Source organism: Qipengyuania qiaonensis, assembly GCF_019711515.1.
GTDB classification, from domain to species: domain Bacteria; phylum Pseudomonadota; class Alphaproteobacteria; order Sphingomonadales; family Sphingomonadaceae; genus Qipengyuania; species Qipengyuania qiaonensis.
Genome location: NZ_JAIGNO010000005.1, coordinates 165307 through 215237, shown reverse-complemented (window position 1 = coordinate 215237; position 49931 = coordinate 165307). Strand labels below are relative to the sequence as shown.

Below are 49931 nucleotides of genomic sequence, written 5' to 3'. Positions count from 1 at the left end.
GCCATCACGCCCAAGCACGGGCATCAAAACGGCCCAAGGCTCTACTCGTAAATGGTAGAAACTTCGGGCTCAGACCATTCGCAATGCGGCCAAGGCGATGTACCGATATAGTAAAGTGGAGCTTGCGAGCCGCGTATTGTCTACCGTTACCGACGCCCCTGATCCGGACGTGTATCATGTGACAATGCAGGATCTTGCGAGAATACGTCCAAGGACACCGCCCGCCGCCTCTCCCGACGACCGATTGCTGGTTTATCAGCCGCGCCAGACCTAATGTCCGTCGCCAGTCCTATCGCTGGAATGCAACGCAGCGCCTCGAAGCCGGTCTGACTTATGGCGCCATCTGATTTAGGCGCAACGTAAGCAGCCGCTTCGCCCTCGGTCTTGGCATCCACTTCGACATGAACCACCAGACGAAGGGCAAGCTGCATTTCTGCGGTTAGGAGGATTTAGGCCACATCCTCGTGCCATCGTCACTACGACGAAGCCCAAATCTCTTGTAACTCAGTCGTGCGCCCCGACGTCGAACAGCTCGAAAATCAGCAAATCTCGGGTCATCCAACAACCTCAGAGATTACACGCAACCAATTCCCTCCGATGATCTTTATGATGTCATCATCTTTGTAGCCACGCTTTATCAGTCCTGCAGTCGCGTATCTCCACTTATTGGCATCATTCATGCCTTCAGTGCCAAACGGGTATCGAAAGCGATAGCTCGATTTGAAGTAAGGCTCACCATAGGCCTTGAGAAACTCCTCTTCCAGCTTCGGATCCGTCGGCCAGCCTCGAATCAGCGTATCTGTGCCGAAGCCCACATGATCGACGCCGACCAACTTGACCAAATAATCGACGTGATCGAGCCAATGTTCAATCGTCACCGGAAAATTACGTTTCACCATGGTGTTGACAGTTGTGAGCCCCATCACGCCCCCCTTCTTGGCCAGCGCGCGGATGATGTCGTCCGACTTGTTGCGGGGATGTTCATTCAAAGCCGCACAGTTTGCATGCGAAATAATAGGAATGCGCTTTGAAGCAACAATAGTATCCATTGTTGTTTGGGAGCCCGAATGAGATGAATCAACGAGTATGCCGACTTCATTCATGCGGTGGACCGCAGCGATGCCGAAGTCACTGAGGCCAGCATTGGTACGTTCAGTTGCTCCGTCCCCCAACAGATTGCGCTCATTGTACGTAACTTGCATGGCGCGAATACCGAGGCTGTGGAACAGGTCAATATTGTCCAGCTCACCCTCGATCGGGCTGTTCTGAAAATTAAGCATGACGGCTGTCTTGCCCTCTTGCTTGGCGCGACGGATATCAGCGGCAGACCGCGCTGGTGCAAGCGCGGTACTGTTCTGCTCAATGAAATTGTTCCAATCGATGCAATCCTTGACCCCGTTGTCAAAGGTGAAGGCATTCATCATGTAGCTGCCATTCGGTTCTTCCGGTCGCCGTACTCCGAGTGTCGTACTCAGCGTCGTCAGACCAGCCTGCTGGATCTGTTCAAGACCGCTGCTGTCACGAACTTCATCGGCGAGCATGTCGATCACCAGCGATTCATTGTAGATCGCCTCCGCATCCTTGAGCAGCACTGGTGCATCGGCTGCCTTGCCCAGACCAGGCAAGGCCCAAGCCAACAGAGCCATCCCGCTACCAGCTTTGATAATGTCGCGCCTGTCCAGCATACAATTTTCCTTCCGTTAAGACCGTCTTTCTGTTCTTTTCCGAACCTCACATCGCCTCGCGATCATCTTTCCTGCTTTCGATGAAACCATCGTACCAGCACGATGAATGGCTGTTCTCGCTGTCCAGCACCTGCCGCACCACCGGTCGGAGCGGATCGCTTGGCATCGCCACTGCGTCATTGGTCGACGGCCTTGCCATTCAATTGCGCGCGACGAATAACCCATGTGGGACGGGCGGAGACAAGTGCGGCAGTCGCATTCGTTCGACGTGTTGCGTCGGTCCCTCCTAGGTTTTCGATTTATTCGGGCGGCTCGGCGATGAAAGCATGAAGGTCTCTGGTTTCTTGTTTGGTCAGCACGTCGGAGAATGAGGCCATGCCCGAGTAGGCGTATGCGCCTTCGAGCACGATGGCATCGAAGGCATCGTGCGTTTCGGGCGTCATCTTCCAGAGGTTCGGGTACCCTCCGGTTGTCCCTGGTCCGCCGTGACAGCGGGCGCAATTTGTGGTGTAGAGCCCGGCTCCGCGAGCGACTTGAGCAGGCGTACCGCGGAATTTTGTAGGCGCTGGCACCAGCGGTTTCGATTGGCGCAATGGTGGGAGGGTCGGTTCAGTACCGCCTAGCTTAAATGCAAGTATGCGCGGAGTGTTTTCCCGCTCGGCAGCTGCCCAGCCCGACTTGAAAAAACCGTTCAGGGCGCCGCCAAAGCCGGCGGCCACAGCTATGTATTGCTCGCCATCGATTTCGTAGGACATCGGGGCTGCCATGATACCGGTTCCGATATTGATCCGGCGAAGAACTTCACCGTTTTTTGCGTTGTAGATCGTGAGGACCCCGTCGGCACTGCCCTGCGCTACCAGGCCATTGCTTGTCGCCATGACCCCGCCGCTCCAGAACGGCATTGGCCCGGAACTCCATGCTTCCTTCTGCTTAACGGGATCCCAGGCACGAAGCACCTGCTCGAATTTGGGCTTGGGCTGCCCATTCACAAGTGGCGCGAGCGCCTTGTCGTCCGGTGCGAGGCCGACCAGGCTGGTTCGGGAGCCTTGAGAAACGGTATGCGGCTGATAGGGCGAAGCCGCGGTCTCAAACGTCATCGGCGTTTCAAGCACCGGAATATAGACCAGCCCTGCTGCCTCGCTGTAGGCCATCGGTTGCCAGTTGTGCCCGCCCGCTTCAGACGGCCAGACGAGCTTGGTTTCCTTTGAGAAGTTGCCTTGCTCGCTCAGTACCGGGCGACCAGTTTCAATGTCGACACGATCCGCCCAGGTGACCGTCGTGTACTTTTCGGCAGACAGCAGCTCTCCGGTCACGCGGTCCAGGACGTAGAAAAACCCGTTCTTAGGTGCCTGCATGATGACCTTGCGTGGTTCGCCACCGATTTCCATGTCGGCAAGGATCATGTTCTGTGTCGCCGTGTAATCCCAGCTGTCACGTGGGGTTGTCTGATAGTGCCACTTCTTGCGCCCGCTGCGCGCGTCGATCGCGACGATCGACGAGAGATAGAGGTTGTCACCCCCGGCAGGGCTCCGCAGCCATGCGGGATGCGGACTTCCGTTGCCGGTACCGACGTAAACGATGTCCGTTTCGGGATCATAGACAATGGAATCCCAGGCGGTTCCACCGCCGCCGAATTCCCATGCCGAGTTCGGGTCCCACGTCTTTCGGGCCTCGGTTACTTCGGGGTGCTCGTCCGGACCGGCTGCCGGATCGCCCGGGACGAGGTAGAAACGCCAGGCCAGCTCGCCCGTCTCGCGGTCGATTGCCGTCACATAGCCGCGCACGCCCAATTCCGCGCCGCCATTGCCGATTATGACATTGTCTCCAGCGACGCTCGGAGCGCCGGTGATCGTATAGCTGCGTGTCCGGTCAATGAACGTGTCGGTCTTCCATTTTGGCTTGCCGGTCTTGGCGTCCAAAGCGACGAGATATCCATCGAGCGTCCCGACATACACTGCCCCGTCTTGCACCTTTACACCGCGGTTGACGGCATCGCAGCACGCACGACGCGCATATGCGCCGTCGACCTCGGGGTCATATTGCCACAGCTGTTCACCGGTGCGTGCGTCGATGGCATATACCACGCTCCACGGACCTGATACGTACATCACCCCGTCTACTACGACTGGCGTAGCCTCAACGCCTCGATTGGTTTGGCCTCTGACGACGAAATCCGCAAACTCCCATGCGACGCCAAGGTCCTGGACATTGCCTGCATCCACTTGCGAGACGCGGTAGAAATAGGCGGTCTGATCCTGCCAGAGCGCGCTGTCTCCCTCCGGCTCCTGGCTGCAGCCTGCCAGCAAGAGGACAGTGCTGCAGAGCGCTGCGGCGAAGCTAAAACTAACATGTTTCGCCAGAGGCATTGATTCTCTCCATCTTAGAAGAATGCAGGATCGCACTCCAACCAGGGAGGCCCGTTGCGTTAGAAGCTCTGTACAAGTTCCAACCCGATGGTTCGGGGCCGAATTGTAAAAGTCTGGTCAGAACCACTGAAAATGGCGAGATCGAGCTGCGGACGTGCATTGAATATGTTCCGGGCGAACAACCGAAGGAGCGTATCATCCTTACCGATCGACGCCGCCAGGTTTACCACATCATAGCTCTGCCGGAATTCTGACGGGTTGGGGACGCCCGCATCGACCCCATCCGAGAAAACAACATTCAGATCCGGAACGATGCCGAACGGCGCGCGCCCTTGATACTGATATTCGCCGCGAAGGTTCACGTTCCAACCATTTCCGAATGTCGTTGAATAACCAGCGTAGGCGCTCGCCATCCAAGTGGGCACATTGGGCAGCGGATCGCCCGCTTCGACGATTCCTTCCAAAGATTCGAGAACCTCGCTTTTTGTGTAAGCGGCATTCCCGCCTATCTCGAGGCCATCGATAGGCTCAACGCGCGCTTCGAATTCGAAGCCCTTGACTTCCGCACTTCCCAGATTGGCGGTGAAGCCGAACCCGCATGGCAAACCGACAAGCTGCTGCGTATCCTTCCATTTCGTCAGGAACGCCGCGGCATTCACCGTCAGCCTGCCATCCGCAAACAGGTTCTTCGTTCCAACTTCATACGTCCATACACTATCGGACTGAAATGAATCCGGGATCTGCGTCAGACCGATCGCAGCCAGATCGTCGCCGCAGGCGTCGGGACTTACCACATAACGGTTCGGTCCCCCGGGACGGTACCCCCGTGCCGCTGACGCGAACAGAAGATTATCTCCTGTAACTTCGTAAGACAGCCCAAACTTTGGATTGATGCCGTCTTCCTCGCTGGTACGTCCGTCAACGACCGTGATGGGGCCGGCAATAAGGCCATCATATACAGCATCAAGTCGCTGGCGGTCCTTGAACAGCCGTACCCCGGCAGTGAGCTCCAAACGATCAAACAGGCGATAACTTGCCTCGCCGAACAGTGCATACTGCTTCAAACTAGCCTTAGTATCACCAAGATAAAGTCGATCTGACGGAACGCCGAAGATGGCGCCCGATCCGGGCTGATCGACAGCCTGAAATAATTCATCGACTTGGTCCTGATAATACGCCCCGACAACCCATCTGAAAGGCGCACTGGGACTGTTGTCCGACGCGAGCCGCAACTCCTGACTGAACGTGGAGGTATCGGTCTCTGAAACGTTTATACCAGTTAGAGGGTAGAGGAATTGAAAAATATTTGCCAGTATAAAACTGTAGTCTCTTTTGTAGTCGAATCCTCTATCAAACTGCGACGTCAATGAAGTAAGCGTGACTCCGCCAAGATCTTTCTCGATATTGAGGCTAAATACCGAAGTTTGCTCGACATTAGGTTGGGGAATTCTGAATGACGATTCAAAATCAGGCCTTCCTAGGAAATAAAGACTGCTGTCCTGCAATTTTGATTCTTGGTAGAACACTTGAGGGCGGATGGACCAGTCCGCAGATGGTTGCCATTCGATCGAGCCCCGCAAGGCGTATGTATCGCTGTAATTGATGTTTTCCTCGCGCCGCGTGCTGAGCGCGTCCAACCGAAGCGGCGTGTACTCCGGGAACGGCGTGCTGGACCGGGTTGAAATCTGTACATCGCCAGGCACGGCATCGATGTAGCCACCGTCCCTGCGGTAGAAGAAGCCACCGCGAAATGCGAGAGACCCTTCGATGATCGGTGCATTGACGACGACTTCGCCGTTGTAGTCGGGCGACCCTTCTGAAACAACGGCAGCGCCGACCGCCGCGTCGACACTGAACCGGTTCATGTCCGGCGTGTTGCTGGCGTACTTGATCGCCCCGCCCATCGCACTTCCGCCGTATAGCGTACCCTGCGGTCCTTTCAGCACTTCCAGCCGCTGCATGTCGAAGAACACCGGATCGAAGCCGCCGCTGAATGTCGTGCTGATCGTGACCAGTGAGATATCATCCAGAAAAATGGCGACCGTCGGAGCGGAGACGTTAGTGCTAAGGCCGCGAATGCTGTAACGGGCTAGGCCGCGCTCAGCGCGCGACAACGCAAGCCCTGGAACATTGCGGACCACATCCTGTATCTCGTTAGCGCCTTGTGAACGCAGCTCTTCTCCCGTGATCGCAGTTACCGAGATCGGAACACTCTGTATCGATTCATTCGATTTGCGCGCAGTGACAATGATCACGTTGGTTTCTTTGCTCTGAACATCGTCACTTCGTTCAGAAGCCTCCTGAGCAAACGCTCCGGATGCGAATCCCGGCGTCACAAAGGCCGTGGTACCTATCAGCAGCGCAACACGCCAACTACGCCCGCTTCTTGCCACTCGACGGCTGGTAAATCGGCGCTCGGGAGCCCCTGAGCTCGAAGCCTGACCTCGACGACGGAGTCGATCTTTCTGTCCCTTCATTTCGCCTCACTCCCCTCTCAGGTGCGTACATGACAATAGATTTGCGCTTCGGCTAATGGCTCTTTGGCCGCCGCCTCTTCGTTATCCCGTAGAAAGGCTGATGCTGCCTCGACTATGCTAGGCCGGTCAACGAAGTTAAACTGGGCAGGAGGGATAGATTTTCTGATCCTAGCGGATGGACCGGGGATCCCAAGGTCGCTGCGCGCAGCTCAGCGCCCACCCGGCTTTGCCGGGCGGGAAAGTCTTGAAGAGCGCCTTGGACTTCTTCGGATCGAGATGAAGTCGACTATTGGATAGCGGCCGATGCAGACGCCGCTTGGGACGTGGCAATGAGCCGATCGACGCGGTGCTCAAGCAGGTCAAAGGGCATCTGGCCCTGATCCAGGATTAGGTCATGGAAGCGACGGAGGTCGAACTCGTCGCCCATCTCTCGCTCTGCCTTCTGGCGCAACCGCTCAAGTTTGAGCAAGCCGATCATGTACCCGGTGGCCTGACCCGGCATAACGACATAGCGCCGCACTTCCGATCGAATCTGATCTATGGACAGTGCTGTATTGCCAGCCATGTATTCGACTGCCTCCTCTTCAGTCCAGCCCTTGTCGTGCAATCCGGTATCGACAACCAGTCGCGCGGCGCGCCAGATTTCTGCAGTCAGGCGGCCAAAGTCGGAATAGGGGTCGCGATAGCCGCCCATTTCCTTCGCCAGCTTCTCCGCGTAGAGGCCCCAGCCTTCCTGATAGGCATTGATATAGAGATACTTGCGGAATTTCGGGACGGTATCGAGCTCCCGGGCAATCGCAAAGTTGAGGTGATGGCCGGGTAGCGCCTCATGATAGACCGTGGCTTCCAGAAACGGCTTCGGATTGGACCGCATATTGATCAGATGCAGGTAGAACGCACCGGGCCGTGTGCCATCGCTGGTTGAAAATGAGTAATGCGCCGCGCCGCCGGGAATCTCTCGATATGGCTCCACTCGCTTCACGATGATGTCAGCTTTCGGAAGTTTGTTAAAATAAAGGGGAAGTCGGGATTTCATCTCGTCGACATAGTTCGCTGCGGAGTCCAAGAACGCCTGTCTTCCAGCTTCCGTACTCGGCTCGTAGAACCTGTCATCTTCTCTAATGAACTTGAAGAATTCGCCTAACGAGCCGTCGAAGCCAGTCCGGTCCTTTACGAGTTCCATTTCTTCGCGGATCCTCGCAACCTCGCGTAGGCCGATCATATGGATCTCGTCAGCCGTCAGGCTCGTGGTCGTCGAGTTTGCAAGCGCGGCTCGATAAAAGTCTTTGCCGCCCGGAGCCCCCCCGACGCCAGTGGCGACGATGTCCGCCTTGGGGAGCTCGGACTCGAACCATGCAGCCAGCTGTTCGAAGGCTGGCTGCCACTCGCTCAATAGCGCCTCCCGGGCCTCAGCCCGAAAGCTATTCGCTCTAACCTGGTCGATCTTGCCGGCTTCCTGCAAACTGTCTATCTTGTGGACGGCGTCTGCCCAAATGGGACTATCCCCTTCCCCTCCAAAAGGTGCGCCAGTAGCCAGCGTCCGCACCTGCGGAATCATCATTTCATAGGCGAAGCGCGGAGGCCGAACACCGTTGGCAGCATGGCGTTTCGCAATTTGCAGCAATTGCAATTCCGCACGCGCCACCCCACCAATTCGAGCAATGTAGGCGTCCATGTCAGCTGGCTCGTCGACTCTATGGATTTGCATGAGAAACTGCGGAATGGCGGTCTGCGGCCCCGACATCTGATTGAAAACATACGCATTGCGACGCACCTCCCACAGCATTGCGGCTTCGCGGTACTGGAAGATCCACAGGTCCCAGGACAGTTGGCCATTCTCGCCAAGCTTGCTGCGGTCGAACCTTGCGTGCAGTTCGTCGATCGAGCGACGTTGCCATTCGAGCGTTCGACGCGCCGCCTCTTCGGACATGTCGTCGATCTCGTCATACCGATCTTTCCCCCCCGCATACGCTATCGCCATAGGACTGCGATCAAGCAGTTCTTCGTACTGGCCGTCTAGCCAGGCGTGGAGGCGACTTTCTTCGCTGTCTGCGGCCTTAGGCGCATCGAGTGGGTTGTCTCCTGATTGAGCGAGGGCTGGTGCCGCAACAACGCTTGGGAGCAACAAGACTGACAGGATCAGCAATCGACGAAGTGAGCTGGTCATGGGATCTTTCCATCTGAGTATTGGAGTTTCTTGAAAGCCCGCTACGGCGGGCATGGGCACGGAGCCTACGGGAAAGCATTTTTTCCAAGCGGTCTGCGCTGATCGAAGCCGACAATTGAAGAAATCGTATACGATTCTTCCCTTTCCTGCAATATGGCGCCGGGTCGGCTACAGGGGGTATCAGGCTTCCACAATTTCGCGGGCAATGCCCGCATGCGGAGCTGTAGCGTCGAAGCCTCGCTGCGGATTGCCCGAGGCTCGCTCCCAAGCCCAGGGTCCTTCGCAGGTGCTTTCGGCCATGTTCATGGAAGCGGGGCAACAGCATCATCCGCGCGCCACTCGCGCCTCCGGACGACGCGTTCCGAGCATTTCTGTTCGGAACGTCCTGCCGGAACCGTTCGAGATCGACAGCTCCAAAAGTGAGGCGATTCCTTCCTTGCAGCTGGCCTGGTTCGAATAGCCCGGCATTAGGACGATGTTCAGGCGCCCAGAGCGTCGGCAGACGGCTCGAAATCAAGGCCCAGCGCCCTCGCGACGGGTTCGCTGGTAAGGCGACCGCGATGAGTCGACAGACCTGCCAGAAGACCCCTGTTCTCCCTGATCGCCCTCAAACCGCCGTCGGCCAGTGCGAGACCGTAGGGAAGCGTCGCATTGTTAAGCGCGTGGCTGGATGTTCTTGGCACGCTACCGGGCATATTGGCGACACAGTAATGAATGATACCGTCGACCTCGTAAGTCGGTGCGGCATGGCTCGTCGCGCGCGAGGTTTCAAAGCAGCCGCCCTGGTCGATCGCGACATCTACGACCACGCTTCTTGGCTTCATGCTGCCCAGCATATCTTTGGTGACCAGCCTTGGTGCGCTTGCCCCAGGGGTGAGAACACTGCCGATCACGACATCGGCGTGTCTCAATTCGGCTTCGATTGCGTCGACCGTTGAGAAGAGGGTGCGGGCGCGGCCGCAGAACAATTCATCCAGCTGACGCAAGCGCGGCAAGGAGCGATCGAGGATCGATACATCGGCGCCCAAGCCAACTGCCATCCGCGCTGCGTGGGTTCCCACGACCCCGCCGCCAAGCACCAAAACGCGCGCAGGTGCGACGCCCGGCACACCGCCCAGAAGTAGTCCGCTGCCACCGTTGAAGTGGCGACTTGCGAGGGCGGCGGCCTCGATGGACAGGCGGCCGGCGACTTCACTCATCGGAGCCAATAACGGCAGTCCGACACCTTCGGTTACCGTTTCATATGCGATCGAGGTCACGCCACTTTCCAGCAGGCCCCTCGTTTGCTCGGGATCAGGGGCTAGATGCAGATAGGTGAACAGAATTTGCCCTTCTCGTAGTTTTACCCACTCTTCGGGCTGCGGTTCCTTGACCTTCACGATCATGTCGGCCTGAGCGAAAACCTCGAACGCACTTCCGACGATGGTCGCTCCGGCGTCCGCATAAACGGTGTCATCGGCTCCCATCCCCGTGCCTGCCTTGGTTTCGACCAGCACCGAATGGCCGCGTTCGACATATTCGCGAACGGCTGCTGGAGTAAGGCCCACGCGCGCCTCCTGCTTCTTGATCTCTTTGGGAACGCCGACGATCATGATGCAAACTCCTGTGATTAGATTGCTCACTCATAAGCCGTTCTTGCCGGAATTTCTGATCAACCTTGCGGCCCAGAACTTGATCTCGTAGACATTCTGAAACTGAAATCGGACTTTGGATTTTGAAATGATGCTGGACAGATTTGACACTGCGATCGTTGCTCGGCTTCTGGAAGGTGGCACCGCAACCAATGCGGAATTGGGCGAAGCTGCGCGTCTTTCGGGACCGGCCGCGGGACGACGCCAGCGCCTTCTCGAAAGCGATGGCTACATCAAGGGATACAGTCCCAAGCTAAACTTTGAAAAACTTGGCTTCGGCACCCTGGTCATGGTGTTGATTCAGGTTAAGAGCAAAGCAACTGATACTTTCGAGGCCTTTGAAAACGCAGTTCGTTCGAGCCCCTCGCTTCTGTCTTGCCATCTCTTGTCAGGCTCGGAAGACTATTTGCTGTCCTTGCGAGCCAAAGACCTCAAGGATTTCGAGCGGATACACCGGGAAGAGCTATCGAAACTGCCCGGCGTAAGCGGCATGCAATCTCTTTTTGCGTTGCGCGAAGTGCTCTCGCGCGACGCATCGCCTTCTATGCTGTCGGGATCATGATGAGATCGCTCCGATAATGCTGTACTGCGTTGGCAAGGCCTGACCGCGGCCGAGGCGGCCTATCCTGGCCCGATCCCGACGTCGCAATCTTCACCCCGTGGCCTCCTTGCTCAGGCCCAGCCTGGCTCCATCCTACGGACGATCATCGCGCCCGCAGTGATCGGGACGTCGGTATCTGCAATTACGGTCGCCCGGTTCACCGCGCCCCTATCGCGATAACGCGGCCGGAGAACCCGCAGCTGGGTTGCAAATTTCCTGTCAGCTCACAGTTTCATTGAGGCCTTGCAGCTCTCTTCTCATGACATGGGCTACATTTCGCGGTCGGCGCTCAGTTTCGCAAATCCGACGCTTTGGCGGGGCGATCTCGTGATCAGACACCGCCAAAGCCCTTGATTTTCTATGGCGTCAATCCGTGTCCGTAACTGCCACGACATTGTCGGTCGTGTTGCGGTCGATATAGCGAATAAAGGGATCAATGCCTGCATAGACCGGCTTGCGCTCGCTGACGATCCGCACCTTCTGCTCGCCAGAACGGATCGGCGTGCGCTGGATAGACAAGACATCTTCCTGATCGAAGCCGGCATCGCTCGGCTGCGCCATGTACACGCCGACGTCAACCGGCTGGTCAAAGCTCGCATTCGTTTCATTGCCCTTGGCATCTGCATATATCTTGGATGCTTCTATCGTCATCACCGTCTCAAAGTTGCCGTCCGGAAGGCGCCTCACGGTCGCGTCCCTCGTCTTTAGGTCATACAGGGTGATGCGATAGAATTGATCGAGCACCAGCAGCCGTTCCTGCGGATTACGGGCGAGCGACAGGAAGCCATCGACCAGATCGCTCGACCGTGCATAAGGCGCGGGCTTGAAGCGATAGCGATCGAGCAGCTGACGCAGCATGGCGTTCACACGATCCTCGCCCAGGCGTTCCTGGAGCAGATACATCACGATGGAGCCCTTCTGATAGTGGATGTATCCACGGTTGCGCGTCCGGGCGAGCGGCTTTTCCCCGTCCGACTCCATCCGGCGCCCCTGAAGATACTGGTCGAGCTCATATTTCAGGAACTGGCGCACCTGCGCCTCGCCGAAGCGCTTCTTCATCACCATCAGCGCCGAATATTGCGCCAGGCTTTCGGTCAGTACCTCTGCGCCCTCCATGTCGGCGGGCATGACCTGGTGGAACCAATATTGGTGGGCCAGTTCGTGCGCCGTGACATAGGACAGAAAGTCGAGCCGCTTGGGATCGCTCAGATCCATGATAAAGCCGACGGTTTCCGAATAGCCGATCGTTCCCGGTGCGGAATTGGCGCCGCCGCCATAGCCTGGCCGCTCGATGATCCGGGCATAGGGATATTGATACGGCCCGAAACTCGCGCGGAAATAATCGAGCGAGTCGTCCATTGCCCGCAGCATCCGGTCGATATTCTTGGAATGCTCCGGATGGTAATAGACCTGCAGCTCGACGCCATCGGAATCCATCGTCTTCACATTGTAGCGTGCCGACTGGATGGTCACGAAGGCGATCGACGGAATCGGCGCCACAAAGCGGGCGGTGCGGCGGCCATTTGCAACGGTATCGGAAACCCGTTCACCGGTCGCGATCAGCGTCTGGTCCGCATCGGTTGTCACCGTGATATCCGAATTGATCCGGTCGAAGCCGACATAGTTCTTCGCCTGCGCCGACGCATCTTCCAGCTTTGGCATTTCCGGAGCCGGTGCAAGGCCAAACTTCTCGCGCTCCTTCTTGTTCGAGAGCAGGTTGGTGCGATCCATCCCGAGCAAAGGCATGATCTGAAAGTTGGTCACATAAGCGCCGTTCGTGGCCGGCTGCACATCGATCTCGTACAGTTGCGGATCGGGCGGCAGCGCCGCAAAGCCGCGCCGCTCGACACCGGTAACAAAGGACACCGTCCCGCTCGCGCCCGGCTGCAACGGCTGGTTGAAGCGGAAGATTCGATGATGGTTCTGTCCGTCCGCCTCGATGAGCGCCGCACCGGAGACCGTTACGTCACGCAACGGCAGACCGATGCCTGGCGCCATACGGAAATGCAGGGTTTCGATCGGCGCGCCTGTCTCATTCACAAAACGATAGGTTCCGTTGACCTGCATCTCGTTGCGCGAAGGAAACAGGTCGACCTTCAGCTTGACATCCCTCAGCTTAGGCTGCGGCAGATCGATATACTTCCCGTATCTCTTCTCATAGGCGGCGAGTTGGCGATTAAACCTGTCCTCATTAGGATAGGCGTTCAGCACGGCGGTATTGTAATAGATGAACCCGCCAAGCCCCACGGTGAGCAACAGCGCGCCCGCCAGAGCGACCAACGGCGCGCCACGTAGCCGCGACGGCAGGGTCCGCCATTGCCCTTTCAATGTCACCGCCGTTCCGCGCCGCCACATCAGATGGCCGATCACCGCCAGAACCAGCGCAAATGCCAGCCAATAGATGCGCAGCCACCAGCCGGCCTCGCTGCCGTAATTCGCGCCGTTCATATCCGAAAGCGGCATCCGCACGTCGGCGTAGTTGAACAACGGATGGTTGAGACCGAGACTGGAGAAAACGACGGTCGTGACCAGATAGAGCACCATGATGCCCCAGCCCACGAACTTGTTCGGGCTGATCGCCTGAACCACGACCGACAGGATCGAAAGCTGAATCACATAGAATGCGCTGGGCACGACGAACCATGCCAGCCAGTTGCCAAGCTCGATATCGGTGACCCCGCGCATGAACTGGAACAGGATCGATTCCAACATCACCACGAAAACGCTGAGCACCAGCAGCACGCCGACGACGCCGGCAAGCTTGGACACCAGGAAGACCCAGTTGGGTGGCGGGGTGGCGTCGATGATCTCGCCGAAGCGGCGCTCGCGCTCGCGCCATACGACTTCGCCCGAGAAATAGATCGCGATCAGCAGAGTGATTGTCGCGGACGTCGCAGTCACCACATCGACGATCGCGAAGGTGCGCGGCCAGATCGGAATCCCGTAGAACAGCTTGGCGAGATTGAGCGTCAGGATGAGGTTGATCGAGCCCACGATCGCCAGCACCCAGAAAGCCGGGCTCTTGAAGATCAGCTTCATTTCGAGCCGGGTGCGGGTCCACAACTGATGCCACACACCGCGTCCGGGCACACTGTCCGGCAGGCGATCGACCAGCATGGGCTGCACAGCGGCAAGCCGCTTTTCACGCGCTGCCTGACGCTTCGCACTGCGCGCGGTCGCGCCGCGTGCGGCGAAACGGAAACGCCAGACCACCAGCAGTACGATCGCCGTCGAAATACCGATCCACAGCAAGCGGTTGCCCAGCAGTAATTGAGTCAGCTCGACCGCCTGCGTGTTGGACTGGATGGGCGTCAGATATCTTGTGGTGATACCGTACGCGACGCTTCCGAACGGCTCGAGATAGGCCGCGAAGGTAAGGTCCGGCAGCTTTTGCAGCATCGAGGTGACCGCGAAATACAAAAACATGAACACGATCACCATCAGATAGCTGTAGGTGACCGAACGGGTCCAACTGGCGATGGCGAAGAAGATCGCCGACGTCATCAGGATATTCGGCAGCGCCAGGACGAAATAGCCGAACGCATAATCCTGCAGCCGGTTGGGGCCGAGATTCTCGATGTCGACCCACGGCATGAATGTGCCGATCCACAGCGCCAGCGGCACTGCCAGGAACGCGATCGCCGCGCCCAGGAACGCGCCGGTAAAGCGGCCGAACATGTACGGCATCTTGCCGACCTTGGTCGACCGGATGATCTGCCCGAACCCGGTCTCGTCGTCGCGCACCACCACATTCCCGACGAACGCCGTGGTCACGAACATGAAGAACAGCGACATCATCAGCTGCACCTGCGCGACCGCGGTCGGCGCGTTGGTGTGAATGCTGCCGCCGCTGCCCAGACGGATCGCGGGCGCCGTCGTCAATGCGAACGTCAGCAGGAAGAACATGATGGCCGCGACCCAGAAGACAGGATTGCGGAGCTGATAGCGCAGCTCGAAGCGCGCGATGGTGGCGAACATCGGCGCGTTCCTTATGCGGCTTTGGCGGCGGCAGGGCGGCGCGTATGCGCTAGCGTCGACATATAAACGTCTTCCAGCCCCCCCTCCACCAGCGCGAAGCCGTTGCCGGGGTCCAGTTCGGAAAGGACGTGCACAATCGTGCGTCCGGCCAGCAGTCGGGTAGAGATCACTTCATGATTGCTGCGCACGTCGTCCAGCTGATCACGCTCGATCGTCTTGGCCCAGATCGTCCCGCGGCTGCGCTGGATCAGTTCGCTCGGAGCGCCTTCCAGCTCGATGCGCCCGGCCGCCAGCACCGCCATGCGCGGGCACAGATCAGCGACGTCCTCAACAATATGGGTCGACAGGATGATGACAACATTCTCACCAATCTCGACCAGCAGGTTGTAGAAGCGGTTTCGCTCTTCCGGGTCGAGGCCGGCAGTCGGCTCGTCCACAATGATAAGTTCGGGATTGCCGATCAGCGCTTGGGCGATGCCGAAGCGCTGGCGCATGCCACCCGAAAAACCGGCCACCGCCTTGTTGCGGACATTCCACAAATTGACCTGGTTGAGCAGCGTCTCGACCGTCGCCTTGCGCTCGCCCGAAGCAGTGATGCCCTTCAACGACACCATATGGTCAAGAAGGTCATAGGCTGACACGCGCGGATAGACCCCGAAGTCCTGCGGTAGATACCCGAGAGTCGAGCGCAACCGGGTCGGCTCAGCCAGCACGTCGATATCGCCGAAGTGTATCGTGCCGGCCGTTGGCGTCTGCAGTGTCGCAATTGTTCGCATCAGCGAAGACTTGCCCGCGCCATTGGGACCAAGCAGCCCAAACATGCCCTTGCCAATCGACATAGTCACGCCGTCAAGCGCGCGGGTGCCGTTGGGATACACATGCTCGACACCATTCAATTGCAACACGGGCTGCCTCCGCTTCGAATTTCAGTGCTCCGAGGCGTGAACCGCTAAAAATCGTACACCAAAGAAGGCCATCATCAGCCCTCTCGTGGCGACAACCAGCTACAGGCCTCATTCTAAATTGGTCGGTTACCGACCAATTTGGTCGGTATCAAGTGTTTTCTGTTCTGTCAGAATGGGGATGATGGGCTATAGGAAGGATCGGGCGCGAAGGGCATGCAATGGCTAGACAGAGCAGATCGGAGATCGACGAGGAAATCATTGATTGTGCGGCTGGCCTGTTCGCCCATCAGGGCTTCGGGCGCACTTCCCTTCAACAGATTGCCGATGCACTGGGTTATTCCAAGGCGGGCCTGCTTCACTATTACCCGAGTAAAAAGGCGCTCTACGAGGCCGTCGTCGACACGCATGTATCCCGCACACGGCAGCGAACCGCCATGCTGCTTGATTTCCCGCTGGGCATAGAACGCGATCGCGCGATGATCGGAGCGGTTCTGGAGGAAGCACTCCGGTTCCCCGGCATGGCGGAATTCGGCCATTACATGGCGCGCGAGCCAGCGGACGACCGGATCGGGGCATCGGGCATAGAACTGATCCAGGCGCTCGGCGTCAATGTGGCCGCGCCAGATATGGATCGAATGGCGCGAGCGTTCACCGCTATGGCTGGCGCGAACTTCGCGATCAGGATCGCCGGACGAGTTGGGCTCGACGAAGCGTGGCGGGATGAAATCTTCGCAGCAGCAATGCGCGCCCTTGGCTATACCAGTTTCAGCGATTGAGCATTTTCGCCCGCATAAGCACGATTGTACTCGACGCCAACAGACACGCGGCGTGATTGTGCAACCGCGTCGGGTCGGAGAAACCAGCGCGACCTTCAATGGTATCCTGCCCAAGCGCAGACCCGCTGCATCCCGGACACTCAGATTCAGGAACCCGACCGGAATCGCAGCCTAGTCGCCCACGTACACGGTCTTCATCTGAGTATAGAATTCAACGGCGGCATATCCTTGCTCGCGCAAGCCGTAACTGGAGCTACGGGTGCCGCCGAAAGGTACATGATAATCCACACCAGCAGTTGGTAGATTCACCATTACCATGCCGGCACGGACGTTGCGACGAAAGTCCCGCGCATGCGCGAGGCTCTTGGTGACGATGCCGGCAGACAAACCGAATTCACCCGAGTTTGCGACTGCAAGCGCCTCGTCATAGTCTTTCACGCGGACTGTCGAGACGATCGGCCCAAAGACCTCCTCCAGATTTATGCGCATATCCGGGGTCGTCTCTGCGATTATGGCAGGACTGATAAAGTAACCCGGCGTGTCGAGGCTTAGGCGATCACCGCCAGTTGCAAGCCTGCCGCCTTGCGCCGTGGCGACATCAATATATTGCAGATTCTGTTCCAGCTGCCGTTCACTTGATGCTGGCCCGATCTGCGTCCCGGAATCCAGAGCGTTGCCAACCTTCAGTGCAGCAGCACGTTCGACAAGAGCTTCGACGAACCGGTCGTGGACTGCATCCTCTACGATAACCCGGCTCGAAGCGGTGCAGCGCTGCCCGGTCTGAAAGAAGCCGCCATCCAGGGCGACCGCCACGGCACGCTCGAGATCGGCATCGGCAAGAACCACAAGCGGGTTTTTGCCACCCATTTCGAGTTGGACCCGGGCGCCGCGCGCCATCGCAGCCGTCCCGACCTTTTCGCCCACGCCCCGTGAGCCGGTGAACGAGATTGCGTCGACCTGTGGATGATCCACTAGTGCGGCACCGGCATCGCCATGGCCGAACACAAGATTGAAGACGCCCGCCGGTGCGCCGCATTTCTCAATGATGACTGCCAGCGCATGCGCTACTGCCGGAGTGCTTTCAGCGGGCTTCAAAACCACGGTATTGCCGAACGCAAGCGCGGGGGCGACCTTCCACGCGGGGATCGCGATCGGAAAATTCCAGGGCGTAATCAGCCCTACGACTCCGAGGGCCTCCCGCCAGACCTCGACATCCAGATGCGGCCGCGTCGACTCGAGCGTACGGCCATGGCGTCGCAGAGCCTCGCCGGCAAAATACTTGAATATACGTGCGGCCCGCATAACCTCGCCGGTGGCCTCGGCCCTGGTCTTGCCTTCCTCGCGCGCCAGCAGCTCGCCGAGCTGCTGCGCGTCGGCCATTATCCTCGTACCTATGCGATCAAGGAGGTCCGAACGCGCCTCGGGCGATCCGGACGACCAATCGCCAAAGGCACGGCGCGCAGCTGTCACTGCCGCATCGATCTCCTCTGAACCGCTATCGGGATAGGTGGCGACGATTTCGTCCGTGTTCGACGGATTGATGCTGGCGAAGCGCGCATCCGCTTCAATCCATTTGCCATCGATCAAGTGGGATAGCTTCATTCGAAATGATCCTCGCTGGCGGGTTTGCAATGGCGGTGGCTTGAGCACCGGGATGAAAAGACAGAATCAGTTGGCAAGCGCAATCATATACCGTATACGATTTTTGACAAAGGAGAATGCCTGGTGACTGACCGGAAAAAGCTGTGGCGCGGCGTATACCCCGCTGCGACGACCCAGTTTCGCGCTGACGGAGCAATCGATATCGACGCGACCCAGCGTGTGCTCAGCGCACTGGTAGAAGACGGCGTTGACGGTCTGATCCTGCTTGGCACATGCGGGGAAAACAATTCCCTTGATGCAGCTGAAAAGCTGACTGTGCTCCGCGCCGGGGTTGAAGCGGTCGGCGGGCGCGTGCCGCTGGTCGCCGGCGTTTCCGAGTTCACCACCCGTAACGCTGTCGCATATGTGCGTGACGCTGAAGCGATTGGGCTGGACGCGCTGATGGTGCTGCCCGCGATGGTGTATGTACCAACGACTGCCGAACTCGCCGCCCATTTTCGCGCCGTGGCGGAAGCGACCGCCCTCCCGGTCATGCTTTACAACAATCCGCCAGCCTACCGCGTCAATGTCGATTTTGAGACGCTCGAAGCCCTGCTTCCGGTCAAGAACGTGGTCGCTATCAAGGAAAGCGCGCCGGACACCCGTCGCTTCACGGACCTCTTCAATCGCTTCGAAGATCGTTTCTCGGTGATGGCCGGCCTCGATGATGTCGCACTGGAAGGCTTGATGCTCGGGGCCTCGGGCTGGGTGTCGGGCCTGACAAGCGCCTTCCCGCAGGAATCGGTAGCCTTGATTGCGGCCTACGATCGCGGCGATTTGGAGGAAGCAAGGCGAATCTATCGCTGGTTCATGCCTCTTCTCCATCTGGATGCAGAACATGATCTGGTGCAGTCTATCAAGCTAGCCGAGGAGATCATGGGCCGTGGTTCGGAACGGGTGCGCTTGCCGCGTCTCCCACTGACCGGACAACGCCGGTCCGATGTCGTAGCGATGGTCGAGGAGGCTGCACGTACCCGCCCATGCGCCAAGGCGTTGATCGCCAGCTAGGTTTACCTTCAATGCGTCACAGCTTTTCCTGCATCGATGGCCACACCGCAGGCAACCCTGTACGATTGGTGTTGAGCGGCGCACCATTGCTCAACGGCGCGTCCATGGCCGAACGGCGCCTTGATTTTCTCGAACGGTTCGACTGGATCCGGACGGGTCTGTGTCTCGAGCCGCGGGGCCATGACATGATGTCGGGAGGGTTCCTCTATCCGCCGTCTGGCGATGCAGACGCTGCAATTCTGTTCATCGAAACCAGTGGTTGCCTGCCGATGTGCGGGCACGGCACGATCGGTATCGTCACCTTCGCTCTGGAGGCCGGCCTGATTCAGCCGCGCGTGCCAGGCGAACTCACGATCGAGGTGCCGGCAGGTACAATCCGGATCACCTATGATTTACGCGACGGGCGTGTGCACTCGGTGCGGATACGCAACGTGGCGTCCTATGTTGCGTCCCGCGGGATCGAAATTGATGTTCCGGGTTTCTCGCCGCTGACAATCGATGTCGCCTATGGCGGCAACTATTACGCGATCATAGAGCCGCAAGGCGCCTACACCGGCCTGGACGACCTCGGAACAGCGAGGATCGTCGAACTCAGCCGTGCAATACGAACCAAGGTGCAAGAGGTCTATGAGCCTGTTCACCCCGATGACCCGAACATCCGCGGGGTGACCCACGTATTGTGGGCTGATAAGCCAAGTAGCGAAGGCGCGGATGCGCGCAACGCCGTCTTCTATGGAGAACGCGCGATCGATCGTAGCCCTTGCGGCACCGGCACATCCGCCCGAATGGCACATCTCGTCGCCAGCGGGCGGCTGAGTGTCGGCCAGCGCTTTGTGCACGAAAGCTATATCGGAAGCCGCTTCATCGGTGGTGTCGAAGCAAGAACCAAGGTCGGCGATATTGCCGGCATCGTTCCGACGATCGAGGGCTCAGCCATCGCAACCGGGCTTAACACGATCTGGATCGACCGGAAGGATCCCTTCTGGGCCGGTTTCACGGTCGTGTGAATTCTTGCTGATGGCGGCACCCCGCAGCCACAACGACGCCATCATAATCGGCGATGGTGTGATCGGTCTCGCTTGCGCCATTGCGCTGCAGCGCAGCGGAATCCAGACACTGATTGTGGCGCCCGATGAACCGTGGCGCGGTGCCTCCTGGGGCAATGCCGGACATATTGCGATCGAACAGGTCGAACCGCTCGCCGCGCCTGCAACGTTTCGAAGCTTTCCGCGTCGGCTGTTCATGTTTGGCGGTCCGCTCGCATTGCCGCCGCGCGCCATCGCCGCCTGGTTGCCATTCGCAGCCAGGCTTGCCCGTTTCAGCACACCGGCCAGATTTACGCGCGGCAAGGCGGCGCTGGGCGCTCTTCTGTCAGAAGCGCTGCCAGCATGGCAGCGTCTGCTCGCCGATTCGGATGCTTCGGCCCTGCTGCGCGAAACCGGACATTTTGTGGTGTGGGAGACCGACGGCACCGCTGCAGCGGGTATCGCGCGCTGGCAGGCGAGCGAAATTGGCAAAACCTCATTCAGGTCCGTATCGCAAGACGAGCTTGACGAGCTTCGGACCCTGATCCGTGTACCAATCGCGGGAGCAATCCGCTTCCATGGCAGCGCCCAGATCACCGACAATCGCAGATTGGGCGAAGTGCTCCATGCTCGCTTTTGCGCGCTTGGAGGGCGAGTGCACCGCGCACGCGCCGTCCACATTGCCGGCGTCTCACAGGCAAAGGTGACGCTGGACGATGACACCGTGCTGACATGTGACGTCGTTCTGGTAGCGGCTGGTGCAGCATCGGCGCCGCTCCTCGAAGAGCTGGGTGAAAAAGTCCCGTTGATCGCCGAGCGCGGCTATCACGTCGAGAGCGCCTCCACCGACTGGCCCTTCGGAACGCCGCCTGTCGTATTTGAAGACCGCTCGTTAATCGTCACTCGGTTCGCCGAAGCAGTTCGCGCGGCGAGCTTTGCCGAGTTCGCGCCTTTGTCGTTGCCACCGGATCCCCGCAAATGGGCACGCTTGCGTGCGCATGTCAGTGCGCTGGGCTGCAGTTTCGGAGAACCGGCAAGCGAATGGGTCGGCGCCCGCCCCACCTTACCCGATTATCTGCCGGCCATCGGGCGGCTCGCAAGACAACCCGCTATTGCCTACGCCTTCGGTCATCAGCATCTGGGACTGACCCTGGCAGCGGTCACGGGCGAGGCGATCGCAGCCATGGTCGGGGGTGAAGCGCCGACGGTTGATCTTTCGCCTTTCGATCTCGCGCGTTTCGCCTGACGAGCATTCACTTTTCTTGCCGGCTTCTTTCAAGGCGAGTGCAAGCCCATCGCGAGCCTCGAGCTTCAGCTGTCAAAATCCAGAACCAAGATCGACGAAGCGATGATCGAAGGTTTCGCCAAGCGCATCTCGCATGCCTTGACCAACGGCGATCCAAAATTCCGGTCCGCCTACCTTCGCCTGTTCGTCGGCAAGGTCGAGATCACCAACGATGACATCCGCATTTTCGGAACGACAGAAGCGCTAGAGAAGGCGCTCGTCTTCGACGCTGGATCGGACACGGGCAAAGTGCCCATCTTTGACCGGGAGTGGTGCCGCTTACGTGACTCGAACACGTGACCCCATCATTACGAATGATGTGCTCTACCAACTGAGCTAAAGCGGCATTGTCGCATTGCTGCGAGAAATGGAGGCCCGAGCCGGAATCGAACCGGCGTGCAAGGATTTGCAGTCCTCTGCGTAACCACTCCGCCATCGGGCCTCGCCCTCCCTCTCGGGAAGGAAGCGGGGCACTAGCGATTCTCCGGCGCAAAGGCAATCGCCACGTCGCACCTTACGTAACGTCACTCTGGACGCGTGACCGGATAGCGGCAATGTGCCCCACCATGAGCATCGCTAACCTCCTCGATCCGATCACCGCTGCGGGCGGCGAAACGTGCTTTTCCGGCCTGGAGAACTGGATGCAGGGGCGCACGCTCTATGGCGGCGCATCGGCGCTGATCGCCTATACGGCGGCAATCCGCGCCTTTACCGACCTGCCCCCGCTGCGCGCTGCGCAGGTCGCGTTCGTGGCGCCGACAGGGCCGGAGGTCGAACTGCGGCGCGAGATCGTTCGCCAGGGCCGCAATGTCGCGCAGGTCCGCAGCGAAATCTGGTGCGAAGGAAAATGCACCCTGACCGCTTTCTGGCTGTTCGGCACCGAGCGCGAGGCGAATGCCGAGCACGATGCCGCCCCGGTGGAAGACTGGCCCGGCGGCCCCGACGAGGCCGACGTCGCCATGCAGGGTCAGGGCCCCGCCTTCATCCAGAACAATTTCGAGATCCGCCGCGCGCAGGACATGCGCGGCCCCGGCAAGCCGGTGGTCCGCCGCTGGGCCCGGCTTACCGCGCGCGAGGGACTCGATCCCGTCAGCGAGCTGATCCTGCTGGGCGACGTGCTGCCGCCGGGTGCCATGCGGGCGATGCGGCGGCAGGGGCCGATCAGTTCGATCAACTGGTCGTTCAACCTGCTCGAACCGGCGCCCGAGACGCGCGACGGCTGGTGGCTGTCGGAAAATGCCAGTCAGCATGCCGCGCACGGCTATTCCTCCGAACGGCTGCGGCTGTGGAATGCCGATGGCCGGCAGGTGCTCGACGGAATGCAATGCGTGGCCGTCTTCGGGTGACGAAGGCGGCAGGGTGTCGTCCGTGACTTTGGATATCTAACACTCTACAAAGCAACGACAATCATACCCCGATGGCAGGGTGACACCCGGCACGGCGGCCCCCGCCCCCGGTCGAGCCCCGCTATCGCCGCACCCGGCTTCGCGGGCGTCATGCTCTTCTTCGATATCGGTGTGCCAGTTCACCGGTCCCTGTTCGACCCGCGTGGCCAGCGCGGCCAGATCGTCTCACGACGCGAGAGATCGCGGTGAATCGCAACGACAGGCGCATCCCTCTACCAAAATGATACCCCCATTTGCGGCACTGGTAACTGCGCGGCTACGCTATATGGTCGACTGGCTTAACTCGCCCATCATTCAACAACTTGGGGCCTTGCCTGATGGCAGTTCGCACGATTTTTCGGGATTTTGCATTTTCGGCAGGCGAGTCGCTTCTACCCAAATCGATCCGGAACAGGGGGGTGCTGCTTGCGATGCGCCGCGCCGCGAGCGAGTGGGCGAGAGACGGATATGTCCTGTCCTACCCCAAGTCCGGCCGGACTTGGCTTAGAACGATGCTGGGCAGCATGGTCTGCTCTCAATATGGCCTGAAGATCGACAATCCGATGGAGCTCCAGCATTTCTGGAAGCTCTCTTCGGACATCCCGAATATCGGCTTCACGCACGACGACAGCCCCAATCTCAAATTCGGGCACGAGGTGGACAAGGACAAATCCCGCTATCGCAACAAGCGAGTCCTGTTGCTTACGCGCGACCCTCGTGACGTTCTGGTATCCTACTATTTCGATGCCAAGAACCGAATGAAGGTGATCGATTGCGACATCTCGACCTACATTCACCGGGAGAAGGGAAGCATCGACGCGATCGTCGCGTTCTATAACTCCTGGGCCGAAGCCCGGTTCGTCCCACGCGATTTCCTGTGGGTTTCATACGAGGACATGCACAGCGACCCGAGACAGGTCCTCCTGAGTACGGCGGGATTTTTCGGCCTGCCCGCCCCGGATGGAACCCTGCTGGAGGAGACGGTCGAAAAGGCATCGTTCCGCAACATGCGGAAGGCCGAATTGCACGACAGCTTCGGACATGAGCGCCTGCGTCCGGCGGACCCGCAAAACCCGGAAAGCTTCAAGGTGCGTCGAGGGAAAGTCGGAGGCTTCGTCGATTATCTGTCCAGCGAAGATATTGCCTATATCGACGCCTATATAGATCGGAATCTCCATCCATTTTTTGCCTGCTATTTCAGCAAGGAGAAGATTGCCCAGTCGTCCCAGCAGCAAGTTGGCGACAGCAGGAACCCGCTATCGGTATCGACAATGGTCGGTGGCGACAGAACCGAGCTGCGTGCCAGCAACGACAATTATCGTCGCGAGCGGCTGGTGCGGATGGCAGCAGCAATTGCTTTGTTCGCCAGCGGCTGGATTGCCAACGAGCTCGACACCGAGTTCGCACCGCCGGCAAACGCAGCATCGCTCGTCAGTGAAGCGCAGGAAGCCTACGTCGCGAGCAGTGTACGCGCGCAAATGGCATCGCAGATCGAAAGCAGCGACCTCGATCGAGGCGAGATTCTCCATGCGACCGGTGTCGAACTGCCCGAAATTCCCGAAGACTGGGTCGTAACCGACGCCCAGCTCTACCCTTCCGATCTGGGCAACTCGGTCGTGCTGACCATGGTCACTGCGGATGATGAACGAGTTTCCCTTTTCGCAGCAGAGGAAGACACGTCGATTGGCGACAGTCCTTCGATGGACCTGAACAACGGCGTCGCAGTTGCGTATTGGGAGGATGGTCAGGCCGCGCTTGCCCTGGTGGGTGAGTTGGAAGCCCCCAGATTGCTCGAACTTGCAACTACCCTGGATCGCGAATCCTGATCCCGTTTGTCGGCAGATCGCAATGATCTGTTCGAGATTGGGCTTGGATGACCGGTAAGGTCCGCAATCGGGATTGCGTCCGGACCTCGCTCATTCACGCATCCGCAAACTTCGGTGCGCGCTTCTGCATTTCCGCCATCACCGCCTCGATCTGGTTGGGGGTGCGGATGATGCCGTCCTGCTCTTCGCTTTCGGCGAGCAGGATCGCATCCTCGCCTTCCTCGTGCATCACGCGGAACAGGCGCTTGGCGCCGCGGATGGCGTCCGGGTTCTTGTTGGCGATGGTTTCGGCCAGGGCGTTCGCTTTCGCCAGCGGGTCTTCCTCCACCATGGTGGCGAAGCCGAGGCCGAGCGCCTCTTCGCCACCGAATTCGCGATTGGTGTAGGTCAGTTCGCGCAGGGTGTCGTCGCGCACCAGGCCGCGCCACAGGGCATAGCCGCCCATATCGGGCACGAGGCCCCATTTCATTTCCATCACCGCCATGCGCGTTTGGGGATGGACCACGCGAATGTCGGCCCCGCTGGCGATCTGCAGCCCGCCGCCGAAGCACACGCCGTGGACGGCGGCGATCACCGGCACCGGGCATTTGCGCCAGGTCATCGCGGCTTCCTGCGCCCGGTTGGCATTGCCGTGCGTGCGGTCGGCCAGCTTGCCCGAGCCGGTGGGGTCGCCGCCGAAGCTGGACGTGTCGAGGCCCGCGCAGAAGGCCCGCCCCTCGCCCGATAGCACTGCCACGCGCAGACCCTTCATCTCGCGCAGCGCATTGCCCGCATCGATGATCGCCGCGAACTGCGTCGGGTCCAGCGCATTCATCTTGTCGCCGCGGGTAAAGCGGACCTGGGCGACGCCGTTATCGGCGAGGTCTATCGAAACGCGATCTTCGAAATTCATCTTTCAATCCTCTCTCCCGGCGCCGATTCCGTGCCGTCTACATGTCAACCAGACGCTCGATCAGCCGTGTTCGGCGAGGAAACGCTTCACGTTGCGCGCAGCCTGACGGATGCGCTGTTCGTTCTCCACCATGGCGATGCGGACGAAGCCTTCGCCCTCCTCGCCATAGCCGACGCCCGCCGCCACCGCGACGCCCGCATGTTCGAGCAGCTGCTTGGAGAATTCGAGACTGCCCATATTGTGGAATGCCCTGGGCAGCGGGGCCCAGGCGAACATGCTGGCGGGCGGCGAGGGAATGTCCCACCCGGCCCGCCCGAAGCTTTCGACCATCACATCGCGCCGGCGCTGATAGCGGGCACGGTTTTCCTCCACGATATCCTGCGGTCCGTTGAGCGCGGCGCAGGCCGCCGCCTGGATCGGGGTAAAAGCCCCGTAATCGAGATAGGATTTCACCCGCGTCAGCGCGGAAATCAGCGTCGGGTTGCCGACCGCGAAGCCCATGCGCCAGCCGGCCATGGAATAGGTCTTGGACATGGAGGTGAATTCGACCGCCACGTCCTTGGCCCCAGGGACCTCGAGGATCGAGCGCGTCGGCTTGCCGTCGTAATACAGCTCCGAATAGGCGAGGTCGGACAGGACCCAGACCTTGTTCTCCTTCGCCCAGGCGACCAGCCGTTCGTAGAAATCGAGATCCACCGTCTCTGCCGTGGGATTGCTGGGATAGTTGACCACCAGTACCGTCGGGCGCGGCACGGTATAGGCCATGGCATTGTCGAGCGCCTTCCAATAGCCTTCGTCCGGCGTGGTCGGCACGCTGCGAATGGTGGCCCCGGCGATGATGAAGCCGAACGTGTGGATCGGGTAGGACGGGCTCGGCGCGAGGACAACATCGCCCGGCGCGATGATCGCGGTGGCCATGGACGACAGGCCTTCCTTCGAACCCATCGTTACCACCACCTCGCGCTCGGGATCGAGATCGACATTGAAGCGGCGGCCGTAATAATTCGCCTGTGCCTTGCGCAGGCCGGGAATGCCCTTCGACTGCGAATAGCCATGCGCCGACGGCTTGCCTGCAACCTCGCACAATTTGTCGATCACATGCTGGGGCGGCGGTCGGTCGGGATTGCCCATGCCCAGATCGATGATATCCCTGCCCGCTCGCCGCGCCGCATGCCGCATCGCATTCACTTCGGCGATGACATAGGGTGGCAGGCGTTTGATGCGGTAGAAATCGTCGGACATTCCGGCTCCGTCAGGCGTTGGTCGAGTCACACTGATTACCTATTCACCCTGCAGGTGCAATCGGCACAGGTGCAAGCGGGCGCGGAATATCCTATTGCCGTCCCAACAGGTGCTTGAAACGCCACAGGAGCGAGAATGACCGACGACGGCCCCGATCCCTTCACGAATATGTTCGAAGCACCGGCGAAATTCGCGCGCACGTTGTTCGCGCCGCTGGCCGAAGCAACCGCCGGAACGCCGCTGAGTCCGGAAGACATGCGCGACTGGGCCGAAGTCGGGGCGAAGCTGCAGGGCCTGTGGATGGAATACCAGACCGAACAGCTCGCCAACCCGCAGGCGCTGGCGGCCTATATGGATCCGTCGCGCTGGATGCGCATGGCAGAAGACTGGTACCGCCAGATGCCCATCGCCGATCCTGCCCAGCAGCAGGCGCTGATGCAGGAGGGCATGGCGCTGTGGCAGCAGGTGCTGGGGCAATACGGCCTCGGTATGGACGGCGCGGCCGAAGCGAAGGGCGATCCCGAATTGCCGCGCCGGGACCGCCGCTTCGCCGATCCGCGCTGGCGCGCACATCCTGCCTATGCGCTGATCCACCAGACCTATCTCTTTCTGGCAGAGCGCGTCGGCGAGATGGTCGACCGGATGGATGGCCTGTCCGACGACAAGCGCGAACAGTTGCGCTTCACCACCCGCGCGATCACCGAAGCGGCCAGCCCGTCCAACTTCCCGCTGCTCAACCCCGTGGTGATGGAGCGCACGCTGGAGAGCAGGGGCGAGAACCTGGTGAAGGGCATGGAGCATCTGCTCGCCGATCTACGCCGCGGCCAGCTGTCGCACACCGATGCCAGCGCCTTCAAGCTGGGCGAGAACATCGCCGTGACGCCGGGCAAGGTCGTTCACGAAACCCCGCTCTACCAGTTGATCCAGTATTCCCCCTCGACCGGGCAAGTGCTGGAAACCCCGCTGGTCATCTTCCCCCCCTGGATCAACCGCTTTTATATCCTCGACCTCAACGCCAAGAAAAGCTTCGTGCGCTGGGCCGTCGAACAAGGCGTGACCGTGTTCATGGTCAGCTGGAAATCGGCCGATGCCAGCATGAAGGACGTGATCTGGGACGATTACGTCCGCGCGCAGATCGATGCGATCGACCATATCCGCGATCGGCTGGGCGTGAAGAGCGTGCATGCGATCGGCTATTGCGTGGCGGGCACCACACTGGCCGCCACGCTCGCCCTGCTCCACCGGCGCAGCGAGCAAGACAAGGTGAAGAGCGCGACCTTCTTCACCGCGCAGGTCGATTTCGAGAAAGCGGGGGAGCTGCTCAATTTCGTCGACGACAACCAGCTCGGCATGGTCAAGGCGATGAGTGCCGACGGCTATCTCGACGGGCGGTACATGGCGGCGACCTTCAATCTGCTGCGCGGCACCGATCTGATCTGGAACTACGTCGTCAACAATTACCTGCTGGGCGAGGAGTATCCGGCCTTCGATCTGCTGCACTGGAACGGCGACGTCACCAATCTGCCGGCGCAATGGCACCAGCAATATCTGCGCGACCTGTATCGCGACAACAAGCTGGTCGAACCGAATGCGCTGAGCATCGACGGTACACCGGTCGATCTCGGGCTGGTCGGTACGCCGACCTATGTCCAGGCGGGCAAGGAAGACCATATTGCGCCTGCCGAGAGCGTCTGGCGGATCACCGATCATTTCAAGGGTCCGCTCAAATTCATACTCGCCGGGTCGGGCCACATCGCCGGCGTCGTCAATCCGCCCGATGCGGGCAAGTATCAGTACTGGACCCACGACGGCGCGCCCCGCAGCCTCACGGAGTTCCGCGAGGGGGCGCAGGAACATCCGGGCAGCTGGTGGCCGGACTGGATCGACTGGCTGCGTGAGCGAGACGGCGCGACGACGCCTGCCACGGGCAAGCGCAAGCCCGGCAGCAAGGGCGACAATGTGATCGAAAACGCGCCCGGCCGCTATGTCGCCACTCGCTAACTAGCTGGAATATGTTCACAATCCAGGTTATTGTGCACTGCACAAAAATTCCTTGACTTCGCGGTTGCAATGTCTATTTTGTGCAGTGCAACAAAGCGAGGTTTCCCATGGCCGAGAGCCAGAGCAAAATCGATGCCGCTGCCGAAAAGGCTTTTGCCGAAGCTGCGGAAAAGAGAACCGCAGAAGCGGTGAACGCGAAAACGGTCGAGAAGGCCGTCGAAGCGGATGTGACGGCGCCGGTCAAGACCGACGCGGTTGCCAAGGCCGTGGCTGCCGAACCCGCCAAGGCTGCGCCCAAAGCGAAAGCGCCGGTCAAGAAGGCCGCGCCGAAGAAAACTGTCGCGAAGAAAAAGGCTGCACCCAAGAAGGTTGCCGCCAAAAAGGTTGCTCCGGCCGCGAAGCCGGTCGTTGCCAAGAAGACCAAGGCGGCCCCGAAGAAGGTCGCAGCCACCAAGGCGAGCCCCGCCAAGACCACTCCGATTTCCCAGTTGAAGGATACCATCATGGCCACTGCCAAGAACACCGCCACCACCGACTACGCCGCCAAGGCCAAGGAACTGGCTGCCGACGTGCAGACCCGTGCCAAGGCCGCTTACGAAAAGGGCACCGAAATGACCAAAGACGCTGTCGAATTCCAGAAGGGCAACCTCGAAGCTCTCGTCGAATCGAGCAAGATCCTCGCCGCCGGCATGCAGGACATGGGCCGCGACTATATCGAAGAAGCCAAGTCGGCTGCCGAAACCGTCCAGGACGACGTCAAGAAGTTTGCTGCGATTAAGTCGCCGACCGAGCTGTTCCAGCTGCAGGGCGAAATCGCCCGTCGCAACTTCGACGCCATGGTTTCGACCACTTCGAAGAACACCGAAGCCATGCTGAAGCTCGCCAACGAAGCTTTCGCACCGGTTTCGAACCGCATGAGCCTGGCGGCGGAAAAGGTTTCGAAGGCGGCCTAAGCCTTTCGACCCATTTCAATTCCGCCGGGCACTCTCTCCTCTCTCCCCGCCCGGCGAATTGGACACCGAGGGGCCGGATGGTTTCGAACCATCCGGCCCTTTTTTTGCGTGTCCGGAAGACGCATCAGTCGTTTCTTAAGCCGAAACGCGCCAATTGCTCCGTCCAAGCGCCTTGCGATTTGGCGATCCGATACGATAATGGAGCACGTCATGCTCGATACCCTGCTTCCCCTTTCGATCCGCGCCGCCGGTGACGACGACGATTCGCGCGAAGGCGACGGCCAGGTCGGGGTTGCCACCAAGACCCGCGCCAAGCCCAAGAAGCCGAGTCAGTACAAGGTGCTGCTGCTGAACGACGATTACACGCCGATGGAATTCGTCGTCATCGTCCTCAAGCGGTTCTTCAAGATGGATATGGAAGAAGCCACGCGCGTGATGCTGCACGTTCATCAGAAGGGTGTCGGCGTGTGCGGGATCTTCCCTTACGAAGTCGCCGAAACCAAGGTTCACCAGGTTATGGATTTCGCACGCCAGAACCAGCATCCGCTACAATGCACGCTGGAAAAGGCGTGAAAGGTTGCAACCTTCATGACGAAGAGCATGACCTGCGCCACAAAGCGCGCTAGGGCAGCAGGCGGAAACAACTGACCGGCGAAACCTTGCTCAAGTTCCTGCCTAGCATCGATCGATATATCTTCCGGCTCGTCATCGTTCCGATGCTGTCGGTATTCGCCATCGCGGCCTCGCTGCTCGTGCTCGACAAGATGCTGCGGCTGTTCGATTTCGTTGCGGTCGAAGGAGGCCCGGTCGGTGTCGTGTTCAGGATGCTGATCGCGCTGATACCCGAATATGCCAGCCTTGCCATTCCGCTCGGCTTGCTGCTCGGCGTTCTGCTCGCCTTTCGCAAGCTGGCGACCACCAGCGAACTGGACGTCTTCCGCGCGGTCGGGCTCGGTTATGGCAGGCTGCTGCGCGTTCCCTTCGCGATCACCGCTGTGCTGATGGCTGTGAATGTCGCGCTGGTGTTCTTCATCCAGCCCATCAGCCGCTATTATTACGAACAGATGGAATACGAACTGCGATCGGGCGCATTGGGCGCGTCGATCAAGGTCGGCGAATTTACCACGCTGGCAGACCGCATGGCGCTGCGGATCGACGAAAGCGAAGATGACGGCCGGCGTCTTCAGGGCATCTTCGCGCGGGTTTCGAACGACAAGAACCAGGTGCTGTCGATTTCCGCCAAGGAAGGGTCATTCCTCGCCACGACCGACAACCCGGACACCATCATCCTGCGTTTGACCGACGGAACTATTGTACAGGAAACCGGTAGCCTGACGCCGCGCGTCCTGACCTTCACCCGACACGATCTGCCCATCGATCTGCCCGCGGTCGAACAGTTTCGCGCGCGCGGCGATGCCGAGCGCGAATACATTCTCCCCGAGCTCCTGCGGATCGGCTGGAGCAACGAACTGCCCGAAAGCCAGCGCGACGCCAGCCAGGCGAGCTTCAATTTCCGTCTGGTCGAAGTGGTGATGATGGCTCTGATGCCCCTGCTTGCGGTGGCGCTGGGCGTGCCGCCGAAACGATCGAGCAGCGCCCTGGGCGTGTTCCTGTCGATCGTGATGGTGGTCGCCTATCACAAGGTGAACCAGTATGGCGAGGACATTGCCGCGCTGGGTCGGGTCGATCCGATCATCGCCCTGTGGGGGCCGTTCTTCCTGTTCGCCGCCCTGATCGTCTGGATGTACTGGCGGGTCGCCTTCGTTCCTGGCGGGCAGGCCACCGGGGCGCTTGAAATCTGGTTCGAAAAGCTGGCCAAGCGGATCGGCCGGCTGTTCCGGCGTCGGTCGCTCAAGATCGATCTGGCGGCGGCGGAATAGCGCAACCCGATGCAACTCGACTTTTTCCCTTCGCGCACGCTCACGCTGTATCTGGCAAAGCTCTTCGCTGCCAGGATCGCGGCGATGCTGTTCGTGCTTGTGCTCGTTCTGCTGATGCTCGATCTATTGTCCAACAGCGGGGAGATCCTCGCCGTGGCGGGCAACGGCCAAGGCGAATTGCTGACCTATGCCGGTTTGCGGGTGCCGCAGCTGATCGCGCGCTTCCTGCCCTATTCCGTGCTGCTGGCGACGCTGATCACGTTGGTGACGCTCAATCAGAACAGCGAAGTGATCGCCATGAAGGCGGCCGGACTGTCCGCCCATCAGGTCCTCGCGCCGCTGCTGCTTACGGCCGGCATCGTCTCGCTGGGGAGTTTCGTATTCAACGAACAGGTCGTCACCCGATCGACCGAAACCCTGAAAGCCTGGGAGGCGGTAGACTATGGGCCCATTCCGACCGAAAGCAGGGTGCGCACCAACATCTATCTGACCGACAACCGCAATATCCTTACCGCAGCTTATCTTGCGGGACGGGGCGAAGCCATCGCCATGCGCGACGTCACCTGGTACCGCCGCAACGATGACGGCATGATCGTCGAGCAGATCGATGCGGATCGCGCGCGCTACGCCGGGCCCGGCTGGCGCCTGGAAGGTATCACGCGCTTCAACGTGCAGAACGCGGTCACCGACACACCGAAAGAACTCGTGGTGGGCGAAGACCTGACGCCAGATCAGATCGACCTTGCCAAGATCGATCCCGATGCCGAGCCGTTCTGGACGCTCACCGGTTCGATTGCCGAATTCGAGCGTGCCGGCCGTCGGACAGCCGAATTGCGGGCCAAATGGTGGCACAAGATATCCGGCCCGCTATCCGCTTTCCTGATGCCGCTTCTGGGCGCGGTCGCAGCGTTCGGCCTCGCGCGTTCAGGACAGCTTTTCGTGCGTGCAGTGATCGGCATGGCGCTCGGCTTCGCCTATTTCGTGGTCGATAATGCCGCGCTCGCGATGGGCAGTTTCGGCGGCTATCCACCCTTTCTGGCGGCTTGGGCGCCGTTCCTGCTGTTCTTCCTGATCGGTGAGACCGTCCTTATCCGTACCGAAGAGTGAACGACTTCTCGATCCGGCTGGCGCGGGCGGAGGATGCCGAGGCCATTCATCGTGTAGAAGATGATGCAGCCGCCCGGTTCCACGAATATCCGGCTTTGGCCGGCGTGCCTATTCCGCCGACCACATCGGCAGAAGATCACGCCAGACTGATTGCCAGGGGGCGTTCGCTCGTGTCTGTAGTCGACGGTGTGGTCGTCGGTTTCGCCGAAGCTGCGCCGATAGGGCGTGATCTGCATCTGCACGAACTGAGCGTAAGCATGCGCCACCAGGGGCGCGGAATCGGGGCTACACTGCTGGAAGCATTGGCGATCGATGCGCGCAATGCCGGTTACCGAGCGATCACTCTAAGCACCTTTCGCGATGTCCCTTGGAACGCACCATTCTATGCCCGGCGAGGCTTTGTCGAGATCGATGGTTGCGAGGACTATCCGCATCTGTCGGAATCGCTAGAATCCGCAGTGGTATTCGGCATTCCGAAGGATCGGCGCATCGCGATGATCCGTTTTCTCGATTGATCCACGCCAGTTTACCCACCCCATCGTCGGGTGAAATGCGAGGGCAACTCCCAACCATCAAGGCGAGTTACCTTATGCCAAGCAGGGGGTTTTCAGCCGCGCGGACGCATGGTGTTGCGGGCGATGCGGGCCACCAGTACGCCCATGCCAGCATGGTTCGCGCCATGGTAGCTGGAGCCGGTTTCGAGTTCCGCTACAAGTCGTCGATGCGCTTCGGCCAACGAATGGTAGGGCATCGAGGGCATGAGGTGGTGCAATGCATGATAGCGCAGACCGACCGGCGCCCACAGCTCGGCAATGCGACCCGGAGGCGGGATGTTGACGCTGTCGAGGAACTGGGCAGTGACGGTCATCGCCTCGCCCTCGTTCTCCCACAAATGGGCGACCAGAGTGCGCAGCTGGTTGAGCAACGCCACGAGTGAGGCGACTGCAAAAGCGACCAGCAGCGGTTTCCAGCCGAATGCGAACACGCTGCCGATCAGCGCCCAACTCCACAGCATGCCCATCAGCTCCAGCCAGAAAACCCGCCGCCGCAGATCGCCCTCGGGCGGGCGACGACGAAAGTCCGGGTTGATAGCAAGCGCGCTTAACCGCTGCCAGGTGAACTGACGGATCGGAGGCATGATCGCCCCGAGCGGCACAAGGACGGCAAAGCGGAACAACAGCGCGGCGGGGGCCAGCAGCGCGATCAGCACGAAGGTCGGCAGGCTCCACGGCTTCATCAGCGCGAGCGGCAGGTATTCCGGATCCTCGACCGTGCCGTATTGCGTGCGCTTGTGATGGAGCGTGTGCACCTGTTCGTACATAAAAGACGGCGTCAGCATCGGCACGCCGACAAACGCATTCCACGCGGTACGGAAACCGGGCAGTGCACCGTTGCGGAAATGCGATATCTCATGGATGAACAGCAGCGCCCGGTAGAGCGCAAGGATAGACAGGATCGTAAGCGCGATCGCCACCGGCACGCTGTCGACGAGGATCGCGCCGGCCAGCGAGGCGTAACCGACAAGCGCCGAACCGACCATATCGGGCCAGTAGATGTCCGCACGGTGTTCGGCGATATCCTTGGTCAGGTCGCGTGCAGCGCGCAGCATCGCCTTGTCGTCGGGAATCTGCGCGTGCCAACCCGATCCCGCGTCGCGTCGCGAGACGATATCGGCAGCCGAAATCTGTGTCTGTTGCACGGTCATGGTCGATTTTCCTGAGAGGCCTCTAGCCGAAAACTCGCGCGCGATACAGCGCCGGGTGTCGATCATAGTGATCGGGACCCTGCGTTTCCTTGACAAAGATCGGCTAGCGCACACAGGGCTAATCCAAGCTGAACGAAGGTAACGCGCGAATGTCAGAGGGAAATGTGGTGATCGAGCCGGTCGAAGGCAAGAAGGGACGCGCCGAGTTCGTCGACATTGGCCGTGCCTTCGCCGCGCGCGAACCGCATTGGGTGCCGCAACTGCGATCCGAGCAGCTCGAACTGGTCGATCCCGGCAAAAACCCCTTTTTCGGCCATGCCTCGCACCAGCTGTTCATCGCGCGTCGCGGCCGAAAGGCGGTGGGTCGTATCTCGGCGCATATCGATCGCCTCGCGCTCGAATTGCCGCGCGAGCAAGGCTTCGGCCCTGGAGCGGGAATGTTCGGCTATTTCGATGCCGCGGACGAAACGATCGCCCATGCGATGCTTGATAAGGCCGAGGAATGGTTGCGCAGTCAGGGCATGGATCGCGCGATCGGCCCGATTTCGATGTCGATTTGGGAAGAGCCTGGCCTGCTCGTGAAAGGGCAGGATCACGACCCGATGATCATGATGGGACACCATCCGGCGATCTACCGGGAATGGATCGAACGCGCTGGCTACGCGCGTTCGAAGACATTGCTGACTTACGATCTCGACGTGTCGATCGATTTCCCGCCCCTGGTCCGACGCATAGTGCAGTCGGGCAAACGCAACGACCGGATCACAGTCCGCCCCGTCGACGTGAAACGCTGGGACGACGAGGTCGAAACTATCCTCTCCATCCTCAACGACGCCTGGTCGAAGAACTGGGGCTTCGTGCCATTCACCAATGCCGAAATCGCCTATGCCGGCAAGAAACTGAAGCCGATCATCCATCCCGATCTCAACGTGATCGCCGAAATCGACGGGCGGCCGATGGCGTTTATGCTGACCTTCCCAGATCTCAACGGTGTGCTGCGCAAGGTGAATGGAAAGCTTCTGCCGTTGGGCTGGTTCCATATTCTGCGATGGATGCGCAAGCCCATGGGCGCGGGGATGCGCGTGCCGCTGATGGGCGTACTGAAGGAACTCCACAATTCTCGGCTCGCCAGCCAGCTCGCCTTCATGATGATCAGCCAGATCCGCGATGCTGCTACGGAGAAGTTCGGTGCCCGGCGCGCGGAGATCGGTTGGATTCTCGATGACAATCAGGGAATGATGGCAATTGCCGATGCCATCGACAGTACCGTGAACCGCGAATATGCCATCTTCGAGAAGCCGCTACTGTCCTGACGCTTCCGGGCTGTCGCAATTGCGCCACGTTGATGGACCGGAAGACAACCGCCGGGAACTGCGCCCGCCGCCGTTCCGTTCACATTTCAATCGCGATCTTCGCCCGGTTCAAGAGAGACGATGAAGCAGCCCGCCGCTACGACCAAGCACGAAAAGCTCCCGGCCCATGTGCTGGTTGTTGAAGACGATGCCGTGCTCGGCCTTACCATTGAAAATGCACTTCTCGATGCGGGTGTCGCTAAGGTCGCACTGTCCACTTCTACCGAGGAAGCTTTAAGGCATCTACGCGAAGATGGGCCCGACGTGATCGTACTCGATGTTCATTTGGCAGATCGCGACGATGGGTGGGCCATCGCCGAACTGGTCCGCACCTTGAGCCCGGATAGCCCCCGGATCATCTTCTCGACCGGCGCTCCGCAGGATATTCCGAAGAATATTGCCGCACTCGGCTGTATCCTCGAGAAACCGTACGATGCCGGCGTTCTGGTAAATCTGCTGCGTGAGCCCGAACGTAAAGGCATCATTTCCCGCTTGCGGAGCGCTCTGCGCTAGCCTGCCATTTGTCGATGCACTTCCCGAGATAGACGAGCCACGAAAAAAGGCCCCCGCTGTTTCCAACGGGGGCCTTTCGGGATCGTATCACCAGCCGCTTGGACGGGAGGGGGGGGTCTCGGCGGTGACATAGAGGATACGCGCCGCCCGGATTAGGGTTCCCGGAGGCCGAAAATTTTTTCCTTAAGGGTAAGATCCGGTCAAATGAACGGCCGGCACCTTTCGCTGTCCCAGTCGAACTGAGCATAATCGGCGGCCTTCGTCAGGTCGGGAACGCAAATTTCGCGCGATTTCCATTGGACCAGTCCCTCCCGCTCCAATTGCCTCAGGGTCCGGTTGGTATGAACCAGCGACAAACCCAGCATATCGGCAATCTGCGACTGCGTTATCGGCAGCGCAACGACATTGCTGTCGTCAGCCAGGCATGTCGATTGTGCGCGAGCGATCAGCCAGACCGCGAGATATGTCACCCGCTCGCGAGCATTGCGCTGGCCCAATGAAACGATATGCCCCTCGAGCGCAGTTTCCTCCTTCGCCGCCAGCCAGGTAATGTCATAGGCAAGACTGGGGAGGCTGGAGACAAGATTTGCAAAATCGCCTCGGTTGAACCGGCAAACCCGCGCATCGATCAGCGCCTCGATCGTATGGCTGGAAGGTTCATCGAAAGCCCCTTGTAGACCGATGAGATCGCCGGGGAACATGAAGTTCACAATCTGGCGGCGCCCGTCCTCAAGCGAGCGCGAGCGGATCAGAACGCCCTCGAGAAGAGTATAAAGCCGGTCGTGTTCGCCCCCTTCATCGATCAGCACATCGCCTCGGTCGAGCCTGACTTCGCCGCCCTTGAACGCCTGCATGTACTTAAGTTGGCGTTCGTCGAGTCGACGCAGGCCCGAACACGATTGCAACGGACACTGTGGACAGGGTATGGGAACAGCTACGTCGTGCAAGGCCATCGTCTCCCCATTAACGATACTATCGCGTTGGCATGCCCTTGAAAAAGCTCGCTTGTCAAACGGTGGCTTGCGGGCGGCCCGCTCGGAACCTAAGCCGGCACCGGACGTTTGAAGCGCGCACCTTAAGGAAGGGGTCTAAATGTCGCTTGGTGATCAGATTGCTCGTAACCTGCCGTATCTTCGCCGCTATGCGCGTGCGCTGACCGGCTCGCAGGCCACGGGCGACGCATTCGTACGTGCCACGCTGGAAGCCGCACTGGCGGATAGCGAATTGAAACAATCGCTCGAAGGGGGCCGTGTTCCGCTGTACCGCGCCTTTAACAAAGTCTGGTCGAGCGCCTATCTGGACGTACCGGAAACGGTAGGCGGCGATGGCCATGAAGATGCCGCGCAATACAGGCTGAAATCGGTTACTCCACTCAACCGTCAGGCGCTGTTGCTGACCACGCTGGAAGATTTTTCTGCCGAACAGGCCGGCGAGATCATGGACATCTCCGCGGAGAACATCGAGCGGCTAGCACAGGAAGCCATTGCCGAGATCGACAAGGAATCGGCGACCAGCGTGCTCATCATCGAAGACGAGCCGTTGATATCGATGCAACTCGAAGATCTTATCACGTCGCTTGGTCACGAGGTTTGCGGCACCGCCGCCACGCGCACCCAGGCCCAGGAAGTCGTGGCGGAAAAAACTCCCGGTCTCGTGCTGGCCGATATCCAGCTGGCGGACGGGTCGTCGGGCCTCGATGCGGTGGACGATATTCTGGCGATCAGCAGCGTGCCGGTGATCTTCATCACCGCCTATCCCGAACGTTTGCTGACCGGCGACCGGCCGGAGCCGACCTATCTGGTCACCAAGCCGTTCCAAGAGCAGACGGTACGCGCAGCGGTCAGTCAGGCACTGTTCTTCGGGTCGAGCCGCCCACTGGGCTGAACTCGCCGATACCATCGATTTCAAGGGAAAGCCCGGGCTTTTTTTAATGGCCCCGACCGCCGGGACCCTTCTTGCGCAATTCGAATTCGCTCGGTTCGCGTACCGGGACTAGCAGCGTGCAGCGCACGCCTTCCGGAACGAAATCGAGCTCGACCGGGTGTCGCAGTTCGTGTGCAACGATTTTCTCGATGAGATCGGTACCGAAGCCCCGGCGCCGGGGCATGCACACGGTCGGCCCGCCGCTTTCGACCCATTCGATCTTCGCCAAGGTGTCGTTGACCTGACTCCAGCGAACCGTGACACTGCCGCCCGGCACGCTCAGCGATCCGAATTTCGCCGCATTGGTGGCCAGTTCATGGATCGCTAGACCGAGCGACAAGGCGTCGTTCGGGGCCAACTCGGTATGCGGGCCGACCAGTTCGAGCTTCTGATCCTCGTCGCGTGCGTAGGGCGCAAGTTCGACTTCGACCACCGACCGGATCGGAGTGGTGCCCCATTCAGACTGGGTCAGCAGATCGTGGGTCGCAGAAAGTGCCCGAATACGGCCATCCAGGCCCTCGGCAAACTCGTCCAGACTGTCGGAACGGCGCTTTGTCAGCGAAATGATCGACAACACGTTGGCGAGCGTATTCTTGACCCGGTGGTTGAGTTCGCGAGTCAGCGAGTTGCGGATCGAGTTCTGCTCCTCGAACCAGATGATCGCCCGGCGATCTTCCAGCGTCTGCTGAGTCAGAAGGCGCGATACCAGCATCAGCAGGCTGGCGACGGCCAGTCCGAAGAGCAAAGTGATCATCGACATCGAGGATAGGCCTTCGACCCGGGCCGACTGCACTTCGAGCAACATGCGCCGATTGGCGACGCTGACTTCGCGCGCAACCGTGGGACGGCCCTCGATCCAAGCCTCGCTTTGCGCCAGCACGGCGCCATCGTTCGCCTCGCCGTCCCGCAGCCTGGCGCCAACCGTTTCATAGCTGACCAGATCGCCCGCCGAATCGAGGAATTGCGAGGCGTTGAACGGGCTGTAAATGAACCCCTTGAGATCCCTGCCCGTACTTAGCCCTTCGAACACCGGCATGTAGATCAGGAATCCGACCGCATCGCCTCCGCCCTCCTGGACCAGGACGATGGGACCACTGGCCGTCGGACGGTCATTCGCGGCCGCGAGGTCCATTGCTTTGCGCCGCACAGGCTCGGAATACATGTCATATCCCAGCGCGCGGCGATTGCGCATCGTGTCCGGCTGAAGATAGAGAATGGGGGTGAGGATTTCCCGGGGCCGTTGCTCAAGGCTCGGCACGACCGACTTATTGCCGACGCGGCTTGCACTCAGCCGCTCTTCGAATGCTGCCACCTGTTCCGCTCCGACTACCGGAGCCCACCCGATTCCTTCAGCGCCGCGATAATTGGCATCGAGCCGGAGTTCGGCGACAAACCGGCGAAACAACTCCGGCGTCACATCTTCCTGCGTCGAGAACAGCGCGGCGCCGGCGCGCAAATAGGCCGAGCTGGTATAGGCACGCCGTTCGATTGCCGACGTCATGGCCTGCGCCTTGCGAGATACGTCTGCCGCATCCCGCTCCAGCTCGCCTCGTTCGATAGAAAAGACGCTGAGTACTGTGATTGCGGTTACCAGCGCGAAAATCACCACCGGAATTCCGCGGGGATAGTCGATCAGCCAACGCCTTCGGCGCCCCTTGCGTTGGAGTTCTTCGGTGACCAGCTTCCTGCCCCTGACGATTTACCCGGCGATATAGTATGCTGCGCAGGCGGTTTGGTTCCGAAATGAGAGTGCCGGGAACACGGCCGGATCACGAGCGTTGTGCCATGCACATTGGGGATCGAATTTTCCGCAACCCGCGCCGGTATAGTCGGGTTGGCGGAGACGCACAGAAGGCACTATCTTTCAAGCCATGACGTCTGACACGCCGAAAAGCCCGCCTCCCGGTTCATCGCCCGGAGGCGGCAAGGAAAAGAATCCGGACTGGGCCAACGGCCTGAAACAACTCTACGATTCGGTCGTGGAAGAGCCGTTGCCGGACAGCTTTCAGGATCTGATCGACAAGCTGGATTCCAAAAGTTGATGGCGGCCGAGAAACGGACGGCCTCCGAACAGGCCGATTTCAAGCGCGAACTGACCGAAGTCGTACCGCATCTGCGTGCTTTTGCGCGCGGGCTCTGCGGACGGGCGGACATGGCCGACGATCTGGTCCAGGAAACCCTGCTTAAGGCATGGGCGGCACAGGACCGGTTCCAGCCCGGCACGAGCATGCGCGCCTGGACCTTCGTCATTCTCCGTAACGCCTACCTCACCGACATGCGGCGCAACCGCTTTCGCGGCGAGTACGACGAGACGGTAGCCGAGCGCGTGCTGACCGCACCGGCGGGACAGGAAGAGCCGATCCATCTGTCGGACATGCATCGTGCGCTGCTTACGCTCCCGCCCGAACGGCGCGAGGCGTTGCTGCTGGTCGGCGCAGGCGGCTTTTCTTACGAAGAGGCGGCCACGATCTGCGATTGCGCCGTCGGCACGATCAAAAGCCGCGTCGGTCGCGCTCGTGCCGCGCTCAACGCCATGCTCGCGGATGGGAATATTCCCCGGCGCTCGATCGACGATGATGCCGCGCACCGCGCCATTCTCGAAGAACTGGACGACGTGGCCGCAGGTCAGGGCTCCAGCCGCAGCTAGAAAATCTTTGCCGGTGCGCCGCTTGTCACAATTTGCGGTGCAGGGCAGATAGGCTGCGATGAGAGAAGGTGAGACACCGCAAGGGGGCGACGTACCGGCGCCGGGTCGCCGGTCGCGTCGGCTTGCCTTTGCCGAACAGGAATTGCGGCTGATCTCATCGCTCGTCCTCTTGATCGGACTCGGGCTTTTCTTCGCCCTGCCCTTCGTTCTTTCCATCGGCTCGGTCGTCTTTCTGCCGGTGGTAACTGCGCTCGTCCTGACGGTGATCCTGTCGCCGCTGGCGGACAAGTTGAATGGTTGGGGGCTGCCCAATGCGCTTGCAGCGCTATGCGCGCTGCTCATCTTCTTCGCCATCGTGGTGCTGGCGCTGGGGACGATCCTGCAACCCGCGATCGCGCTGTTCGACGATGTGCCCGCAATGGCGCAGCGCGTCATGACCCGTTTCGGCGAGGTTCGCGAGCAATTTGCCTGGATCGCGACTCTCAATGGACAGCTTGCCGCATTGATGAGCGCCGACAGCACGCGGGAAGTCGTGCTCGCCGCGCCGAGCCTGCTGGAGCAGGTCGCTTTCGCCACACCAAGTGTGATCCTCGAAATCGTGCTGACCCTGCTGATGGCCTATTTCATGATCGAAGCGCGCGTTCGCCTGCGCCAACGCCTGCTGTTCGGTCGAGCCAGTTTCGGCACCAGCATCAAGGCCGCGCGCGTCATTCGCGAGGTGCAGGACCGGGTCGCGGCCTATATTTTTACGGTCGGCTGGATCAATGCAGCGGTCGGCGTGGTGGTGGCGCTCGGCGCGTGGGCCTTGGGTGTCGATGCGCCGATCATGTGGGGCGGGCTGGCCGCCCTTCTCAACTTCCTGCCCTATGTCGGGCCGATCGTGATGATCGCGCTGCTCGGCCTGTTCGGCATCGGCACGGCAGATACTATCCCGCTCGGCCTTGTACCGGCACTGGCCTATCTGGCTTTACACACCATCGAAGCGAACTTTATCACGCCGTCGATCCTCGGTGCACGCTTCACGATGAACCCTGTCATGATCCTTATCGCCCTGTCCTATTTTACCTGGATCTGGGGTGTCTTCGGCGCGCTGCTATCGGTGCCTATCCTGCTGATGCTGACCGCGTTGTTCGATCACATCGGGAAGCCGAACCTCGTCGGCTTCGTATTCGGCGAACCGCTCTTCGCGACCAGCCTGTTCGACGAGCACGACAGCTCCAATTCCGCCGACCACTAATAAGCCCGCCGCCATGCTGGCGACGGGCCTTACGATCCTGGCGACAGGTCTCCGGTTAAGCAGGATATTTCCAGGTCGTACCGCGAGCGAGATTTTCACTCGCAAAACTCCAGTTGAGCTTGCCGTTCACTGCATCGAGATAGGCCGGGCGAGCGTTCTGGTGATCGAGATAATAGGCGTGTTCCCACAGGTCGATCACGAGCAGCGGGTTGGCCCCGCTCTGGTCGGCCAGAGTATCGCCGTCATGGGTTTCCTCGATCGACAATTTTCCGTCCTTGATCGCCAGCCAGACCCAACCGCTAGCGAAGTGGCCGGCACCGCGTTCGGCGAGCTTTTCTTTGAGTGCGTCGACCGAGCCGAAGGCATCGTCGATCATGCTCTTCAATTCGTCCGAAGCGCTGGTTTCCTCGGCCGCCATCGAATGCCAGTAGAAACCGTGGTTCCAGCTCTGCGCCGAATTGTTGAACAGTCCGGGATTGCTGCCGCGTGCCGCCGCAACGACCTCTTCCAGGCTCTTGCCTTGAAGGTCCGTGCCATCGATCGCCGCATTGGTCTTGTCGATATAGGCCTTGTGATGCTTGCCGTGGTGGAACGACAGTGTCTTGGCCGACACGGCGGGTTCGAGCGCAGTATCGTCATAAGGCAGGTCGATCAGCTCAAAAGCCATGGATTATCCCCTCTTGGGTTGGTGTGAAAGAATTCCGTTCTTGCGTCCCTAACGCCCCGACGGGCGCGTGGTTGCACATAGCCACGATATTGTGCGCGAAAAGGGGGGCGGACGGTCTTTTATTCGTCGCCCATTCGCGCCATGGGGTATCCGGCAATGGGAGATTTCCGCCACATGGCACGCAAGTTCTTCGGCACCGATGGCATTCGCGGACGCACGAACAAGGGCGTAATGACCGCCGCCACCGCTATGCGCGTCGGCCAGGCGGCCGGCACCCATTTCCTACGCGGCGATCATCGTCATCGCGTGGTGATCGGCAAGGATACCCGCCTGTCGGGCTACATGATGGAAAGTGCGCTGGTGGCGGGGTTCACCAGTGTGGGCATGGACGTGATCATGACGGGGCCGTTGCCGACGCCTGCCATCGCGCTGCTCACCAGGGAAATGCGCGCCGATCTGGGGGTGATGATTTCCGCCAGTCACAACCCGTTCGAGGACAATGGTATCAAGCTTTTCGGCCCCGACGGTTTCAAGCTGTCGGACGATGCCGAAGCCGCAATCGAGCACCTGCTGGAACACGAGCCGCCGCTGGTCGAACCGAGCCGCATAGGCCGCGCCCGGCGGATCGACGATGCGCGCGGGCGCTATATTCACGCGATCAAGCGGTCGGTGGCCAGCGATATCCGCTTCGACGATCTCAAAGTGGTGGTCGATTGTGCGAACGGTGCGGCATACCAGGTCGCGCCCAGCGCCATTTGGGAACTGGGCGCGAAAGTGATCGCCATGGGTGTCGAGCCCAACGGTACCAATATCAATGATGGGGTCGGCTCGACGTCGCTCGACGCGATCAAGGCGCGGGTTGTCGAGGAGGGCGCCGATATCGGCATTGCGCTGGACGGCGATGCCGACCGGCTGATCGTGATCGACGAAAAAGGCGAAACGATCGACGGCGATCAGATCATGGCACTCATCGCCAGTCGACTGAGAGCACGTGGCGACCTCAGCGGAGGTGGCGTGGTCGCGACGGTCATGTCGAATCTCGGCCTCGAACGCTATCTCGAAGGCATCGGACTGACGCTCGAACGGACCAAGGTTGGCGACCGTTATGTACTCGAACGGATGAAAGCAGGCGGGTTCAACGTCGGCGGCGAACAATCGGGCCACATGATCTTGCTCGACCACGGCACCACCGGCGACGGTACGGTTGCGGCACTACGTGTGCTCGCCAGCATGGTCCGTTCGGGCAAGCCGGCCAGCGAGTTGCTTCATGTCTTCGATCCGGTCCCGCAGCTGCTCAAGAACGTTCGCTATTCCGGCGGCAGGCCGTTGGAGAACGCAACGGTCAAGCAGGTCATCGCAGATTCCGAAGCCGAACTGATCGGCAGGGGACGTCTCGTGATCCGCCCCTCGGGAACAGAACCCGTGATTCGCGTTATGGCCGAGGGTGACGATGCGGCTCAGGTGGAAACGGTGGTTGACCGGATCTGCAACGCGGTTCGGGCCGCCATCTAGTGCCCGGGCCGGTCATAAATCTCGACGATGTTGAGTTCGACGATATCGAGGATAACGGCCTTTACGCTTCGCGTCGCGCCTTGTTCAGTGAAAGCATCGGTGCGCGCGATCTTGGCTATAACCTCACCGTGGTTCCGCCGGGAAAGGTGCAGTGTCCGTTCCATGCACACCATGCCGAAGAGGAAATGTTCTTGATACTCCAAGGGATCGGCACGCTCAGATTCGGAAGTGAAACCTATCTATTGCGTGCCCGCGATGTCGTCTCTTGCCCCACCGGTGGGCCCGAAGTCGCTCATCAGATAGTCAACACCGGCGATGCCGATCTTGTATATCTCGCGGTGTCCACGCTGGCCAAGGTTGAAGCTTGCGAATATCCGGATTCGGGCAAGGTGTCGATCTATAGCCCCGGCGGTACCGGAATTCGGCATATCTTCTGCAGTTCCGACAGCGTAGAGTATTACACGGGCGAACAAGGAACTGCCGATGCTTGAAATGCGGCCCGATTGCGAGCGGTGCGGCAGCGACCTACCTGCCGAAAGCCCCGGAGCCTTTATCTGTAGCTTCGAATGTACATTCTGCGCGACATGTGCGGGCGAGCTTGATGATATCTGCCCCAATTGCGGCGGTGAGCTGATGGATCGCCCGACGCGTGCGCGGCATTTGCATGAGAAATATCCGCCCAGCGACCTGCGGAAGTTCAAGGCTTGAGCGAAAACTCCGCCCCTCCCCGCATCCTGTCGATTGCCGGTTCAGACAGTTCGGGCGGAGCAGGCATACAAGCTGACATCAAGACCATAACCATGCTCGGCGGCTATGCGATGACCGCCATCACTGCCGTAACTGCGCAGAACACGCGCGGCGTCCAAGGCGTGGAAGCGCTTCCCCCACAATTCGTCCTGGCGCAAGTCGAAAGCTGCCTGTCGGACATCGGCGCCGATGCGATCAAGATCGGTATGCTCGGCTCGCCCGCGACCGCCCGATTGCTGGCGGAACGGCTCGACACTTTTGCCGGACCCATAGTGTTTGACCCCGTCATGGTCGCGACGAGCGGCTCGGTGCTGGCCGATGAGGACACGATTGCCGGCTTCGCCGCGCTGATGGACATCGCCACCATCGTGACCCCCAATCTACCCGAGCTGGAGGTATTAACGAGCCGCACACCAATAGCCGGCGACGAAGTGTACGACGCAGCCGCGGCGTTGGCCAAGCGGCATGGTATGCAGGTGCTCGCCAAAGGCGGCCACAGTGGTGACGAGACACAGGTGATCGATCGGGCCGTCTCGCCGAACGGCAAACTCGCCAGCTTCGCTCATTCCCGGATCGAGACGCGGCACACCCATGGTACCGGCTGCACACTCTCGGCAGCGCTGGCGACCATGCTAGGCTATCGCCAACCGCTAACCCACGCCATCCGCATCGCGCGAGCCTTCACGCACGCTGCGATCGAAAACGCACCAGGTTTGGGAACAGGCTCGGGCCCTTTGGGCCATCAGGCCGTGCGCAAGCTGAGACCGTCGGAAGAGTCTTAGCGATCCAGCTTGTAGAACGCGCTGATATGGCCCCAGGCCTCCTCGGCGTCTTCGCACCAGCGGAATAGATCGAGATCCTTCTTCGAAATCGTCCCCTCATCGGCCAGCGCGTCGAAATCGATGACGCGGGTCCAGAAATCCTTGCCGAACAGCAGGATCGGCATGGGCTTCATCTTGCCCGTCTGGATCAGGGTGAGGAGTTCGAAAAACTCATCGAAGGTGCCGAACCCGCCAGGGAACACCGCCACCGCCCTTGCGCGCAGCAGGAAATGCATCTTGCGCAGCGCGAAATAGTGGAAGTTCAGCGAAAGATACGGCGTGACATACCGGTTCGGTGCCTGTTCGTGCGGCAGAATGATATTGAGCCCGATGCTCTCGGCACCTGCATCGCTAGCCCCCTTGTTGGCCGCTTCCATGATCGAGGGGCCCCCGCCCGAGCACACTACGAACTGGCGCTTGCTATCCTCGATGATCGACTTCTCGCTGGCGATTCTCGCCAGCTTGTAAGCCTCGGCGTAATATTTGCTCTTCTTGGCGAGATTCTCGACCACTCGCCGCTCTTCCTCGGGCAGGTCCTTCGCACCTTCGAGCGCGGTTTCGCAAGCCTCCGGCGGGGGAATACGGGCGCTGCCATACATCACCAGCGTGGAACCCACGCCGGCTTCGTCGAGCAGCATTTCGGGTTTGAGCAGTTCGAGTTGGAAACGCACCGGCCGAAGTTCGTCGCGGAGCAGGAAATCCGTATCCTGGAACGCCAGCCGATAAGCGGGATGCGCGGTCTGCGGCGTCTGGTTTAGCTGGGTCTTTTCGAATTCGGCTTCTTTGTCGGCCGTGTAGAACTTGCGATCCGAAAGGTCGCGTTCGCTTTTCTTGTCGGTCATGGCCCGCCCGATAGGCCCCGGGCGGGCGGCGCACAAGCACCGATGTACAAGGTAATGGCAGGGGTGACAGGATTCGAACCCGTGGCCCTCGGTTTTGGAGACCGATGCTCTACCAGCTGAGCTACACCCCTGCAGGAAGGGCGCGCATTAGTATGGTGGCCGGCGCTTGGCAAGGCGCATATCGCTCGGTTCGATGAAGTGCTATCATCGCAGACGATGCACGCCCCTGCCTCCTCCCGCATTCCGATCGAACTGCTGCTGCGCGGCTATCACGGCGGGGTCTTTCCCATGGCCGATCACCGCACCGATCCCGAAGTGTACTGGGTCGAACCTCGGGAGCGGGCAATCATCCCGCTTGATGGTTTCCGCCTGTCGAAAAGCCTGAGGAAGACACTCAGGCAGGATCGTTTCCGCGTGACTTGTAATGCCGATTTCGCAGCCGTCATCGCAGCATGCGCCGCTCCACGCGAAGAGCATGCGGAAAGCTGGATCAGCCACCGGATCGAAGCGAGCTACAACGCGCTGCATATGGCCGGCCACGCTCATTCGATCGAATGCTGGCGGGACGGGGAACTGGTCGGAGGTCTTTACGGCGTATCTTTCGATCGCGTATTCTGCGGCGAGAGCATGTTCAGCCGCACGGCCGATGCCAGCAAGGTGGCACTGGCATGGCTGGTAGCCGCGATGCACGAGGCAGGCTACGCCTTGCTCGACTGTCAGTTCATGACCGAGCACCTTGCATCCATGGGCGCGGTTGCGCTTCCGCAGTTGCGATACATGGACTTGTTGGCCGCAGCCGACGGTTACGCTGCAGCTTCGCTGCCCGACGCGGTCTGGCGATTCGGCGCGGCCTCTTCGCCCGGGAAGTCCATCGTGCAATCCTTGACCCAGACATCGTAGATCGGATGTTCGACCACGTTCAGGCTCGGCGAGTTCTTGAACAGCCAGCCCGAAAAGACTTTGCGGAATTGATCTTCCGTGCCGCGCTGCCTGACCAATAGCTGCACGAAAGCGCCCGTTTCCTTGGGCATTTCCCATGGGGCCGTGCGTTCGCAGGCTTGCAAGCGAACAATCACGTCGCCCACGCGCCGTTCTTCGCCGGGCCGCATTTCGAGATCCTGACTGACATTGTTGCGCTTGTTGAGCAGGCCCAACTTGGCGACGCGTTCCTGCATTGGTGTCCCGATGTCCGCTTCTTCCGCGGGCTGCTCGGGCATTTCCACCTGCTGCACGCTGTCGGGGATCGTAGTCCGGATCGCGTCTTCAGGCTCGGCCGATTCTTGCCCGCAGGCCACAAGCGCCGCTGTCGTGGCGAGAAGGGCAAACGCCCTGCGCATCATCACGCTTCTGGCGACCAGGCTTCGTAATCGCCCGTTGCCTTGGCGCGCTTCCCGCCCCGTTCGAGTGCTCCCGCCGGACGATAGGCTGCAACTGTGCCCGTGGCATTTGGCGTATAATCCACTTCCCAGATGCGAGCGGGCGGCAGATTGCTTTCGGGAATGTCGTCGAACGCGCCGTGCAGCCAGCCATGCCATTCGCTCGGCACGCGGCTTGCATCATTGGCACCATCGTAGATCACCCAGCGCCGCTCGCGACCGTCACCGGCTTTCTTCTTCGAGCGGTAATATTTGTTGCCCTGCGCATCGGTGCCGACATGCTCCCCGTTGCGTGAGGACCACAGGAGCGTGCCGATCGTGGCACCGTCCCACCAGGTGAAAATCTTGCCGAGGAAGTTCATGGTCGCGCGGTTAGCGGATTCGCACGCGCTGGCCAAGCCATTCGATGCTTACCATTCGACCAGATCGCCGGCCTCGATACCAAGCTCTTCCGCGCGGCCGCCGCGCAACTCGAGCACGCCGAGCACTGGGCCGACCGAATAGACCGATTCGAGCGAATAAGGTTCGGTCATGGCGGCGATGTTGGAAATGCGGCTATCCGGGCCAACAAAGATGATGTCGAGCGACAGCGGGGTGTTCTTCATCCAGAAACTTTGGGCAGTGTTTCCGTCATGCGGGAAAATCATCCCTTCGAAGTCGCCGAGCTCGGTCCGGAACATAAGCCCCTTCGCTTGAGCCTCGCGCGTATCCGCTACCTCGACCCGAAAACCGATGCGTTCATCGCCGCGCATAACCGTCAGCGGAATGATCTTCAGCCCCGAAACGGGATGAACGTCCGGTGCGGCAGTCTCGGTGACCGAAACAGCCTTGTCCGCCGGGGATTCGGCCTGTGTCTGCGGCGAGCAGGCAACGAGCGCTCCCAAGCCAGCAAATGTGCAAAGACCCTTTACCCAGATTCGTCGGCTACTTCTGCGAGCCATAATTCCAACTCCTCGACAGTGCGGGCATCGATCACGCACCGTACAATCTCGAAGTCATGGCCCGCGCGCACCATAGCCGCAAGCTGCTTTTCACGCCGTCTACGCCCTTCCTCGGCGTCTGTATCGCGCATTTCCCCGAACGGTCCGAAGCGTCGCTTGCGCGCCAGAATCAGGGCGGCCTGGCGCCTCTGCGGCTCGCCCGGTTGCAAAGAGTCGCGCAAATCCTCGGCGACTCCGGCGGACCGCAGGCTTTGCTCGACCCTTCGCGATCCGTAGCCCCGCGCGGTGAGGTCGCTTGCCTTGGCGCGACCATAGGCGGCATCATCCACATAGCCCTTGTCGACGAATTTCGAGACGAGCGAGTCAATATCAGGCAGTTCTTCGTCAACGAAGCCACGTTCGCGCAGTTTGCGCTCGAGATAGGCCCTGAGCTTGCCCGTACTGGTTGCAAAGCGTGCGACATAAGCAACCGCCAGTTCCTCCAATCGGGTGCGATCAAGCGGTTTTGTCCGGCGGCGAGTACGACCGAATGTTGCGCGTTCATCATCCATCGGCCATATTCCTGCCACAGTCCTTTAAGAATGGGAAACGCGGGAGCATGCGCAGCCGCCGGTTTGCGCATGGACAAAGCAACGAGATAGGCCGCAAGGCTCCAGCTATTCACGGGTACCGCCGAAAATTATGACCGACGCCGAACTTTCGCCGACGCCGAACGATTGCGACCTGCCACGCCGCCGTTCGGAATTCGCGACCTTCAACGAGGCCATCGATTACGCTGCACGCAGCGCCAAGGGCCTCAATTTTCACGATATGCGTG

Annotated in this window: 46 protein-coding genes and 3 tRNA genes (1 of these 49 running past the window's edge); 27 read left to right on the top strand and 22 right to left on the bottom strand. The window is 60.1% G+C overall.

All coding sequences use genetic code 11. The features are described from left to right. Positions 1 to 554: 554 nt before the first annotated feature. The 4 genes from K3174_RS10375 to K3174_RS10360 form a co-directional block, all read right to left on the bottom strand. Positions 555 to 1685, bottom strand: a complete 1131-nt coding sequence (locus K3174_RS10375; protein WP_221558192.1) for a dipeptidase — start codon at positions 1683 to 1685, stop codon at positions 555 to 557. A 299-nt stretch (positions 1686 to 1984) separates the two neighbouring features. Continuing rightward, entirely contained in the window at positions 1985 to 4051 is a 2067-nt protein-coding gene (locus tag K3174_RS10370) for a PQQ-dependent dehydrogenase, methanol/ethanol family (RefSeq protein WP_221558191.1), read from the bottom strand. Positions 4052 to 4110: 59 nt separating this feature from the next. Further along, positions 4111 to 6528 carry a TonB-dependent receptor gene (locus K3174_RS10365; RefSeq protein ID WP_221558190.1) on the bottom strand — a complete coding sequence of 806 codons (2418 nt, stop codon included), beginning with the start codon at positions 6526 to 6528 and terminating at the stop codon, positions 4111 to 4113. A gap of 286 nt (positions 6529 to 6814) precedes the next feature. After that, the gene (locus K3174_RS10360; RefSeq protein ID WP_221558189.1) at positions 6815 to 8695 is read right to left on the bottom strand and encodes a DUF885 domain-containing protein; all 1881 of its coding nucleotides are present in this window, start codon (positions 8693 to 8695) and stop codon (positions 6815 to 6817) included. A 298-nt stretch (positions 8696 to 8993) separates the two neighbouring features. Between K3174_RS10360 and K3174_RS10355 the strand changes: the two genes are divergently transcribed. Further along, on the top strand, positions 8994 to 9155 hold the full coding sequence (locus K3174_RS10355; RefSeq protein WP_221558188.1) for a hypothetical protein: 162 nt from the start codon (positions 8994 to 8996) through the stop codon (positions 9153 to 9155). 19 nt (positions 9156 to 9174) lie between these two features. Here K3174_RS10355 and ald read toward each other — a convergent pair whose 3' ends face one another. Further along, positions 9175 to 10287 (bottom strand): alanine dehydrogenase, encoded by a 1113-nt coding sequence (gene ald / locus K3174_RS10350; protein WP_221558187.1) that lies wholly within the window; start codon positions 10285 to 10287, stop codon positions 9175 to 9177. A 115-nt stretch (positions 10288 to 10402) separates the two neighbouring features. Here ald and K3174_RS10345 point away from each other — a divergent pair, with 115 nt between their 5' ends. After that, positions 10403 to 10888 (top strand): Lrp/AsnC family transcriptional regulator, encoded by a 486-nt coding sequence (locus K3174_RS10345; RefSeq protein ID WP_221558186.1) that lies wholly within the window; start codon positions 10403 to 10405, stop codon positions 10886 to 10888. 405 nt (positions 10889 to 11293) lie between these two features. On the opposite strand, the gene K3174_RS10340 is transcribed toward K3174_RS10345, so the two are convergent. Then, positions 11294 to 14905, bottom strand: a complete 3612-nt coding sequence (locus K3174_RS10340; RefSeq protein ID WP_221558185.1) for an ABC transporter permease/M1 family aminopeptidase — start codon at positions 14903 to 14905, stop codon at positions 11294 to 11296. A gap of 11 nt (positions 14906 to 14916) precedes the next feature. Continuing rightward, the gene (locus K3174_RS10335) at positions 14917 to 15810 is read right to left on the bottom strand and encodes an ABC transporter ATP-binding protein (protein WP_221558184.1); all 894 of its coding nucleotides are present in this window, start codon (positions 15808 to 15810) and stop codon (positions 14917 to 14919) included. 218 nt (positions 15811 to 16028) lie between these two features. On the opposite strand from K3174_RS10335, the gene K3174_RS10330 reads away from it, so the two are divergent. Next, positions 16029 to 16586 (top strand): TetR/AcrR family transcriptional regulator, encoded by a 558-nt coding sequence (locus K3174_RS10330; RefSeq protein WP_221558183.1) that lies wholly within the window; start codon positions 16029 to 16031, stop codon positions 16584 to 16586. 171 nt (positions 16587 to 16757) lie between these two features. Here K3174_RS10330 and K3174_RS10325 read toward each other — a convergent pair whose 3' ends face one another. After that, a complete protein-coding gene (locus tag K3174_RS10325) occupies positions 16758 to 18188 on the bottom strand; it encodes an aldehyde dehydrogenase family protein (RefSeq protein WP_221558182.1) in 1431 nt (476 codons plus the stop codon). 123 nt (positions 18189 to 18311) lie between these two features. On the opposite strand from K3174_RS10325, the gene K3174_RS10320 reads away from it, so the two are divergent. From K3174_RS10320 to K3174_RS10305, 4 genes are all read left to right on the top strand, one after another. Continuing rightward, positions 18312 to 19235 carry a dihydrodipicolinate synthase family protein gene (locus K3174_RS10320; protein WP_221558181.1) on the top strand — a complete coding sequence of 308 codons (924 nt, stop codon included), beginning with the start codon at positions 18312 to 18314 and terminating at the stop codon, positions 19233 to 19235. Positions 19236 to 19246: 11 nt separating this feature from the next. Further along, positions 19247 to 20242 (top strand): 4-hydroxyproline epimerase, encoded by a 996-nt coding sequence (locus K3174_RS10315; protein ID WP_221558180.1) that lies wholly within the window; start codon positions 19247 to 19249, stop codon positions 20240 to 20242. Positions 20243 to 20252: 10 nt separating this feature from the next. Beyond that, the gene (locus K3174_RS10310) at positions 20253 to 21506 is read left to right on the top strand and encodes an NAD(P)/FAD-dependent oxidoreductase (RefSeq protein ID WP_221558179.1); all 1254 of its coding nucleotides are present in this window, start codon (positions 20253 to 20255) and stop codon (positions 21504 to 21506) included. A gap of 102 nt (positions 21507 to 21608) precedes the next feature. Continuing rightward, the gene (locus K3174_RS10305; RefSeq protein ID WP_221558178.1) at positions 21609 to 21845 is read left to right on the top strand and encodes a hypothetical protein; all 237 of its coding nucleotides are present in this window, start codon (positions 21609 to 21611) and stop codon (positions 21843 to 21845) included. Here the strand turns inward: K3174_RS10305 and K3174_RS10300 are convergent. Both K3174_RS10300 and K3174_RS10295 read right to left on the bottom strand, forming a co-directional pair. Next, positions 21816 to 21891 (bottom strand) — tRNA-Thr (locus K3174_RS10300). The two genes, K3174_RS10305 and K3174_RS10300, sit on opposite strands and share 30 nt — an antisense overlap. Before the next feature lie 22 nt (positions 21892 to 21913). Further along, positions 21914 to 21987 (bottom strand) — tRNA-Cys (locus K3174_RS10295). Positions 21988 to 22111: 124 nt separating this feature from the next. On the opposite strand from K3174_RS10295, the gene K3174_RS10290 reads away from it, so the two are divergent. Together K3174_RS10290 and K3174_RS10285 are read left to right on the top strand one after the other, a co-directional pair. Further along, complete coding sequence (locus K3174_RS10290; protein WP_221558177.1) at positions 22112 to 22891, top strand: acyl-CoA thioesterase; 780 nt, start codon at positions 22112 to 22114, stop codon at positions 22889 to 22891. A gap of 470 nt (positions 22892 to 23361) precedes the next feature. Beyond that, positions 23362 to 24756: a sulfotransferase domain-containing protein gene (locus K3174_RS10285; RefSeq protein ID WP_221558176.1), complete on the top strand. Its 1395-nt coding sequence runs from the start codon at positions 23362 to 23364 to the stop codon at positions 24754 to 24756. A 94-nt stretch (positions 24757 to 24850) separates the two neighbouring features. Here the strand turns inward: K3174_RS10285 and K3174_RS10280 are convergent, their stop codons facing one another. Then, complete coding sequence (locus K3174_RS10280) at positions 24851 to 25648, bottom strand: crotonase/enoyl-CoA hydratase family protein (protein WP_221558175.1); 798 nt, start codon at positions 25646 to 25648, stop codon at positions 24851 to 24853. 60 nt (positions 25649 to 25708) lie between these two features. Beyond that, entirely contained in the window at positions 25709 to 26890 is a 1182-nt protein-coding gene (locus K3174_RS10275; protein WP_221558174.1) for an LL-diaminopimelate aminotransferase, read from the bottom strand. Between the two features lie 135 nt (positions 26891 to 27025). On the opposite strand from K3174_RS10275, the gene K3174_RS10270 reads away from it, so the two are divergent. From K3174_RS10270 to K3174_RS10245, 6 genes are all read left to right on the top strand, one after another. Continuing rightward, positions 27026 to 28891 (top strand): PHA/PHB synthase family protein, encoded by a 1866-nt coding sequence (locus tag K3174_RS10270; protein WP_221558173.1) that lies wholly within the window; start codon positions 27026 to 27028, stop codon positions 28889 to 28891. 107 nt (positions 28892 to 28998) lie between these two features. Beyond that, positions 28999 to 29844 carry a phasin family protein gene (locus K3174_RS10265; RefSeq protein ID WP_221558172.1) on the top strand — a complete coding sequence of 282 codons (846 nt, stop codon included), beginning with the start codon at positions 28999 to 29001 and terminating at the stop codon, positions 29842 to 29844. Between the two features lie 210 nt (positions 29845 to 30054). After that, on the top strand, positions 30055 to 30417 hold the full coding sequence (clpS, locus tag K3174_RS10260; RefSeq protein ID WP_221558171.1) for an ATP-dependent Clp protease adapter ClpS: 363 nt from the start codon (positions 30055 to 30057) through the stop codon (positions 30415 to 30417). 86 nt (positions 30418 to 30503) lie between these two features. Next, positions 30504 to 31724: an LptF/LptG family permease gene (locus tag K3174_RS10255; RefSeq protein ID WP_221558170.1), complete on the top strand. Its 1221-nt coding sequence runs from the start codon at positions 30504 to 30506 to the stop codon at positions 31722 to 31724. Positions 31725 to 31733: 9 nt separating this feature from the next. Further along, a complete protein-coding gene (gene lptG, locus K3174_RS10250; protein ID WP_221558169.1) occupies positions 31734 to 32831 on the top strand; it encodes an LPS export ABC transporter permease LptG in 1098 nt (365 codons plus the stop codon). Continuing rightward, positions 32828 to 33346: a GNAT family N-acetyltransferase gene (locus tag K3174_RS10245; protein WP_221558168.1), complete on the top strand. Its 519-nt coding sequence runs from the start codon at positions 32828 to 32830 to the stop codon at positions 33344 to 33346. Before lptG ends, K3174_RS10245 begins: the two co-directional genes overlap by 4 nt. Before the next feature lie 92 nt (positions 33347 to 33438). On the opposite strand, the gene K3174_RS10240 is transcribed toward K3174_RS10245, so the two are convergent. After that, positions 33439 to 34536 carry a fatty acid desaturase family protein gene (locus K3174_RS10240; RefSeq protein WP_221558167.1) on the bottom strand — a complete coding sequence of 366 codons (1098 nt, stop codon included), beginning with the start codon at positions 34534 to 34536 and terminating at the stop codon, positions 33439 to 33441. Between the two features lie 149 nt (positions 34537 to 34685). Here K3174_RS10240 and K3174_RS10235 point away from each other — a divergent pair, with 149 nt between their 5' ends. Beyond that, positions 34686 to 35849: an N-acetyltransferase gene (locus tag K3174_RS10235; RefSeq protein WP_221558166.1), complete on the top strand. Its 1164-nt coding sequence runs from the start codon at positions 34686 to 34688 to the stop codon at positions 35847 to 35849. 120 nt (positions 35850 to 35969) lie between these two features. Then, positions 35970 to 36401, top strand: coding sequence for a response regulator (locus tag K3174_RS10230; protein ID WP_221558165.1), 432 nt, complete (start codon positions 35970 to 35972; stop codon positions 36399 to 36401). Positions 36402 to 36601: 200 nt separating this feature from the next. On the opposite strand, the gene K3174_RS10225 is transcribed toward K3174_RS10230, so the two are convergent. Continuing rightward, the gene (locus K3174_RS10225; protein ID WP_221558164.1) at positions 36602 to 37255 is read right to left on the bottom strand and encodes a Crp/Fnr family transcriptional regulator; all 654 of its coding nucleotides are present in this window, start codon (positions 37253 to 37255) and stop codon (positions 36602 to 36604) included. A 238-nt stretch (positions 37256 to 37493) separates the two neighbouring features. On the opposite strand from K3174_RS10225, the gene K3174_RS10220 reads away from it, so the two are divergent. After that, positions 37494 to 38285 (top strand): response regulator, encoded by a 792-nt coding sequence (locus K3174_RS10220; RefSeq protein WP_221558163.1) that lies wholly within the window; start codon positions 37494 to 37496, stop codon positions 38283 to 38285. A 43-nt stretch (positions 38286 to 38328) separates the two neighbouring features. On the opposite strand, the gene K3174_RS10215 is transcribed toward K3174_RS10220, so the two are convergent. Next, positions 38329 to 39930 (bottom strand): CHASE domain-containing protein, encoded by a 1602-nt coding sequence (locus tag K3174_RS10215; protein ID WP_345719622.1) that lies wholly within the window; start codon positions 39928 to 39930, stop codon positions 38329 to 38331. Positions 39931 to 40195: 265 nt separating this feature from the next. Here K3174_RS10215 and K3174_RS10210 point away from each other — a divergent pair, with 265 nt between their 5' ends. From K3174_RS10210 to K3174_RS10200, 3 genes are read left to right on the top strand one after another with little or no spacing between them, the layout of a single operon-like run. Further along, a complete protein-coding gene (locus K3174_RS10210; protein ID WP_221558162.1) occupies positions 40196 to 40366 on the top strand; it encodes a NepR family anti-sigma factor in 171 nt (56 codons plus the stop codon). Further along, positions 40366 to 40971 (top strand): sigma-70 family RNA polymerase sigma factor, encoded by a 606-nt coding sequence (locus K3174_RS10205; protein ID WP_221558161.1) that lies wholly within the window; start codon positions 40366 to 40368, stop codon positions 40969 to 40971. Before K3174_RS10210 ends, K3174_RS10205 begins: the two co-directional genes overlap by 1 nt. Positions 40972 to 41029: 58 nt before the next feature. Then, on the top strand, positions 41030 to 42208 hold the full coding sequence (locus K3174_RS10200) for an AI-2E family transporter (protein ID WP_221558160.1): 1179 nt from the start codon (positions 41030 to 41032) through the stop codon (positions 42206 to 42208). 55 nt (positions 42209 to 42263) lie between these two features. On the opposite strand, the gene K3174_RS10195 is transcribed toward K3174_RS10200, so the two are convergent. After that, positions 42264 to 42875, bottom strand: a complete 612-nt coding sequence (locus tag K3174_RS10195; RefSeq protein WP_221558159.1) for a superoxide dismutase — start codon at positions 42873 to 42875, stop codon at positions 42264 to 42266. Positions 42876 to 43049: 174 nt separating this feature from the next. Here K3174_RS10195 and glmM point away from each other — a divergent pair, with 174 nt between their 5' ends. From glmM to thiD, 4 genes are read left to right on the top strand one after another with little or no spacing between them, the layout of a single operon-like run. Continuing rightward, on the top strand, positions 43050 to 44387 hold the full coding sequence (gene glmM, locus K3174_RS10190; RefSeq protein ID WP_221558158.1) for a phosphoglucosamine mutase: 1338 nt from the start codon (positions 43050 to 43052) through the stop codon (positions 44385 to 44387). Next, complete coding sequence (locus K3174_RS10185; RefSeq protein WP_221558157.1) at positions 44387 to 44878, top strand: cupin domain-containing protein; 492 nt, start codon at positions 44387 to 44389, stop codon at positions 44876 to 44878. The genes glmM and K3174_RS10185 overlap by 1 nt, the downstream gene beginning before the upstream one ends. Then, positions 44871 to 45095 (top strand): DUF1272 domain-containing protein, encoded by a 225-nt coding sequence (locus K3174_RS10180; RefSeq protein WP_221558156.1) that lies wholly within the window; start codon positions 44871 to 44873, stop codon positions 45093 to 45095. Before K3174_RS10185 ends, K3174_RS10180 begins: the two co-directional genes overlap by 8 nt. Further along, on the top strand, positions 45092 to 45916 hold the full coding sequence (gene thiD / locus K3174_RS10175; protein WP_221558155.1) for a bifunctional hydroxymethylpyrimidine kinase/phosphomethylpyrimidine kinase: 825 nt from the start codon (positions 45092 to 45094) through the stop codon (positions 45914 to 45916). The genes K3174_RS10180 and thiD overlap by 4 nt, the downstream gene beginning before the upstream one ends. On the opposite strand, the gene K3174_RS10170 is transcribed toward thiD, so the two are convergent. Together K3174_RS10170 and K3174_RS10165 are read right to left on the bottom strand one after the other, a co-directional pair. Beyond that, positions 45913 to 46797 (bottom strand): LOG family protein, encoded by an 885-nt coding sequence (locus tag K3174_RS10170; RefSeq protein ID WP_221558154.1) that lies wholly within the window; start codon positions 46795 to 46797, stop codon positions 45913 to 45915. The genes thiD and K3174_RS10170 overlap by 4 nt on opposite strands. 55 nt (positions 46798 to 46852) lie before the next feature. Then, positions 46853 to 46928, bottom strand: a tRNA-Trp gene (locus K3174_RS10165). Positions 46929 to 47013: 85 nt separating this feature from the next. Here K3174_RS10165 and aat point away from each other — a divergent pair. Further along, on the top strand, positions 47014 to 47697 hold the full coding sequence (gene aat, locus K3174_RS10160; protein WP_221558153.1) for a leucyl/phenylalanyl-tRNA--protein transferase: 684 nt from the start codon (positions 47014 to 47016) through the stop codon (positions 47695 to 47697). Here aat and K3174_RS10155 read toward each other — a convergent pair. Genes K3174_RS10155 through K3174_RS10140 form a run of 4 tightly spaced genes read right to left on the bottom strand, consistent with a single transcriptional unit; the run spans position 47601 to position 49665 of the window. Next, positions 47601 to 48137: a DUF2155 domain-containing protein gene (locus K3174_RS10155; protein WP_247712066.1), complete on the bottom strand. Its 537-nt coding sequence runs from the start codon at positions 48135 to 48137 to the stop codon at positions 47601 to 47603. The genes aat and K3174_RS10155 overlap by 97 nt on opposite strands. Then, positions 48137 to 48535 (bottom strand): NADH:ubiquinone oxidoreductase subunit NDUFA12, encoded by a 399-nt coding sequence (locus K3174_RS10150; protein WP_221558152.1) that lies wholly within the window; start codon positions 48533 to 48535, stop codon positions 48137 to 48139. The genes K3174_RS10155 and K3174_RS10150 overlap by 1 nt, the downstream gene beginning before the upstream one ends. A gap of 48 nt (positions 48536 to 48583) precedes the next feature. After that, positions 48584 to 49057, bottom strand: a complete 474-nt coding sequence (locus K3174_RS10145; protein ID WP_247712065.1) for a DUF192 domain-containing protein — start codon at positions 49055 to 49057, stop codon at positions 48584 to 48586. Between the two features lie 23 nt (positions 49058 to 49080). Further along, complete coding sequence (locus K3174_RS10140; protein ID WP_221558150.1) at positions 49081 to 49665, bottom strand: regulatory protein RecX; 585 nt, start codon at positions 49663 to 49665, stop codon at positions 49081 to 49083. Positions 49666 to 49795: 130 nt separating this feature from the next. Here K3174_RS10140 and K3174_RS10135 point away from each other — a divergent pair, with 130 nt between their 5' ends. Beyond that, on the top strand, positions 49796 to 49931 hold the start of the coding sequence (locus tag K3174_RS10135; RefSeq protein WP_221558149.1) for a fatty acyl-AMP ligase. 1598 nt of this gene lie beyond the right edge of the window; only the first 136 of its 1734 coding nucleotides appear in the window; its start codon is at positions 49796 to 49798; its stop codon lies beyond the right edge, outside the window.

What these genes read in the sequence shown, in the direction of transcription:
- K3174_RS10375 (WP_221558192.1), bottom strand. Translation starts at nt 1,685, where the DNA reads ATGCTGGACAGGCGCGACATTATCAAAGCTGGTAGCGGGATGGCTCTG.
- K3174_RS10370 (WP_221558191.1), bottom strand. Translation starts at nt 4,051, where the DNA reads ATGCCTCTGGCGAAACATGTTAGTTTTAGCTTCGCCGCAGCGCTCTGC.
- K3174_RS10365 (WP_221558190.1), bottom strand. Translation starts at nt 6,528, where the DNA reads ATGAAGGGACAGAAAGATCGACTCCGTCGTCGAGGTCAGGCTTCGAGC.
- K3174_RS10360 (WP_221558189.1), bottom strand. Translation starts at nt 8,695, where the DNA reads ATGACCAGCTCACTTCGTCGATTGCTGATCCTGTCAGTCTTGTTGCTC.
- K3174_RS10355 (WP_221558188.1), top strand. Translation starts at nt 8,994, where the DNA reads ATGTTCATGGAAGCGGGGCAACAGCATCATCCGCGCGCCACTCGCGCC.
- ald (WP_221558187.1), bottom strand. Translation starts at nt 10,287, where the DNA reads ATGATCGTCGGCGTTCCCAAAGAGATCAAGAAGCAGGAGGCGCGCGTG.
- K3174_RS10340 (WP_221558185.1), bottom strand. Translation starts at nt 14,905, where the DNA reads ATGTTCGCCACCATCGCGCGCTTCGAGCTGCGCTATCAGCTCCGCAAT.
- K3174_RS10330 (WP_221558183.1), top strand. Translation starts at nt 16,029, where the DNA reads ATGGCTAGACAGAGCAGATCGGAGATCGACGAGGAAATCATTGATTGT.
- K3174_RS10325 (WP_221558182.1), bottom strand. Translation starts at nt 18,188, where the DNA reads ATGAAGCTATCCCACTTGATCGATGGCAAATGGATTGAAGCGGATGCG.
- K3174_RS10315 (WP_221558180.1), top strand. Translation starts at nt 19,247, where the DNA reads ATGCGTCACAGCTTTTCCTGCATCGATGGCCACACCGCAGGCAACCCT.
- K3174_RS10310 (WP_221558179.1), top strand. Translation starts at nt 20,253, where the DNA reads ATGGCGGCACCCCGCAGCCACAACGACGCCATCATAATCGGCGATGGT.
- K3174_RS10305 (WP_221558178.1), top strand. Translation starts at nt 21,609, where the DNA reads ATGATCGAAGGTTTCGCCAAGCGCATCTCGCATGCCTTGACCAACGGC.
- K3174_RS10290 (WP_221558177.1), top strand. Translation starts at nt 22,112, where the DNA reads ATGAGCATCGCTAACCTCCTCGATCCGATCACCGCTGCGGGCGGCGAA.
- K3174_RS10285 (WP_221558176.1), top strand. Translation starts at nt 23,362, where the DNA reads ATGCGCCGCGCCGCGAGCGAGTGGGCGAGAGACGGATATGTCCTGTCC.
- K3174_RS10280 (WP_221558175.1), bottom strand. Translation starts at nt 25,648, where the DNA reads ATGAATTTCGAAGATCGCGTTTCGATAGACCTCGCCGATAACGGCGTC.
- K3174_RS10275 (WP_221558174.1), bottom strand. Translation starts at nt 26,890, where the DNA reads ATGTCCGACGATTTCTACCGCATCAAACGCCTGCCACCCTATGTCATC.
- K3174_RS10270 (WP_221558173.1), top strand. Translation starts at nt 27,026, where the DNA reads ATGACCGACGACGGCCCCGATCCCTTCACGAATATGTTCGAAGCACCG.
- K3174_RS10265 (WP_221558172.1), top strand. Translation starts at nt 28,999, where the DNA reads ATGGCCGAGAGCCAGAGCAAAATCGATGCCGCTGCCGAAAAGGCTTTT.
- clpS (WP_221558171.1), top strand. Translation starts at nt 30,055, where the DNA reads ATGCTCGATACCCTGCTTCCCCTTTCGATCCGCGCCGCCGGTGACGAC.
- lptG (WP_221558169.1), top strand. Translation starts at nt 31,734, where the DNA reads ATGCAACTCGACTTTTTCCCTTCGCGCACGCTCACGCTGTATCTGGCA.
- K3174_RS10240 (WP_221558167.1), bottom strand. Translation starts at nt 34,536, where the DNA reads ATGACCGTGCAACAGACACAGATTTCGGCTGCCGATATCGTCTCGCGA.
- K3174_RS10235 (WP_221558166.1), top strand. Translation starts at nt 34,686, where the DNA reads ATGTCAGAGGGAAATGTGGTGATCGAGCCGGTCGAAGGCAAGAAGGGA.
- K3174_RS10230 (WP_221558165.1), top strand. Translation starts at nt 35,970, where the DNA reads ATGAAGCAGCCCGCCGCTACGACCAAGCACGAAAAGCTCCCGGCCCAT.
- K3174_RS10225 (WP_221558164.1), bottom strand. Translation starts at nt 37,255, where the DNA reads ATGCAGGCGTTCAAGGGCGGCGAAGTCAGGCTCGACCGAGGCGATGTG.
- K3174_RS10220 (WP_221558163.1), top strand. Translation starts at nt 37,494, where the DNA reads ATGTCGCTTGGTGATCAGATTGCTCGTAACCTGCCGTATCTTCGCCGC.
- K3174_RS10210 (WP_221558162.1), top strand. Translation starts at nt 40,196, where the DNA reads ATGACGTCTGACACGCCGAAAAGCCCGCCTCCCGGTTCATCGCCCGGA.
- K3174_RS10205 (WP_221558161.1), top strand. Translation starts at nt 40,366, where the DNA reads ATGGCGGCCGAGAAACGGACGGCCTCCGAACAGGCCGATTTCAAGCGC.
- K3174_RS10200 (WP_221558160.1), top strand. Translation starts at nt 41,030, where the DNA reads ATGAGAGAAGGTGAGACACCGCAAGGGGGCGACGTACCGGCGCCGGGT.
- K3174_RS10195 (WP_221558159.1), bottom strand. Translation starts at nt 42,875, where the DNA reads ATGGCTTTTGAGCTGATCGACCTGCCTTATGACGATACTGCGCTCGAA.
- glmM (WP_221558158.1), top strand. Translation starts at nt 43,050, where the DNA reads ATGGCACGCAAGTTCTTCGGCACCGATGGCATTCGCGGACGCACGAAC.
- K3174_RS10180 (WP_221558156.1), top strand. Translation starts at nt 44,871, where the DNA reads ATGCTTGAAATGCGGCCCGATTGCGAGCGGTGCGGCAGCGACCTACCT.
- K3174_RS10170 (WP_221558154.1), bottom strand. Translation starts at nt 46,797, where the DNA reads ATGACCGACAAGAAAAGCGAACGCGACCTTTCGGATCGCAAGTTCTAC.
- aat (WP_221558153.1), top strand. Translation starts at nt 47,014, where the DNA reads ATGCACGCCCCTGCCTCCTCCCGCATTCCGATCGAACTGCTGCTGCGC.
- K3174_RS10155 (WP_247712066.1), bottom strand. Translation starts at nt 48,137, where the DNA reads ATGATGCGCAGGGCGTTTGCCCTTCTCGCCACGACAGCGGCGCTTGTG.
- K3174_RS10150 (WP_221558152.1), bottom strand. Translation starts at nt 48,535, where the DNA reads ATGAACTTCCTCGGCAAGATTTTCACCTGGTGGGACGGTGCCACGATC.
- K3174_RS10140 (WP_221558150.1), bottom strand. Translation starts at nt 49,665, where the DNA reads ATGGATGATGAACGCGCAACATTCGGTCGTACTCGCCGCCGGACAAAA.